The sequence below is a fragment of the Nocardia sp. A7 genome (genome assembly GCF_046549215.1).
GTDB lineage: Bacteria > Actinomycetota > Actinomycetes > Mycobacteriales > Mycobacteriaceae > Nocardia.
The window spans coordinates 1-56,633 of sequence record NZ_JAJPWE010000004.1; the positions used below are offsets into that span (position 1 = coordinate 1).

54 protein-coding genes and 1 pseudogene (1 of these 55 running past the window's edge) are annotated in these 56,633 nt (G+C 65.0%); 21 read left to right on the forward strand and 34 right to left on the reverse strand.

Features of this window, described 5'->3' with window-relative positions:
• The 5 genes from ACLJPD_RS21885 to ACLJPD_RS21905 form a co-directional block, all read left to right on the forward strand.
• Positions 1-144: sigma factor-like helix-turn-helix DNA-binding protein (locus ACLJPD_RS21885; RefSeq protein ID WP_410875412.1), on the forward strand; the 144-nt coding region annotated here is incomplete at its 5' end.
• Between the two features lie 767 nt (positions 145-911).
• Positions 912-1,217, forward strand: a complete 306-nt coding sequence (locus tag ACLJPD_RS21890) for a 3,4-dihydroxy-2-butanone-4-phosphate synthase (RefSeq protein ID WP_410874551.1) — start codon at positions 912-914, stop codon at positions 1,215-1,217.
• A complete protein-coding gene (locus tag ACLJPD_RS21895; protein WP_410874552.1) occupies positions 1,115-1,399 on the forward strand; it encodes a 3,4-dihydroxy-2-butanone-4-phosphate synthase in 285 nt (94 codons plus the stop codon). The genes ACLJPD_RS21890 and ACLJPD_RS21895 overlap by 103 nt, the downstream gene beginning before the upstream one ends.
• A 19-nt stretch (positions 1,400-1,418) precedes the next feature.
• Complete coding sequence (locus ACLJPD_RS21900; RefSeq protein ID WP_410875413.1) at positions 1,419-2,075, forward strand: HAD family hydrolase; 657 nt, start codon at positions 1,419-1,421, stop codon at positions 2,073-2,075.
• Between the two features lie 147 nt (positions 2,076-2,222).
• Complete coding sequence (locus ACLJPD_RS21905) at positions 2,223-2,468, forward strand: transposase (protein ID WP_410874553.1); 246 nt, start codon at positions 2,223-2,225, stop codon at positions 2,466-2,468.
• On the opposite strand, the gene ACLJPD_RS21910 is transcribed toward ACLJPD_RS21905, so the two are convergent.
• From ACLJPD_RS21910 to ACLJPD_RS21920, 3 genes are all read right to left on the reverse strand, one after another.
• A complete protein-coding gene (locus tag ACLJPD_RS21910) occupies positions 2,410-3,135 on the reverse strand; it encodes a VOC family protein (RefSeq protein WP_410874554.1) in 726 nt (241 codons plus the stop codon). The two genes, ACLJPD_RS21905 and ACLJPD_RS21910, sit on opposite strands and share 59 nt — an antisense overlap.
• Before the next feature lie 47 nt (positions 3,136-3,182).
• On the reverse strand, positions 3,183-3,530 hold the full coding sequence (locus ACLJPD_RS21915; RefSeq protein WP_410874555.1) for a hypothetical protein: 348 nt from the start codon (positions 3,528-3,530) through the stop codon (positions 3,183-3,185).
• A 378-nt stretch (positions 3,531-3,908) separates the two neighbouring features.
• Positions 3,909-4,232 carry an epoxide hydrolase gene (locus ACLJPD_RS21920; protein ID WP_410874556.1) on the reverse strand — a complete coding sequence of 108 codons (324 nt, stop codon included), beginning with the start codon at positions 4,230-4,232 and terminating at the stop codon, positions 3,909-3,911.
• A gap of 444 nt (positions 4,233-4,676) precedes the next feature.
• On the opposite strand from ACLJPD_RS21920, the pseudogene ACLJPD_RS21925 reads away from it, so the two are divergent.
• A pseudogene (locus ACLJPD_RS21925) lies at positions 4,677-4,832 on the forward strand (IS3 family transposase); the annotation flags it as partial.
• A gap of 262 nt (positions 4,833-5,094) precedes the next feature.
• On the opposite strand, the gene ACLJPD_RS21930 reads toward ACLJPD_RS21925, so the two are convergent.
• The 5 genes from ACLJPD_RS21930 to ACLJPD_RS21950 form a co-directional block, all read right to left on the reverse strand.
• On the reverse strand, positions 5,095-7,536 hold the full coding sequence (locus tag ACLJPD_RS21930; protein ID WP_410874557.1) for a S8 family peptidase: 2,442 nt from the start codon (positions 7,534-7,536) through the stop codon (positions 5,095-5,097).
• 170 nt (positions 7,537-7,706) lie between these two features.
• Positions 7,707-8,663, reverse strand: a complete 957-nt coding sequence (locus tag ACLJPD_RS21935) for an AAA family ATPase (protein WP_410874558.1) — start codon at positions 8,661-8,663, stop codon at positions 7,707-7,709.
• Positions 8,664-8,868: 205 nt separating this feature from the next.
• Positions 8,869-9,468 (reverse strand): zinc-binding dehydrogenase, encoded by a 600-nt coding sequence (locus tag ACLJPD_RS21940; protein WP_410874559.1) that lies wholly within the window; start codon positions 9,466-9,468, stop codon positions 8,869-8,871.
• A gap of 477 nt (positions 9,469-9,945) precedes the next feature.
• On the reverse strand, positions 9,946-10,617 hold the full coding sequence (locus ACLJPD_RS21945; RefSeq protein WP_410875415.1) for a tyrosine-type recombinase/integrase: 672 nt from the start codon (positions 10,615-10,617) through the stop codon (positions 9,946-9,948).
• Positions 10,527-11,015: a hypothetical protein gene (locus tag ACLJPD_RS21950; RefSeq protein WP_410874560.1), complete on the reverse strand. Its 489-nt coding sequence runs from the start codon at positions 11,013-11,015 to the stop codon at positions 10,527-10,529. Before ACLJPD_RS21950 ends, ACLJPD_RS21945 begins: the two co-directional genes overlap by 91 nt.
• Positions 11,016-11,053: 38 nt before the next feature.
• Between ACLJPD_RS21950 and ACLJPD_RS21955 the strand changes: the two genes are divergently transcribed.
• The 3 genes from ACLJPD_RS21955 to ACLJPD_RS21965 are packed head-to-tail and all read left to right on the forward strand — an operon-like array spanning position 11,054 to position 12,938.
• Positions 11,054-11,440: a YybH family protein gene (locus tag ACLJPD_RS21955; protein ID WP_410874561.1), complete on the forward strand. Its 387-nt coding sequence runs from the start codon at positions 11,054-11,056 to the stop codon at positions 11,438-11,440.
• A 22-nt stretch (positions 11,441-11,462) separates the two neighbouring features.
• Positions 11,463-11,948 (forward strand): MarR family winged helix-turn-helix transcriptional regulator, encoded by a 486-nt coding sequence (locus ACLJPD_RS21960; RefSeq protein ID WP_410874562.1) that lies wholly within the window; start codon positions 11,463-11,465, stop codon positions 11,946-11,948.
• Entirely contained in the window at positions 11,949-12,938 is a 990-nt protein-coding gene (locus ACLJPD_RS21965) for a zinc-binding alcohol dehydrogenase family protein (RefSeq protein WP_410874563.1), read from the forward strand.
• 57 nt (positions 12,939-12,995) lie between these two features.
• On the opposite strand, the gene ACLJPD_RS21970 is transcribed toward ACLJPD_RS21965, so the two are convergent.
• Positions 12,996-13,202, reverse strand: a complete 207-nt coding sequence (locus ACLJPD_RS21970; RefSeq protein WP_410874564.1) for a hypothetical protein — start codon at positions 13,200-13,202, stop codon at positions 12,996-12,998.
• Positions 13,203-13,671: 469 nt separating this feature from the next.
• Here ACLJPD_RS21970 and ACLJPD_RS21975 point away from each other — a divergent pair, with 469 nt between their 5' ends.
• The gene (locus ACLJPD_RS21975; RefSeq protein WP_410874565.1) at positions 13,672-14,655 is read left to right on the forward strand and encodes a zinc-binding alcohol dehydrogenase family protein; all 984 of its coding nucleotides are present in this window, start codon (positions 13,672-13,674) and stop codon (positions 14,653-14,655) included.
• A 77-nt stretch (positions 14,656-14,732) separates the two neighbouring features.
• On the opposite strand, the gene ACLJPD_RS21980 is transcribed toward ACLJPD_RS21975, so the two are convergent.
• Together ACLJPD_RS21980 and ACLJPD_RS21985 are read right to left on the reverse strand one after the other, a co-directional pair.
• Complete coding sequence (locus ACLJPD_RS21980; protein WP_410874566.1) at positions 14,733-15,425, reverse strand: alpha/beta hydrolase; 693 nt, start codon at positions 15,423-15,425, stop codon at positions 14,733-14,735.
• Between the two features lie 173 nt (positions 15,426-15,598).
• The gene (locus ACLJPD_RS21985) at positions 15,599-17,095 is read right to left on the reverse strand and encodes a cellulase family glycosylhydrolase (RefSeq protein ID WP_410874567.1); all 1,497 of its coding nucleotides are present in this window, start codon (positions 17,093-17,095) and stop codon (positions 15,599-15,601) included.
• A gap of 27 nt (positions 17,096-17,122) precedes the next feature.
• Here ACLJPD_RS21985 and ACLJPD_RS21990 point away from each other — a divergent pair, with 27 nt between their 5' ends.
• From ACLJPD_RS21990 to ACLJPD_RS22010, 5 genes are all read left to right on the forward strand, one after another.
• Entirely contained in the window at positions 17,123-17,524 is a 402-nt protein-coding gene (locus tag ACLJPD_RS21990; RefSeq protein WP_410875444.1) for a hypothetical protein, read from the forward strand.
• Positions 17,424-19,004, forward strand: a complete 1,581-nt coding sequence (locus ACLJPD_RS21995; RefSeq protein ID WP_410874568.1) for an LVIVD repeat-containing protein — start codon at positions 17,424-17,426, stop codon at positions 19,002-19,004. Before ACLJPD_RS21990 ends, ACLJPD_RS21995 begins: the two co-directional genes overlap by 101 nt.
• Positions 19,005-19,006: 2 nt before the next feature.
• A complete protein-coding gene (locus tag ACLJPD_RS22000; RefSeq protein ID WP_410874569.1) occupies positions 19,007-19,657 on the forward strand; it encodes a DUF305 domain-containing protein in 651 nt (216 codons plus the stop codon).
• A 218-nt stretch (positions 19,658-19,875) separates the two neighbouring features.
• Entirely contained in the window at positions 19,876-21,942 is a 2,067-nt protein-coding gene (locus ACLJPD_RS22005) for a CocE/NonD family hydrolase (RefSeq protein WP_410874570.1), read from the forward strand.
• A gap of 42 nt (positions 21,943-21,984) precedes the next feature.
• A complete protein-coding gene (locus tag ACLJPD_RS22010; RefSeq protein WP_410874571.1) occupies positions 21,985-22,860 on the forward strand; it encodes an SGNH/GDSL hydrolase family protein in 876 nt (291 codons plus the stop codon).
• 28 nt (positions 22,861-22,888) lie between these two features.
• On the opposite strand, the gene ACLJPD_RS22015 is transcribed toward ACLJPD_RS22010, so the two are convergent.
• Entirely contained in the window at positions 22,889-23,506 is a 618-nt protein-coding gene (locus ACLJPD_RS22015; protein ID WP_410874572.1) for a TetR/AcrR family transcriptional regulator, read from the reverse strand.
• 241 nt (positions 23,507-23,747) lie between these two features.
• On the opposite strand from ACLJPD_RS22015, the gene ACLJPD_RS22020 reads away from it, so the two are divergent.
• Positions 23,748-24,587, forward strand: coding sequence for an esterase/lipase family protein (locus tag ACLJPD_RS22020; protein WP_410874573.1), 840 nt, complete (start codon positions 23,748-23,750; stop codon positions 24,585-24,587).
• 422 nt (positions 24,588-25,009) lie between these two features.
• Here the strand turns inward: ACLJPD_RS22020 and ACLJPD_RS22025 are convergent, their stop codons facing one another.
• The 6 genes from ACLJPD_RS22025 to ACLJPD_RS22050 form a co-directional block, all read right to left on the reverse strand.
• Positions 25,010-25,762: a hypothetical protein gene (locus ACLJPD_RS22025; RefSeq protein WP_410874574.1), complete on the reverse strand. Its 753-nt coding sequence runs from the start codon at positions 25,760-25,762 to the stop codon at positions 25,010-25,012.
• A 63-nt stretch (positions 25,763-25,825) separates the two neighbouring features.
• Positions 25,826-27,076 (reverse strand): ABC transporter substrate-binding protein, encoded by a 1,251-nt coding sequence (locus ACLJPD_RS22030; RefSeq protein ID WP_410874575.1) that lies wholly within the window; start codon positions 27,074-27,076, stop codon positions 25,826-25,828.
• Positions 27,066-28,097, reverse strand: coding sequence for a branched-chain amino acid ABC transporter permease (locus tag ACLJPD_RS22035; protein WP_410874576.1), 1,032 nt, complete (start codon positions 28,095-28,097; stop codon positions 27,066-27,068). Before ACLJPD_RS22035 ends, ACLJPD_RS22030 begins: the two co-directional genes overlap by 11 nt.
• A 5-nt stretch (positions 28,098-28,102) precedes the next feature.
• Positions 28,103-28,981 carry a branched-chain amino acid ABC transporter permease gene (locus ACLJPD_RS22040; RefSeq protein ID WP_410874577.1) on the reverse strand — a complete coding sequence of 293 codons (879 nt, stop codon included), beginning with the start codon at positions 28,979-28,981 and terminating at the stop codon, positions 28,103-28,105.
• Complete coding sequence (locus tag ACLJPD_RS22045) at positions 28,978-29,703, reverse strand: ABC transporter ATP-binding protein (protein WP_410874578.1); 726 nt, start codon at positions 29,701-29,703, stop codon at positions 28,978-28,980. The genes ACLJPD_RS22040 and ACLJPD_RS22045 overlap by 4 nt, the downstream gene beginning before the upstream one ends.
• Complete coding sequence (locus tag ACLJPD_RS22050) at positions 29,700-30,458, reverse strand: ABC transporter ATP-binding protein (protein ID WP_410874579.1); 759 nt, start codon at positions 30,456-30,458, stop codon at positions 29,700-29,702. Before ACLJPD_RS22050 ends, ACLJPD_RS22045 begins: the two co-directional genes overlap by 4 nt.
• A 132-nt stretch (positions 30,459-30,590) precedes the next feature.
• Between ACLJPD_RS22050 and ACLJPD_RS22055 the strand changes: the two genes are divergently transcribed.
• The 4 genes from ACLJPD_RS22055 (at position 30,591) to ACLJPD_RS22070 (ending at position 37,202) form a co-directional block, all read left to right on the forward strand.
• Entirely contained in the window at positions 30,591-31,910 is a 1,320-nt protein-coding gene (locus ACLJPD_RS22055; RefSeq protein WP_410874580.1) for a PucR family transcriptional regulator, read from the forward strand.
• Positions 31,911-32,524: 614 nt separating this feature from the next.
• Positions 32,525-33,181 carry a GAP family protein gene (locus tag ACLJPD_RS22060; protein WP_410874581.1) on the forward strand — a complete coding sequence of 219 codons (657 nt, stop codon included), beginning with the start codon at positions 32,525-32,527 and terminating at the stop codon, positions 33,179-33,181.
• Positions 33,182-33,290: 109 nt separating this feature from the next.
• Positions 33,291-35,225, forward strand: a complete 1,935-nt coding sequence (locus ACLJPD_RS22065; protein WP_410874582.1) for an alkyl/aryl-sulfatase — start codon at positions 33,291-33,293, stop codon at positions 35,223-35,225.
• Between the two features lie 138 nt (positions 35,226-35,363).
• Positions 35,364-37,202 carry an alkyl/aryl-sulfatase gene (locus ACLJPD_RS22070; RefSeq protein ID WP_410874583.1) on the forward strand — a complete coding sequence of 613 codons (1,839 nt, stop codon included), beginning with the start codon at positions 35,364-35,366 and terminating at the stop codon, positions 37,200-37,202.
• 34 nt (positions 37,203-37,236) lie between these two features.
• On the opposite strand, the gene ACLJPD_RS22075 is transcribed toward ACLJPD_RS22070, so the two are convergent.
• From ACLJPD_RS22075 to ACLJPD_RS22150, 16 genes are all read right to left on the reverse strand, one after another.
• On the reverse strand, positions 37,237-39,399 hold the full coding sequence (locus ACLJPD_RS22075; protein ID WP_410874584.1) for a sensor histidine kinase: 2,163 nt from the start codon (positions 39,397-39,399) through the stop codon (positions 37,237-37,239).
• Between the two features lie 235 nt (positions 39,400-39,634).
• Positions 39,635-40,696, reverse strand: a complete 1,062-nt coding sequence (locus tag ACLJPD_RS22080; protein ID WP_410874585.1) for an acyl-CoA dehydrogenase family protein — start codon at positions 40,694-40,696, stop codon at positions 39,635-39,637.
• Entirely contained in the window at positions 40,693-41,841 is a 1,149-nt protein-coding gene (locus ACLJPD_RS22085; protein ID WP_410874586.1) for an acyl-CoA dehydrogenase family protein, read from the reverse strand. The genes ACLJPD_RS22080 and ACLJPD_RS22085 overlap by 4 nt, the downstream gene beginning before the upstream one ends.
• Before the next feature lie 26 nt (positions 41,842-41,867).
• Positions 41,868-42,677 carry a crotonase/enoyl-CoA hydratase family protein gene (locus tag ACLJPD_RS22090; protein WP_410874587.1) on the reverse strand — a complete coding sequence of 270 codons (810 nt, stop codon included), beginning with the start codon at positions 42,675-42,677 and terminating at the stop codon, positions 41,868-41,870.
• A 42-nt stretch (positions 42,678-42,719) separates the two neighbouring features.
• Positions 42,720-43,865, reverse strand: a complete 1,146-nt coding sequence (locus ACLJPD_RS22095) for an acyl-CoA dehydrogenase family protein (protein WP_410874588.1) — start codon at positions 43,863-43,865, stop codon at positions 42,720-42,722.
• Between the two features lie 89 nt (positions 43,866-43,954).
• Positions 43,955-45,643 carry a class I adenylate-forming enzyme family protein gene (locus ACLJPD_RS22100; RefSeq protein WP_410874589.1) on the reverse strand — a complete coding sequence of 563 codons (1,689 nt, stop codon included), beginning with the start codon at positions 45,641-45,643 and terminating at the stop codon, positions 43,955-43,957.
• Between the two features lie 42 nt (positions 45,644-45,685).
• Positions 45,686-46,852 carry a thiolase family protein gene (locus ACLJPD_RS22105; RefSeq protein ID WP_410874590.1) on the reverse strand — a complete coding sequence of 389 codons (1,167 nt, stop codon included), beginning with the start codon at positions 46,850-46,852 and terminating at the stop codon, positions 45,686-45,688.
• Between the two features lie 35 nt (positions 46,853-46,887).
• Positions 46,888-48,045: an acyl-CoA dehydrogenase family protein gene (locus tag ACLJPD_RS22110; protein WP_410874591.1), complete on the reverse strand. Its 1,158-nt coding sequence runs from the start codon at positions 48,043-48,045 to the stop codon at positions 46,888-46,890.
• Positions 48,046-48,072: 27 nt separating this feature from the next.
• The gene (locus ACLJPD_RS22115; RefSeq protein ID WP_410874592.1) at positions 48,073-48,453 is read right to left on the reverse strand and encodes a MaoC/PaaZ C-terminal domain-containing protein; all 381 of its coding nucleotides are present in this window, start codon (positions 48,451-48,453) and stop codon (positions 48,073-48,075) included.
• A gap of 1 nt (position 48,454) precedes the next feature.
• Positions 48,455-49,642, reverse strand: a complete 1,188-nt coding sequence (locus ACLJPD_RS22120; protein ID WP_410874593.1) for a lipid-transfer protein — start codon at positions 49,640-49,642, stop codon at positions 48,455-48,457.
• Between the two features lie 42 nt (positions 49,643-49,684).
• Entirely contained in the window at positions 49,685-50,488 is an 804-nt protein-coding gene (locus ACLJPD_RS22125) for an SDR family NAD(P)-dependent oxidoreductase (protein WP_410874594.1), read from the reverse strand.
• The gene (locus ACLJPD_RS22130) at positions 50,485-51,639 is read right to left on the reverse strand and encodes a CaiB/BaiF CoA transferase family protein (RefSeq protein WP_410874595.1); all 1,155 of its coding nucleotides are present in this window, start codon (positions 51,637-51,639) and stop codon (positions 50,485-50,487) included. The genes ACLJPD_RS22125 and ACLJPD_RS22130 overlap by 4 nt, the downstream gene beginning before the upstream one ends.
• Before the next feature lie 4 nt (positions 51,640-51,643).
• Positions 51,644-52,447: an SDR family NAD(P)-dependent oxidoreductase gene (locus ACLJPD_RS22135; RefSeq protein ID WP_410874596.1), complete on the reverse strand. Its 804-nt coding sequence runs from the start codon at positions 52,445-52,447 to the stop codon at positions 51,644-51,646.
• 52 nt (positions 52,448-52,499) lie between these two features.
• The gene (locus ACLJPD_RS22140) at positions 52,500-52,964 is read right to left on the reverse strand and encodes a MaoC family dehydratase N-terminal domain-containing protein (RefSeq protein ID WP_410874597.1); all 465 of its coding nucleotides are present in this window, start codon (positions 52,962-52,964) and stop codon (positions 52,500-52,502) included.
• A gap of 163 nt (positions 52,965-53,127) precedes the next feature.
• Entirely contained in the window at positions 53,128-54,294 is a 1,167-nt protein-coding gene (locus ACLJPD_RS22145; RefSeq protein WP_410874598.1) for a thiolase family protein, read from the reverse strand.
• Between the two features lie 251 nt (positions 54,295-54,545).
• Positions 54,546-55,817 (reverse strand): helix-turn-helix domain-containing protein, encoded by a 1,272-nt coding sequence (locus ACLJPD_RS22150; RefSeq protein WP_410874599.1) that lies wholly within the window; start codon positions 55,815-55,817, stop codon positions 54,546-54,548.
• Positions 55,818-56,306: 489 nt separating this feature from the next.
• Between ACLJPD_RS22150 and ACLJPD_RS22155 the strand changes: the two genes are divergently transcribed.
• Positions 56,307-56,633 carry the beginning of an aldehyde dehydrogenase gene (locus tag ACLJPD_RS22155; protein ID WP_410874600.1) on the forward strand. It continues 1,122 nt past the right edge of the window, so the window shows 327 of its 1,449 coding nt (coding positions 1-327); its start codon is at positions 56,307-56,309; its stop codon lies off the right edge, out of view.

The following is a 56,633-nucleotide window of genomic DNA, read 5'->3' on the forward strand; positions in this document are numbered from 1 at the left end:
TGGCGGTTCTACGACACCCTCACCCAGGGCGAGATCGCGCAACGCCTCGGTGTCTCGCAGATGAGTGTGTCTCGCAAACTCACCCGACTGCTGGCTGATCTGCGTGCCCAGACCACCGACGACCAACCCGTGCTTGCGGCCTGAACTGCCACTTTCGCCTGCGTCGTCTCCCGCTTCGCGGCAGGTCTACCGTCAGCCGTTGCTCAGATTGCCGCCCGACCGAGCGGGCGGAGGCCATCCGTCTAGGTCCGGCCGTTCTCGACTCGAACCCCGCCGATTCACGACCGGAACCGGGTCGCGGCCGGAATACATGCCCGGCTCACGCCGGTGCCTGGTGGATGAGTCGATGGGGCGGAGACAGGATCGCTTTCGATTCTCCGGGCCAGCTGACAGCCTGCTCTGTCCCACCGACCTCACATCGAGCGTTTGCCCACACCAGCTGCCGACTAGGCGGCGACCAGGGTGGGCAGCCTGCTCGCGGGGAATGCGCCGTGCGATCGTGGTGATGGCCTCGGCACAACGCCAGCCCGTCCCTGCGATCGCCCGATTGATGAGGTCAGCGAAGCCTATGTGCGGCAAGTGATCCACGACTTCAACGAACGGGGGTTCGAAGCTTTCGACCCAAAACCGAGTGCGGCAGACCGCGCTGGTCGCGGTGCTTGCGACCCCGGCGGGCGCGACCCCGCCCGACCAAACGAGACTTCGCTGTCGACTCCAAGATCCGGCGACCGGATTACCTACCGAAGGTTGCTTCACGAGGCACTAGCGGGCGGCATGAGCGATTGCTTCCTGTGGTCGATCGGAGCTGCGTGCGTACGCCCGGGGCGTATGATCGCAATGATCTTGGATTCCATTGTTGCCTGCTGTGTTGAGTGCGTTGTTTCCCTCGCATAACCCGGACAGGAAGGCCAATGATGACCGTTTCGGCGAGTACACAGGATCGAGCGAATCTCTTCGACGAACTCGATGACGCGATCAGCGAAATCACCGCCGGCCGACCAGTGATCGTGGTCGACGACGAGCACCGCGAGAACGAAGGCGACCTGATCATGGCCGCCGAACTGGCCACGCCCGAAACACTCGGGTTCTTTATTCGCTACACCGGAGGAGTGGTGTGTGCGCCGATGTCGGTCGAGCGGGCCGAGCTACTCGGGTTGCCGCGCACCCCGATGGGCTCGTGGCGCGTCAGGGTCATACCGAAGCGGGAGTGGAGTTGATGCGGCTGGCGGGCTTGTCGCCGGTGGCGGCGATCAGCGAGGTCTGTCACGACGACGGGACGGTGATGCGGTTGCCCGCACTGCGTGCCTTCGCCGATTCCCATGAGCTGAAGCTGATTTCGATCGATCAGCTCATCGCTCGCAACGCTGCCCCCAAGACCACGGCTCCCGTTCTCTCATGAGCAAGGACGTCAGGCCGTCCTGTTCGATCTGGACGGGACTCTCGCCGCGACCATGGAGCCATGGGACCGCTGCTGGGCGGAGTACGCCGCCGGTCACGGCCATATCTGGACCGATGTCGACCGGCGCAGTACCCACGGCCACGGTGATTGGGCCAAGTATCTGGCCCAGGTGTGCGGTATCGATGCCGTCGATCGGGTTGTCGCCGATTGTGTGGAGGCGATGATCGGCCAGGTAGAAGCCGGTCACATCGCGTTGCTCCCGGGGGTGGACGCGCTGTTGGCGGCGGTCACGAGCCGGGCGGCTACCGGTGTGGTGTCGGCTTCTCCGCGCAGGTTCGTCGCGGCCACCCTCGATCATTTCGGGCTACGCCGATCCTTGCAGGTCGTGGTCGCCCGTGAAGACCAGGCGCATACCAAGCCCCACCCACAGCCCTGGCTGCACGCCGCCGCGCTACTCGCAGTCAACCCGAATGCTTGTGTGGCAGTCGAGGATTCGATAGCGGGAATTCAGTCAGCACATGCGGCGGGGATGCGAGTGCTGGCCATCCCGAGTTGGGCGCCCGCTGTGTCCCCGAGCGAAGCGAAGCTAGCCGAGTATCTGGCCCCTGACCATGGCCACGCCCAGCGGTGGCTGAGCAGCATCCTCACGGGATCGGCCCGCACGAGCACCCACTGACGTTCCGGCCGGCCGCATGGTTACCTTGTTCGCGGACCGGGAATTCGGCGGTGAAGAGTGAGTCTTCACCATGCAAGCCCGCGGTCTGATCGCCGATCTGCGCCCAGATGACCCGGTCGGCAGGGTTCAGATCACGGGTCCACCCTGATGGAATTGCATGGCATCGGACCATCAAACACGGCAAGGCTTTTGGCAGACACCGCAGGCATGCACCGATTCGGCACCCGAGATCGGTTCGCGTCCTGGTGCGGGGACAGCAGTGTAAGCGGCCGGGATCCGGCGCTGACGATTCGGACTGCGACTTCAGCGGGCGGGTGTGAGCGCCCGCACGGCATTAGGGGGCGAGTCCGACGACGGCCTCTAGGTCTTCGAGGCCGGCCAAGTGCGCGGTGAGTTCGCTGCGTTCGGCTTCGGTGAGGGGGACGGCGCGGGCGCGGGTGAGGGCATCGACCGCAGCGGTGGTGTCGTCGGCGCGGATGGCGAGTTCAGCGCGGTAGGCCAACGCCTCGACCAGTTCAGCGGCCGGTGCGCGACCCTGCTCCCGGGCCAGCATGGCGTCCAGAATCTTCGCCGCCTGCTGAATGTCGCCCTTGGAGTCGCCGAGCACGACGGCGTTCTCCAGCGCCCTGGCCAGCTTGCCGACCGCGGACGCACCGGTGCCGCCGGTACCCGGGGACGCGAAGATCCGGATCCAGTTCCCGCCGGGGTCGATGACCGTGAACCCGGAGTAGTTGTCGGCGTTCTTGCGTTTGCGCGGGCGGGTCATCCGCGGGATCCCGGAGACCAGGAGTTTGCCGTGGACCGCGCGCATGCCCGCGGCGAATGCCTCGAAGAGCTGCTGGGTGTCGGGCACGAGGACCACACAACTGCCGTAGGAGTCCTCGGGTCTGAAGTCGGGCATGCCGAAGAACTGCAGCTGGAGGTCTTCTCGCTGTAGGCCCACGCACGGGTTCGGGCGGACCTGGTAGTAGGTCTGGGTGAAGCCGAGCATGGTGTAGAACTCGACGATCTCGTCGATGGACCCGCAGGGTAGCAGCGGGACGGTTATCTCGTGGGCCATGACATTTCTCCGTCTCGAAGGGAAGGTTTCGTTGATGCTCGCGGCTGCTACTCGGCTGGCTGTGTGGGGCGGCGGGTGGGGGAGCCGGGCTCGTCGGCCATGCTGAATGCGCCCTCTTCCTGGAGGTGGATCAGTCGCCGGGTCCACTGGGCGTCGGTGTCGGCGGTCGTCGGCCACAGCGAGATGACCTCGCCCACCGGGCCCCAGGAGTCCAGTTCCGTGTCCTCGATCAGGCCCTGTCCGGACATGCTCTCGAGCGCGTGATACACCGAACCCGATGTGGCGGTGGACCACTCGTGTGCACCCCAAGACTCCAGATCGACGTCGATCTGATACCCGTGTGCCCGACCGCGCCTGCGCAGCGCTCCCATGACCAGAAGTCGTACCGGCTTCATCTAACCCAATCCGCCTAGTAGACAAATTTGACTACTGTTGGAAGCGTACTCCCGCGCCGGGCATATCAGCCAACTTTGGTTACACCGAGTTGATGGGACGGTTGGTCTGCGGTGGCGTGCCTAAAGGCCGCAGGCACGACTGCTTCCGCCGTCGATGTGTTGCCGCGTCGGCCTGCGCACAGTGAGCTCACTCATCGGCAGATCAATGCGTTCGCGAACCCGCGGGACGCGGCAGAAGAGGGCGTTTGTCGCGTGCCCTGGCCCGTGTCGGCTGCCGGTAAGCGGCCGAGACCTCGCATCCGTCGGATACTCGCGAATGCGAGGGAGCTGTGATCTCGGTCGGAGCGCGCGCGGCGAGGCAGTTCCTCTCGGCTTGCGTCAGTTGCGGAGTTGTCGGAAGAAGGCGCGGACGTCGTCGACGAACACCTCGGGGACTTCGAAGGCGGGGAAATGCCCGCCTTCGGTGTGTTCCCGGAAGAAGGCGACGCTGTCGCCGACGCCGAGGGCCTTGCGGACGAGGGGGTCGCTGTAGAACAGGGACTGGCCCTGCGGCACCGGCGACGGGCCTCCCCAGCCGGTGTTCTCGGCATGGGCGATTTCCCAGTAGAAGTCGGCTGCCGCGGGTCCGGTTCGGGTGAACCAGTACAGGCTTGCCGTGATCAGGATGTTGTCGCGGCTGATCGGTGTGGCCGGGTTCGGCACCTGTGGAGCAAATCTGTGCGCGAGGGGGGACTTGATCACAGATCCCGGACAGATTTGACGAAGAACAGTGCTGGAGTGGTATCTAATCTAGATCGCTGTGGGGTAACTGTCAACACTTGTGCTTGCAGATTGTCGTGGAAGCATCTGTAGTGGAGCATGTTTCAGTGGGTTGAATCGATTGCTGGGAGTAAGATATCGGTGCGCGGACGGTTGCCTGGGAGTCTGCGGAACCTACGTTCCCGATCTCGAATGCGTTGCAGGGGTTGGAAGGTGCGAAGCGACTCGGTCCGATCCCGGCAACGCAACACGCGATCAATACAGCCACATGTTCAACTCGTTGCCTGGCCCGACAACGGGATAGCACAATCTATGGGGTCGGTCGGTGACAGTTACGACAACGCGGTCATCGAATCATTCTGGGGCAGAATGTAAACCGAACTTCTCAACCGTCAACGCTGGAAAACCGGGATCGAGCTGGCGAACGCGACCTTCGAATACCTCGAGATCTTCCACAACCGACGCCGACGCCACTCCGCACTCGGCATGCGGACCCCGATCGGGTACGAGATGATGCAGACATCTATCCAACCCGTGGCCTGAAGTCTGGTATCTCGACTCCACGAAACCGGGGGAACATCACCGGATTCCTCCGCGGCTTCGTGTTTGACGGCGAATGAGGCTTGTTCCCGGGCATTGCTCAAGCCGCTGGGCCGAGTCCACCTTTCGCTGCTGCGGTCGATCGATCCACGAAATGAGCTGACGCGCGGTGGAAGTGACGTCAGTTCGCTGGTCAAAGCGCGAGATGCAATTCAGCTGCACTGCCCACCGCATGCGCTCTACGGTATTGACTTTTGACTTTTGGCTATCGTGAGCGTGTTCTGACGGCCGCGCGTGCTTGGGCCTGAAGGCGTGTGCGGATCTCCTGGTGGATGGTGGCTGAAGTGGCGATAGCAGTCTCCACCGACACAACCAGCCCATAACGCAGCCTGCTGCCCTTCGCCAGTTTTTGAGCGTCGTCCATGCAATCGACATGGATAGGAAGACGACCATCGTCGTCGAACCGCAGGGAGCGCGAGTTCTCGATCACTTCGTGCTGACAAGTACCACGCCGAACAGAGTTGTAATCTGCTTCCATGCCTCGTGATGCACCTGCTGCTCGATCATCGAGCCGGTCGAAGTAGACTTTGGCTCCGCGATATCTGGTTAGCTGCCCAGCGGTAGGGGCCATATATGCCAGTGTGATTGTGAACCGATGCCAGGCAGCCTTCGCACGCAAGGATGACGGCAGCGGAACCCAATGAGTATGCCGCTGGTCTCGTTCGATCAGGCCACCAGCAATTAGCACTGCTCGGTTCGCCGCAGCGAGCCCCAACCGATCCACTGAGAGCGCGCCGTAGCCCAGCAACGCAGTTAGGTCCCGTCGGACAGTACTGGGATCCAGGCCCAGCATCTGCTCAAACTTCGGACGGAGCTCACCCCATTCACAGGCATGGACGAGCAGGGCTTTCGCCAGGACCGGATAAAACTGCGGGTCGGGGAACGATGTATCGGAGGGGCTGTCGGCTCCGGCTTCCAGGATGTCGAAAATCCGGCTGGCCTCGCGCGTGACCAGCGCGGTTGCGTTGCTGGTGCCGTGTGTGAAGGTGGTTGCGTTGGTGGCACTGAGGCGTCCCGGCGCGGCGACACGATTGCCGGGTCCTGATGTGCTGGTGTTGGCGAGGTCGAGTTCCACGAAGGAATCGCCTTTCGCCAGTACAGGTTTGACGTAAAGCGCGCGGCCACCGACATGGTGGAGCTCGGGCTTCACGGACCTCCCCAACCCCGGTCCGACCGCCCCGTAGAGTGCGGGCATCCCCGGATCCACGAGATCCCACACTGTGTCGGAATCGGCGATGTCACCAGCTGCATCGGCATGCAATGCACCGACGGTCAGAGCGTTGAGGGAATCTCCGGGCGGAAGCACCCGTCGAGAACGAGCATTGCTGCGGGCGGCTTTGATTGCCTCGATGCGGGCTGTACCTATGTCTGCTGCCGATGCCGCTGGAATAGAGATCTGACTGTTCGGGTGATTCCCAGCGCTGACGACGAAGAGAACATTGTACTCAATCGAGAGCCAGTCAAGCAGCTTGCCCAGTGGGCTGATGCGACGAACCAGCGCACGCGATTCGATACCTATCGACAAGTTGATGATTCGGATGCTGCGCGCGACTCCGTCGTGCTCACCGTCGCCGTCGAAGATTCGTCGAATGGCTCGGTGTATCAAGTCGATCCACAGCATGCCCTCAACGGGTTGCTCGTGGTCGGGACGCCACGGATGAGGCTGCAAAATCGGGCGAATGTACAGAGGCCGATCGAGAGGGGGCTGGGGAGCGGACAGGTCACCGTGAACGATCAGCGACGCCATGGACGTACCGTGGCGACGTGAGCTGACCGCGTAGTCGTCGGAAAGGCCGTCGGGGTCATCAACGACCAGCCGTCCGACGAGAGCACCGTGATTGACAACCGGCAACCCGTCCAGCAGAGCGATGCGCGGCTTGGTCTCAACGTGCTCAGATTTCGGGAGTCCTGCGGTTTGTACAGGTTCCGAGGAAGGAGTGAAGACGGACATCGGCGTGTAAGGGCTGACGAACATGATGTCGTCGGCGGCAAGAAGTTCGATCGATTCGACGCCCTCTCGGAGGACGGACTCGACCTGTTGAACGGGCAGTTGTACCAAAATGCCGTGGTACATAATCTGGCTGATTTGGGAGTGATCCTTCACCTGTCCGCCGGCGGCATCGACCAGACGTTTCACATGGGCGTGCGCTGCAGCTCGATCTTCCGGCGTCCGGCGAAACCACAGTTCAATCTCGACGGTGACAGGGCTCGGAGATTGCCCGGCTACTTGCAGCCGCTCGGTCCACTGCTCAAGCAATCCGGTGTCACGTATGCGGTCGGTTGCGTCCCACTTGCGAAGGTCTCTGAGTTGCTCGAACGCAGCTTTGAACTTTGCAAGTCCCCAGTCGAACGGTGCGCCGGGGTCAGCCTCCCATCGATCGAACAGCTGCACGAGTTGGTTGGCGGCTTGTGCATTGGTCATGACCAGATAGAGGGAGTGCATGACGGGCTTGTCGGCTGGGTTGAGCTGCCCATCGAGCATGTGGAAGTCTTCGTCGGCCTCGGACTCCTCATCGAGGAGTTCGGTGAGGAACTCGAAGCCCTCGATTCGGTCGATTGCGTTGCGGAACTGTTCGAGGGTGCCCGCGAGGTCGAATACTAGGACAAGCTCAGGGTCGATTTCATCGACTTGCCCCTTTGTCAACACTGCGCGCTGGTTGGCAAAGGCACCTGCAAGAGCCTGGAACTTCGGAGAGAGTCTGTTGACTTGACGAGCGTGAGTCGGTTTGCGGAGAGCTGGTGGTCGGGCTGGCGACTTCTTCGGCCGGTTACCCGTGTCAGGTGGGCTGAGCGCGAGAAGCGGATGAGGCTCCCCCGTCACTCCGTTGCCTGTTTGCGCCAGTGCTCGAGCCTTTCTTGAACGATTCGACGGAGGTCGACATCGGGGAGTTCCAGGACCGCTCGGCGACGAACGTCGAGTGCGAACTCCTCGAGTTCGGCGTAACTCGAACCAGCCATTCTGTCAGCGAGTGTACGAGGCGTGTAACCGAGGTCACCGCCGAACCTTGCGGCAAGCGTTTCAAGGTACTTCGTTGCCTGTGCGCGGCTTGGGGGGCGTAGTTCAGCTCGAATTTGGAATCGCCGCCACGCTGCCCGGTCGAGCAGCTCGCCATGGTTCGTCGCGCCGATCAGGATGACGTGCGCGGGAAGCCGGTCGACTTGGAGGAGCAGTGTGGACACGACACGTTTGATCTCGCCTGTTTCGTGCTCGTCTGATCGCTCCTTGGCGATGGTGTCGAGTTCGTCGAAGAAGAGCACGCAACGGCGGGTCCTCACGAACTCGAAGGCTTGGTCGAGTCTGGCTGCAGTCTCGCCGAGAAAGCTGGACATCACCCCCTCGTACCGGATGACGTAGAAGGGCAGCATCAGCTCTGCAGCGATCGCCTCGGCCACGCTGGTCTTGCCGTTGCCTGGCGGCCCGGATAGCAGTAGCCGGTTTCTGGGCTCGATTCCGAAGCTGCGTAACAGCTCCGATCGCTTCTGCTCTTCGATCAGCTCGGTCAGGACGCGGGAGATGACAGGTTCGAGTTCGAGCTCATCCATGCGACGTTGTGGAACGACTTCCGCGACAAGATCACGCACAGCCGTCGCGTGTTCGTCACGGGCCATCCCCTGACCCGTGGTGGTGATGATTTCAGATAGACGATCCGCTACTAGGTGATGCTGTTTCGCACGTTCTTCGGCGATTACCGCCTCAACAAGCATCCGGAACCTGTCGCGATCCCCCCGCCGTTCGGCCTCGACGAGGTCGAGCAGCAGGTCAGAACGTGCCATCCCCCGCCTCCTTCATTACATAGGCGTCCATGCCCAGTCTACCCATCAGAGGGCAAAGCCTACCGGTGGAAGATTGCGATCTTTGCTGAACCGCAGGCGAAGGTTGGCAGATCTCATGTGATACCCGTCGGCTCGCGTCGCCCCCGTGCGGGCTCGGCTCACGTCGGTCGGTGGGCCGCATCGGCGATGGCCGGTCGCGTGGATATCAGCTACACCGGATGACCACCTTTCCGAACGCGTCGCCGGTCCGGGCACGCTCCAGCGCTTGCAGGCCATTGTCCAAGTCCCATATCGAATCGATCGCGGGAACGATCTCGTGGGTCGCCACATAGTCGGCGAGCCTGCGGAGGTCGTCGGGACTGCCCATCGCACTGCCGAGGACCGACAACGAGCGCAGAAATATGGCGCTGATGTCGAGTTCGGTGATCGCGCCGCTGCTGGCTCCGGCCAGGACGAGGCGCCCACCTGCCCGGAGCGCGTGCAGCGACGATGTCAGGGTCGCCGCGCCTACCGTGTCCATCGCCACGTCGACGAGTTCGGGTAGTAGCGCATCGGGTGCGAAGGCGTTGTCCGCACCGAGTTCGGTGACGGCGCGTTGTCTTCGTCCCGCGTCGCGGGAGGTGACCCACACGCGGATTCCGGCGGTGGTGGCCAGTTGGACCAGCGCGGTCGCGACACCGCCGCCCGCCCCCTGGACGAGAACGTTTCTCCGGGCAGCACTCGGACCGGCGTCAGCGATGTCATCTCGTATGACCTTCTGGCGCCGACCCGACTGCGCTGAGCGGGGGAGCGATGAGCCCGGCAATGTGCTGGAGTGGTATCTAATCTAGATCGCGGCAAGGTAGCTGTCAACACTTGTGCTCACAGAACATGCTGGAAGTATCTGTAGCAGAGCATGTTTCAGTTTGTTGATCTGGTTGCTAGGAGTGAGATGTCGGCGCGCGGACGGTTGCCTGGGAGTCTGCGGAACCTACGTTCCCGGTCTCGAATGCGTTGCAGGAGTTAGAAGATTCGCTGCAAGTCGCGAAGCGACGCTGTCCCGCAGGTGATTCAGTGAACGTCGCCGCTAGTCTTCGCCGAGGCTACCGCCTATAGAAGCGGTCGAGGAAATACTCTTGCCCGGCGCTCGCCCGGGCCAGGTCCGTTGAAGTTTCCACCCCCGTTCTTGGGAGAGCGTCGGTTCCCCAGCAGCGGCTGCGATGCCGTACAACGTCGCAGCCGCTGGGTGTTGCGGCGATTTGGATGGTTCGTTGACTGGAATCTGATCCGTTGTCCTGGCGGGCTACTGCCAGATGTCAGGGGCGTAGCTGTTGTGGGTCAGTAGCAGCGGGTGTGGTTCCTGGGTCAAAGCTGACAGGGCGGTGGCGATTTCGAACAGGTCGGCTTTGACGTAGGTCGCGGTAGTGCCGTGTCGGCGGGTGTGGTGGCCGGCGTAGGCGCGTGCTGTGGCGTAGCCGAAGGTTCGTTCGACCCAGGTGAGGGTGGTGTGGCGTAGCCAGTGGGTGGTGATGTGCTGGGTGGCGACCCAGGGCAGGTGGGTGCCCAGGCGTGTCCAGAGGTGGTCGTAGCGGCGGGTGGTGATCGGTGTCCCGCGCCGATACCGCAGCAACTGGCCCCCGGGTGGGCTGCCACGGTGTTCGGCATGGTCGGCGAGATGCCACATCAGCGTGGGCGAGACCGGTTGCCACCGATCCCCGCCGCCCTTCTCTCGGAGCAGCACGAGGCAGAGTTCGGTGTCGAGGTCGTCGGGGCGCAACCGGAGGGCACCTTCGCGGCGGCAGGCGGTTTCGATGTGGAGTCGCAGGATGAGGCTGTCGAGTTCGCGGTCGTTTCCGGTGACGGCGGCAACCTGGCAGATCTCGGTCAGGTGAGCAGAGGGATCGCGCGCCGGTGTGAGGGTTGTCGGGTGGGGATCGTCAACTGGCGGGCGGGGTTTCGGTGGGGCTGGATCCAGTTGTTGTTCTCGGCGTAGCGGTAGAGACAACGGACGGCGTTGACGAAATGTTCGCGTGCGCCGGTCCCGTCGCGGCTGCTGCGGTTGATTCTGCTGCTTGCTTGAACGTCGCGGGCTTGCCGGTCGAGGTCGGCGACGGTCACCTCGTCGAGTCGTTGGTTGGGCCGGGTGTTTTCGAGCCTGTCGAGGTGGACGTGGTAGGTGCGCAGGGTGCCCGGGGTGAGGGTGAGTCGTAGTTGCGGGATGGTGTGGGCGAAGGTGGGGCATTCCGGGATCGTTGCTATCAGGTCGGAGGGTGTTATTCCGATCTGGGACGGCCACCACTCCGAACGACCGCGAACCGGATTCGGGGGTGATCGGCCGCCACGGGAATACCCGCACCAACGAGTACGTTCCATTCCATGGAATGGATATTCGACCACCGAAGGAGCCAGCCATGACGACGATCGAGCAGACCGAGATCCACACGTTGTTCGACAACTACCAACGGGCACTGAACACCAGCGATGCGACACTCGCGGCGTCGCTCTACACCGCCGACGGCGTGTTCATGCCCACCCAGCTACCGACCGCCCGCGGCGCCGACATGCACGCCGCCTACGAGCAGGTTTTCGCAGCGATCCATCTCGACGTCGAATTCACGATCGACGAACTCGTCGTCGCCAGCCCCGACATCGCCTACGTGCTGACCCGCAGCAACGGCACCCAAACCGTCCTCGCCACCGGCACCGAGACTACCGAGGCCAACCGGGAAGTGTTCGTCTTGCACCGCGTCGACGGCGTATGGAAGATCGCCCGCTACATGTTCAACAAAGCCGCATGATCGCGACCGCTGAATCCCTGACATGAAATACATACCGGCACAAAGCGTGGTCCGGTCGAGTACGGACCGGCCCGCCGAGCTCTTCGACCGTCTCGTGCGCGTGCAGATCCTGCTGTGGAACGCCGTCGATGCCCGTCTGCGCAACGACCACGACTTGCCGTTGACCTGGCTGGAACCGATGCGCGTCGTCGCACGACTCGATCATCCACGCGTCCACGACATCGCCGACGCATTACTCATCACCGAAGGCGGCGCCAGCAAACTCGTCGACCGCATCCAAGCCGCCGGATACCTACACCGGCAACAACACCCCCACGATCGGCGCTCGTCGCAGATCGTGCTCACCCCCGCCGGCGAACAGATCCTGACCGCTGCCGAAACGACCCTCGACGCCGAAGTCGCCGACCGGATCGGCGCGGTCCTCACCGACGACGTCCTCGCACGATTCGACGCCACTCTCGAACTGCTCCACGTAGCCAACCTGAACACCGATAGGAGACCTGCATAGATGACCGAGTTTCCTGACACAATGCGCGCCGTTGTCCTCGACGCGCCCGGCCCGCCCGAGGCGCTGCACCTGCGTCACCTACCCGTCCCGAACCCCGAACCCGGACGCGTCCTCATCCGGGTGAAAGCGTTCGGGCTCAACCGATCCGAGCTCCATACCCGTCTCGGACTGGCTGAAGGAGTTACCTTCCCCCGCGTGCTGGGCATCGAAGCTGTCGGTATCGTCGCCGCCTGTCCCGGCGGCGAATTCCCGGTCGGTCAGCAGGTCGCCGCGATGGTGGGCAACATGGGCCGCACCTACGACGGCGGGTATGCCGAGTACACCAGCGTCCCTGTCGCCCAAGTGATCGCGTTCACCAGCAGCCTCGACTGGGCTACGCTCGGCGCCGTCCCGGAGATGCTGCAAACCTCCTACGGGTCCCTCACCGTCGGCCTCGACGCACAACCGGGGCAATCGATCCTGATCCGCGGCGGTACCTCCTCGGTCGGCATGGCCACCGCGATCCTCGCGAAACAACGCGGCATGACGGTGCTCTCCACCACCCGCAACCCTGCCAAAACCGATGCTCTGAAGCAGATCGGGGTCGACCACGTCCTCATCGACACCGGCGACATCGCCGCCGACGTTCGCGCCATCGTCGACGGCGGGGTCGACGCCGCACTCGAACTCATCGGCACACCCACCCTGCCGGACACATTGCGCGCCACCCGAATCCACGGCGTCGTCTGCTTTACCGGCATGCTCTCCAACCAATGGACCGTCGAGAACTTCTACCCCATCGACTACCTACCCCGCGGTGTGCGCCTCGCCGCGTACGGTGGCGACGCCGGCGACCTCCCGACCGACGTCCTACAACAATTCCTCGACGCCGTCGCCTCCGGTGACGCGATCGTGCCCATCCACGGCGTTTACACTCTCGACCAAATTCAGGAAGCGCACGCCTACATGGAATCCGGCAAAGCAACCGGCAAGCTCGTCGTCACCACCTGACAACGCCGGCGCCGACTGGCCAGATGCTGGTGGCGATCGACAGCAGTTGGTAGGGCGTCATCCGAAATCCTCTCGCTGTACCCCTTTGGGTTTCCCGGTGGTGCCGGAGGTGTAGATCAGACCCAACGAATCGGCCACAGCGCCTTCGAGGTAGCCGACCGGTTCGTGGTGGGCCGCGATCCATTCCTCCATCATCGGATGCCGCAGGGTGGGTGCTGCCAGGGCGGGGTCGCGCCCGGCCTCGGTGAGCGTTTCGACCGGCATCCGAAGGGTGTACCGCGGACCGGGAAGTTCTGCTCCACCTCGCCGATGACCCGTGGCTCGGTGCCGACCTCTGCTTCGACCACGCCCGACAAGCTGCCATCCAAACACCACTGGTCTGGGCGTGCCAGTGCCCGTTCGGGCCAGGGCCTTGTTCTGAGTCGGCAACCGCCGGTGATGGGAGACCAACTCGATTGGGTCCCGGCTTTCGCGCTCGACCCCCTGCCCCGCGTCGGCTCGCCGAGATCACCGACATCGTCGAATACCTTCTCGGCGTGGTGTGGCCCGAATACCCTGCCGAACGCCGAAGATTGGCAGACCGAGCAAACAGCTCGCACAACGATCAGCAACTACCGCTCGTCGGCCGAGCGGCAGGGCCGGTCACCACGAATCCAGGAAGACGACCGAGCGGACGGGCTGGGCAGTCCGCACGACTCCCGCAGTGCGGCGCCCCGATCCGCGAAAGGCAGCGATGACTCCCACCACGATGCGCGCCGTTGTCCTGGACGCCCCCGGCCCGCCCGAAGCGCTGCGGCTACGCACCGTGCCGGTACCGCGGCCGCGTCCGGGCCGAATACTGATCCGGGTCAAGGCGTTCGGGCTCAACCGCTCCGAACTGCACACCCGCCTGGGACTGGCCGAAGGGGTCGTCTTCCCGCGGGTGCTCGGTATCGAGGCAGTCGGCGTCGTCGCCGACTGCCCAGGTGGTGAATACCAGCCCGGACAACAGGTCGCGGCGATGATGGGCGGAATGGGCAGGGTCTTCGACGGCGGCTACGCCGACTACACCTGCGTCCCGGTCGCACAAGTGATCCCGTTCACCAGCGACCTGGACTGGACCACCCTCGGCGCGGTGCCGGAAATGCTGCAAACCGCACACGGATCACTGACCATCGGGCTCGATGCCCAACCCGGGCAGTCGATCCTGATCCGCGGCGGCACCTCCTCGGTCGGCCTGGCCACCGCCGTGCTGGCCAAGCAGCGCGGCATGACCGTCTTGTCGACCACCCGCAGCCACGACAAGACCCAGGCGCTGACCGACCTCGGTGTCGATCACATCCTCATCGACGACGGTCGAGTCGCCGACACGGTCCGTGGTCTGCTCGGCGACGGTACCGACACCGCCCTCGAACTCGTCGGCACCCCTACCCTGCCCGACACCCTTCGTGCCACGAAGGTGCACGGAGTGGTCTGCTTCACCGGCATGTTGTCCAACCAGTGGATCGTCGAGAAGTTCTACCCCATCGACTACATCCCGCGCGGGGTCCGGCTCACCGCCTACGGCGGCGATGCCGCCGACCTGCCCGCCACGGTTCTGCAAAGCTTCCTCGACACGGTCGCGGCCGGCACCGCCACCGTCCCACTCGACCGCACCTTCAGCCTCGACCAGATCCAGCAAGCACATGCCTACATGGAATCCGGGCACGCCGTCGGCAAACTCGTCGTCACCACCTGACCGACGCCAGCGGGGCCCCGACAGCGGTGTGGACGCGTAACGCCCGGATCGCTGGGATCCGGGCGCTACTCAGTCGGTCAGCCCAAGTCCTTGACGGCTTGCTCGATGAGGTCGGCGACCGCGACCGGTTGGGAGGCCAGCGAGGCATGGCTGGCGGGCAGCTCGATAATGCTGCGTGGGCTCATGCGTTCGGCCATCCGACGTTCGTTGTCGGGGTTGATCATGCGATCTTCGCTCGAGACCTGGTACCACGTCGGTTTGTTCTTCCAGGCAGGTGCGGTCACCGCGTCGCCGAAGGTCGAAGCGAGGGGAGCTTTCTGGGTTACGGCCATGACGAGTTGCTCGTGGGCAGGCAGGTCCTGACAGAAGCTCTCACCGAATTTGTTCGGTTTGATCCACAGGTAGCCGTCGGAGTCGGGAGCGAGATTGTCGATTGCCGCAGGCGGCAGCTCCTGGCTGATCTGTCCGGGGCTTTCTCCCGCATCGGGAGCGAAGGCGGCGATGTAGACCAAGCCGACGACATTGGGCAGGTTCCCGGCCTCGGTGATTACCGCGCCGCCGTAGGAATGACCGACCAGCAACACCGGTCCATCGATCTGCTCGACCATCTGGCGCGTCCGTGCCGCGTCGGCGGCCAGCGAGGTGAGTGGGTTCTCCACTGCGTGCAGATCAGGAAAGCCTCGCCTGTCCAGCTCGACGATCACCTTGGCCCAGTGCGCTGCGCCGCCCCAAAACCCATGAACCAGAACGATACTCGGCGATGCTGTCATGCCAGATCCTCTCGTCGGGTGAAGGTGCCCGAGACACCTGATCGGCTCGGGCGACTACCGCTAACACTAGCCATTATCGGCAAAAAGAAAGCCTTTCGAACGCCACGGAAGCGAACGCCGGGACCGATCGGCCGAATTCGGCCTGATCGAACGCTATGGCTGCTCAATCCTCGTCAGCGTGCGCCGGTGACCGGTTTCGAGTCGCGGATCGTTACCGAGATCGAAGCTGTTCCATCGGCTTCGATGAGCACGCGGTGGTCCGGTCCCACTGCGCTGGCGCGTCCACCGGCGACGATTATCTCCGGTCCGTTCGGGTAGTGCAGCGGGCTGACGAAGATCTCGGTCGGGGCTCCCCGTGAGGCGGGGTCGTAGGTGTAGTGGAATTCGCCGGTCGTCGCGTCGAAGGACAGGGTGCGCGGAATCCCAGCTGTGGCTTGGGGATAGGTGCGGACCAAGGTGCGGAGCTTATCGGTCTTGGTCGAGGAGAGGTCGTCGTCTGAGGTGAATAGGCCCTGGGCGGTGTCGGCGGTGGTGGGATCGTTCCAGTGCTTGTAGGCCCAATGCATCCAGCCGGTCAGGTTCTTGTCGGCCGCGGCAGCGTCGATGGCCAGCGCGCGCACATTGTCGGTGGCCCCGAATTCGCTCATCAGGCCGACCGCGCCCATGCGATCGGCCTGTTGGCGGGCGCGTTGATGGGATTGGTCGCTGTAGGCGGTACAGGCCTCGGTATCGGTGCCGGGCAGGCCCTGAGATTCCAGGAACACCTGGGGGCAGTAGTTGTGCCAGGAGTAACCGATCTGCGGGTCGGCGACCTGCTCGAAGAAGGTCGGGACATCGCGTCCACCGGCGAGCTGCTGGGGTTCGTACCAGACGAGGCCGTCCGGGTCGACCTCTCTGATCGCCGCGCGAGCGCGCTCCATCGCCGGTTGCAGTTCGGTGCGGTAGTGCTGCGCGCATCCGGTCAGCGCGCAATCGGCGAATTCCGTTCCGGCCCAAGGCTCGTTCAGCAGGTCATACCCCATGGAGTATGGCTGATCCCGCCAGCGCTGGGCCACGGCCCGCCACGCGTCGGCCCAGTCGTCGAGGAGTCCGTCGCGGTTGGCCCAGAAGTCGTCCCACAGCACGGATTGCTCGGGCATCCAATAGCCCCAGGGGAATCGGGCCGACGCTACGGGGTATGGGCCGAAGCCGGCCGGTCGTCGCACCGCCCACTGCGGTACGCCTTCGCCACCGTAGGTCTCGTGCCACTGGTCCTGATGGAAGTCGAACTGCGTCCAGATGCGGTTCGCGGCCAATTGCCCGACGATGCGATCCCAACCATCGAGGTAGGCGTCGTCGACCACGCCCGGTGCGGTGGGAGTGACTCCCGCCCACAGTGTTCCGATCCGCGCGCCGTTGAATCCGTACTCAGCGAGCCAGGCTGCATCGGCGGCGGTGAAACCCTCGGCGGTATCCGGCGGTACGTACGGTGCGCGCTTCCAGACCAGGTTGACCCCGTGCACGATGACGACCCGACCGTATTGATCGACCAGCCACTGCCCGTCCCGGCGGAGTTGCGGCACCTCGGCACTGGGAGCCGCCGTGGCGGTTCGCGCTTCGATCAGCACCAACAGCACGACCGATAACGCCAGCCCGAGGCGACGCCAGGTGCTGGTTCTTCCACGACACATCCGCGCAACTCCTCGTCGATCCAAGCCTTGACATACATCAATGCATTCAAATACGTTGACGTCGCTGACAGCTTGGAGAACGCCGAACCCAATGTCAACACCCGGATGGATGCGGATTCACCGGATCACGAGTTCGCCGTCATCGGAAACTGGATGCTCGATAGCTCGGGTAGGCAGGCGGATCGGGTGGGTTCGAAACAGCAGGGGAGGACGCCGATCGAACCCGTCGACCTCGTCTTCATCGACCGAGATTCCAGTACGCCGGAGTCCGGCATCGGTTCCTGGCCCTTATCTGCGAGTTGTGTGAGTTCGAGTAATAGGTATGAGGATGCGCATGTTCACAAAGATGTGGCGAGCCAAATCGGTGGTCATGGTTACCGCCGGGATAGCGCTCGCGACGATGCTGCCCAGCAGTGGAGCGTCGGCTGACCTACGGTCGGACCTCCTGCCCGGGGTTCAGGAATTCTTAGATATCGGGCGGAGTTCGGTGCCGCGCGCGAACTGTGGGCCGGGTTCGCTCCCGGAGACCGGGTTGCAAGGTGACGTCCCGGCAGGGGACCGCGAAACCGGGCGCAGCACACAGGGATACCGCTGCAATATGTCGCTCATCGGTGGTTACGCGGGCCGCGGTGGCGGCCTCGCCTCGGCAACGTTCGAGCACTGCTCCTACACCGGATCGTTCTTCCCCGGCAACCTGCTCGGCGATGATCGCGGGGTCCAGGTGCTCGATGTCTCGGACCCGGCGAACCCGGTGCCTACCGTGACGCTCACCGAACCCGCGATGCTGGGTGGCACGTGGGAAAGCCTGAAGGTCAATACCGCACGCAAACTGTTGGCCGCCACCGCCGTCCCATTCGAGACCGGCGCGGGGTACTTCTCCATCTACGACATCTCCGATTGCGCGCACCCCCGTCTACTCAATCCTGGGCCGGGCACGAATCTGCTCATGCCACTGCCGATCACGACCCACGAGGGCGGCTTCTCCCCGGACGGGAACACCTACTGGGCCTCGGGCAACGTGCCGGGGTTCGTCAGCGCCATCGACGTCTCGGACCCCGCCGGCCCGCGTGTGGTTTGGCAGGGCATGGTCGGACTCACCTCGCACGGCTTCGGTATCAGCCCCGATGGCAATCGGATGTACATGTCGACCCTGGCCGGATTCACGGTGCTGGACATCAGTGCGGTGCAGCGCCGCGACCCCAATCCGCAAGTGCCCCATCTGGGTCGGGTCTTCTGGTCCGACGGGCAAGGCACCCAGCACAGCATTCCGGTGACCTACGACGGCAAGCCCTACCTGTTCACGGCGGACGAAGCCGGCTCCGGCGGCGTCAAGCTCGTCGACATCTCCGACGAGACATCTCCGAAAGTGACGGAGACGGTCAAGCTCGAGATCAACTTGCCGCAAAATCAGGACACGGCACTGGGTTCAGCGATGGGCGGTTCGATCTTCGCCTACGACGCGCACTACTGCGCGGCGGATCGGCCGGCCGACCCGACCGCGCTCGCCTGCGGGTGGATCTCCTCCGGCATCCGGGTGTTCGATGTGCGTGACCCGCAACGGATTCGCGAGATCGCGTACTACAACCCGCCCGCACAGACCGATCGGAACCTGCAGCTGACCAACTCGCCGCACGCGCTGGTCTCGCTTATCGGTGTCCCGGCTTACGCCGTAGTCCCCACGGTGCGGTCGGTCCTGGAAGGACAGTTCGATCCCGCCGACGCGCTGACCCCCCGAACATCGAACGTGGCCTTCGGTGATCTGTCCTCGGATTGGTGCCTCTCCGCGCCGGAATGGCACGGGAGCCAGCTATGGACGACATGCGCGGACAACGGGTTCATGGCACTGCAACTGGACAACCAGATCTACACGCCCCCGGCCGATCAGGCCTCGACCATCGGGCAGTCATAGGCATGCGCCACTGGGCTTTTCGGGTGGCGCTGATCGCGGCCGCGTCGTCGCTGCTGGTGATCGGCGCTGGTTTGCGCGGCGCCTGGGACGGGCCCGCCGCTCCGGTCTTGAGCCCACAGGAGATCGGCTTCGCACAGGATATGACCACCCACCATCAGCAGGTGCTGTTCATGGTGCAACGGCTCGACGGCAGCGCCGACGCTCTGGTCACCCGGCTGGCCCGCCAGATCGAGGGTTCCCAGCGGATCGAGATCGGCACGATGCTGGGCTGGTTGAACCTGGCCGGCGCGCTGGCCGCCAACCCGCACCCGATGAGCTGGCTGCCGAGTGACTCATCCGGGCACCACCATCAGCGGCCGGCCTCCGAAGCCACCACGGCTGTCGCCTCAACGGTCATGCCCGGCATGGCCACCCAAGCCGAACTCGACCGGCTTGCCACTGCCCGAGGCAACGATGCCGACGTGCTGTTCCTACAGCTCATGCTGCGCCACCACCAAGGCGGGATCGCCATGGCGCGACTGGCCGGCCAGGTGGCCACCGCCCGTCCGGTGCGGGAAGCGATTCAGTCCATGATCGCCGAACAGGGGCAGGAGGCCGGATTGATCGGTCTGATGCTCACTCAGCGCGGCGCGCCAGCATTGCCCTACCCCTGACCGGGTGTCCTGCCTCTGCGTGCGCGATTGCAGAACAGGGCTCTCCGGACGACTACTGTCTGGTACAAATACATCTGTGCATCCGGATTCGTTAATGTATTTGTAGGCGGCTTTGTGAGCGCCGGCCCCCGGATTGCGCGTCATACGACCACCGCTGAACGACTTCCATTCAGCGCAGGAACATCGGCTCCGATAACGGGCCCAGCGAAAGTTCGAGGATGAAGAACCACATGGGTGCGCGGGCGATCTCACAGATCCTGCTTCGAACCGCGGTCACAGTCGGCGTCGCGACTCTGACGCTGCCCGCGATCGCGGGTGCGGCCCCCGCCGACGCGGCTGCCCGGCCCGGCCTCGCGCCTGCGGCGTGGGCAGCGGCCTATGCGGGCCCGCAGTCCTACCCGGGTATCAACGCGCAGTGGAACGTGCCGATCACCATGTCGGACGGCACCGTGTTGATGGCCGATGTCTACCGTCCAGCCGATGCTGCCAATATCGCTGTGGCGGACAAGAATCCGGCCATCATCAATGTCACCCCGTACGGGAAAGTGTTCAGCATGATGGTCAGCACCACGCTGGCCGCACCGCATTTGCTGCCCACGGCCGTGGGAATCGCGCATTCGTTCAGCCTCGCCGGTACCCCGATCTCGGGCGTGGACGACTTCAAAGCCGCGCTGTCCAGCGGCCTACTCGATGCTTTTTCCGGTGTCGACCAGCAATTGGTCAAGAGCGGCTACACCCAGATCGTCGTCGACGCCCGAGGGACCGGGTTCTCCCAAGGCGTATGGCAGGTGCTGGGCGAGCGCGAGCAGCAGGACACTCTCGAGGTGCTCGACTGGGCCGAACACCAGCCGTGGTCCAACGGCAAGCTGGGTATGAACGGATTCTCGTACTCCGCGATCGCGCAATTGCAGGCCGCGGCTCAGCGGCCCGAGGGGTTGGACGCGATCTTCCCGGTGTCCGGCGGCGCGGACATCATGCGGGATGTGCTTTCCCCCGGCGGCGGACTCGGCGTGACGTTCCTGTCGGCATGGCTCGCCTCGGTCAACTCTCAGAAGTTCGTGCCCAACGCGGAGTCGATACTCACCGGCACCTTCGACTGGAAGTGGCTCACCGACCGGATCAGCGATCCGCTGGTGTACATACCGCAGATTTTGCAGGGCATCTTCCTGCCCGATCCCGCGCAGATGTCGCCACTGACCCAGCAACTACTCACCGATTCGAGTGCGCTGCGGCAGTCGTACGAGTCGCCGCTGGCGAACATCACCGCACCGACCATGGCCGTCGGCGGCTGGAACGACCTGTTCACCAATACCGAGTGGCGCACTCTGGAGGCGATGACCTCGCTGCCCGCCGATCAGAAGAAACTGATCGTGGGGAGTGGTTACCACTTCACCATGGGCGCGGGGATGGGTGCGCCCGGCAGCCCGCCGAGCATCAAGGTGTTGCAGAAGGCGTGGTTCGACAAGTGGCTCAAGGGAATCGACAACGGGATCGACAACTACGCGCCCGCGACCGTGAATTCCTACGGCCAAGGCTGGGTGCAAGAGGATTCGTATCCACTGGCCGGGCTGGAGTACCGTCGCCTCTACCTCAGCGGGCAGCGCAGCGGCACCGCCCCGCACGCCGTCCAGGATGGCGGTCTACTTGGCGCGGCCGACAACTCGCAGACCACCTGGACCGTCGCTCCGGGTCTGACAACGCTGTGCTCCCGTGACGCCGGACAGGCATCGGTCGGTTTCGTGGCAATCTTCTCGGGCTGTACCGAGGACAACCGAGTGGCCGAATCGAACGCGCTGAGTTTCACCTCGCCGCCGGTGACCGCGCCCACGCGGATCAGCGGGCCGATCAACGTCCACCTCAATACCGTCACCGACGCCACCGACGGCTACTTCACCGTCATGGTCACCGATGTCGCTCCGGACGGAAAGTCCACCGTCGTCAGCTCCGGCCAGCTGACCAGCTCGCTACGCGCAATCGACCCGGCCAAGTCGAGGTTCGCACCGAACGGCGACCTCATCGCACCGCACTACCCGTTGAATCTGAACGCCCGGCAACCGGTGACACCGGGCCGGCCGACCATGCTCGATATCGGATCCCAGGCCACGGACCTACTACTACAGCCCGGCCACCGACTCCGACTCGATGTATTCGCGCTGAACCTTCCGAAATCGATCACCTGGGGACCAGTCACGGCCGAGACCGGGCTACGCCCCGAGTCGGTCGTGCTCGATCCCGCAGCGCCGAGCTGGGTCAACGTTCCCAGCGATCGACCACTCACACCCTGACCCAGCACACTTCGCCGTCATGAACCAGGAAGAGGATCGAACTTGAAGCGCATCACAGTCGTGGGTGGGATGCTGATGAGCGTTGCCGCTCTGGCCGTATCCGTGCCGACCAATGCTGTTGCGGCGGAGGGCAACCCGCCTCGGTACCAGCACTACGTGGCACTCGGGGATTCCTATTCCGCAGTCGGTGACCTCACCGAACTCGAGGGCCCCCTGGGCTGTACCAGGTCTACGGAGAACTATCCGACGCACTTACAGGCGATGGTGGGGGCCGCGACCTTCACCGACGCGACCTGTGGCGAAGCCCGGACCCCGAATATGACCGGCCCACAATCGATTCCGGGCGGATTCACCGCGCCGCAGTTGGACTCGCTCACGCCGGACACCGATCTGGTGACGCTCACGATCGGGTTCAACGATCTGGATTTCGGCACCTTCATGGGGACATGCATCGCCATGTCCACGCTGGGCCCGGGCTCGAACCTGTGTGAGACGACCCTCGGTGCGCAGGAGAAGCAGACCCGTGCGGCCCGAGTCGGTGTCGTGGCAGACAAGGTCGGCGCCACTATCGACAATATTCGCCAGCGATCGCCGCACGCGGACATCGTCTATGTCAGCTACCTCAATATGCTGCCCGATGGCGGTCCCTGCGCTACCATGCCGATGGTTTCCCCCGCGGACGTGAAATACCTTCACGACGTTCAGCACGCCGCTGCGCTGATATTGCGGACCGCCGCGGGCCGACACGGCGCGATCGAGGCCGACACCACCACCATCGGCGGTCACGACCTCTGTCAGCCTGCGGAAAACCGCTGGGTGGAACCGCTCGTCCCGGCGACCACGACGACTCCGTTCCATCCGAATCCGGCCGGAGCCACCGCGATGGCAGGGGTTGTCGCGACCGCACTGGGCTATTGACCTCGCGGGTGACGCGTGTTGGGCCGCTTCATTTTTCGGATTCCGCCAGTGCGGTGAGGGAGCGGTTCAGCAGGGTCAATGCATCCAGGAACGCCTCGTGTGGAACATGCTCGGGATCGGTGTGCGCCAAGGTGGCGATGCCATGTTCCAGCGCCAGCACCAGGAGTGCGATCTGCCCCGTGGGCGCGGGCAACCGTATGCCGGACACGTCGGCGACCTGTTCCACGACCGAGCCGAACCAGTTCATCGAGGCCTGGTCGTAGTCGCGCAGGCGTTGGGCCACTTCGGGATGGCGCAGCGCGTAGAGCCGGAATTCGATCAGCAGCAGGAACCGCTTGCGGTCGGAGAAGCGGTTTCCGCCCTCGCCTTCGAGGGCGTCGATATCCTGCTGGGCCGTGTTGGCGGGGTCGGTGAGCCGTGTGCCGCTGTCGATCTCGCGCTGCAGCCAATCATCGAGCAGCGCCAGGAAGAGTTCGGTCTTGTTCGCGAAGTTCGCGTACACGGCCCCGCGGGAGAATCCGGCGCGCTCGGCGATGTCGTCGAGTGCGGCGTCGCCGAACCCCTTGTCCGCGAACACTTCCTCGGCGGCACTCAGCAACGCGGCCCGGGTTCGCTGCACGCTTTCGGCGCGGGTGAGTCTCGGCAACGTTGATCTTTCTGTCTCGGTCTTGACAGGGCATGCTGCGCCCGACACACTACCGTACATGCATTGATGTATCTGAATTCGGCAATGAATTTGAATGTTCGTGTCCATCAATTGCTGCCACGGCAACCCTTGCAGCTGTGTTCGGGCTCAAACCTCTACGCCTGCAATCGGACCCGGCGGCACTCAGTTGCCCGATGTCCCCCAAGCGGTATTCCCCGTCGGGTGAGCAAGGAATCACGCGATGCCCCGACGCCACACACTGCTGATCACCACAGCCGCCGTGGCGGTGGTCCTCGGCGCGCCCAGCGCAACCGCCGAGCCCAGCGCCGTCGTCAACGATTGGGGCTGCCGCCCGTCCGAGGTCCATCCCAACCCGCTTGTTCTGGTGCACGGCACCAGCAACACCGCCAAGGAGTGGAACCAGCTGACACCGGATCTGCTCGCCGCGGGTTACTGCACCTTCGTCGTCGACTACGGGTACGCCGCGCGCCCGTTCCTGCAATCGGGTGGGCTCGGGCCAGTGCGCGAATCCGTGGGCGAGGTAGCGGCTTTCATCGACCGAGTACTCATCGCGACCGGGTCCGGCAAGGTCGACATCGTCGCGCAATCCCAAGGCGGCGTGATCGCCGAGTACTACGCCAAGAACCTGGGTCACGCCGACCGGATCGGCGCTGAGATCCTGCTCGCTCCGCCCACCCACGGCACCACCTTGAGCGGTGTGGTCGGGGTGATCCCACCTGGCAGCCCGCTGCGCGATCCCGTCAACACCGCGATGGCCGCGCTCGCCTGCCCTGCCTGCGCGGATTTGGAAACCGGCTCGGCATTCATCCGCGCCCTCAATGACGGGCCGGTCGCTCAATCAGGCGTTCGCTACGCGGTGATCGCCACTCGTGACGACGCCACGGTCACCCCACCAGGAGCCGCTTCCTTCATCTCCGAGCCCGGTGTGACGAATCTGTTCGTCCAGGACCTGTGCCCCGGAACCCGGGCAGACCACGCCGGCCTCCCCTCGCACCCGGTTGTCAAGGCGTGGGTTCTCAACCAGCTCGATCCCTCGACAGTCAGGCCCACTCCTTGCTGAGCCCGCTGCCTCCTGTTCGGCGGCGGAGAACGAGAGCGCCACGCGCAGGAACAGATCGCTGAGGCGCTCAGCTTCCTCGCGCCAAAATTCAATCTGATGCGCTTCTGTGGGAGCCGCCACGTTAGATGTGGAACGCGGCCGAAAATGAGGAAAAGACAATGGGTAGTCGATGCTGACGAGGGGCGCCCGGCGTTGGTTACGCGGTGCGGTGGCGATCCTGCCCGCAGTGCTGATAGCCAGCCTGGTGGCGGCCGCGCCCGCCCCGGCGACGCCCGACGGTGGGGCCGCCGGTGCGCGATGGCTGGCCGACTACGAGTCCGCGCCGAAATATCGCGCCGTGCACATCGATTGGGATGTGCCAAGTTGCAGGCAGGCCCGCCCGAGCGTGGTTCGGGCGGGCCTGCGTGGTGCGGTGGAAACCGCTACTTCGCGGGGGCGGGCACTGCGGGGTCCTTGCAGTACGCGCCGAGATCGGCCGGGCATGGCGCGAGAATGGTCGAGAAGTACTGGTACGCCGAGAACAGCGCCAGCGGTCCACCGACTGTGACCAGTCCGACCATGCCGCCGACCGCGCCGAGGGTGGCTGCGCCGAGTACACAGCCGGCGACGGTGGCTCCGACCCACGGGACCAGTAGCACGATTACCGGGCTGGCGATGACCGCACCTGCTGCACCGCCGACCAGGCAGCCGATACCGCCACCGAGTACGGCACCGATGATGGCGCTCACCGCGCTGCCGATCGTCAGGCGCTGGGTGAACATGCCCAGCGCCGTCTGGTCGCGCGGGGTGAAGGATTCGGCGATCTGCCGGACGGCTGCGTCCTGGGTGACCACGTTCGTCGCGGCGGCTGTGGTGGTCCCGCCGTCCCTGGACGGTGTGAGTGTCGCTGTGCCGCTGTCGATCGTGGCGGCGATCGGGAACACCTTGTCGTCCATGCGGTACGACAGGGGGAGCACGGCAACCGGGACGTCGGCGCCGGTGGTGAGCACCAACTGACCTTCGACGACCTGGAGCTTGCCGTCACTCGTGGTGACGACTGCGGCATCGCCCTGCCTGCTGACCTCGTAGTGCACGTCGGTCTGCGCCGGTGCGGGGTCGGCGTGGCCGGTGCCCGCGCCGATACACAGGGCCAGCGCCGTCATGGCGGCAGTCGCGAAAGGGGTGAATATTTTCATGATGGTCCTCATCGATCTGGGGTGCTTCGGGTGTTTCGCGGTGTGCCGCGGAACGATCGGGGGCTACTTGCCGGTCTCGATCAGGCCGTCGGTGAGCGACCAGTGGCTGCCCGAGAAGGTCTGAATGCCGACGGCTTCGAGCGGGTAGCCGTCGCCCGCACCGGTTTTCAGCGTGATGCCGGGCAGCAGTAGACCGACCGCGACGTTGTCGAGTGACCGCATCGCATCGCGCAGGCCCTCCCTGGTCGGGCAGGTCGCCGCTTCCATGGTCTTGCGGAAGCTCTCGGCCATTGCCCAGCCGGTCATGAGGTGCTGATTCTCCGGGTCGGCGCCCGGTGCGTACTGCGCCAACTTCGACTTGAAGGTCTGCATGCCCGCGTCGGAGGCCCAGCGCGGGTCGAATGGCTCCTTGAGGGTGGCCGCGCTCACCACTCCCTGAACGTTCTCCAGGCCGACCGGTCGCAGCGTGGTCATCGTGTTCGACACCTGGGTGAGTACGTGCATCGGGTTCCAGTCGGTGTTGCGCACATCGGCGGCCAGCGCCTGGGAGGCGAACTTCGGGCTCGAGAAGTTGAGCAGCACATCGGCTTTGGAGTTGGCCAGGTTGCGCACCTGCGGGTCGACGGTGGGGTCGGTAACCTCGTAGCTCTGCTGCTCGATCACCTTGATACCGCTGCCCGCGATCCCTTCGGTGAACGCGGCGAGCAGGTCTTTGCCGAAGTCGTCGTTCTGGTAGAGCGCCGCCACGGTGGCGTTCGGCCGCTGCGCCTTCACGTACTGCGCGTAAGCCAGACCCTCGGTGCGGTAGCTGGGCTGCCAGCCGATGGTCCACGGTTGCCCGGTGTCCGCGCCGAACTTTGTCGCGCCGGAGCCGACGAAGATCTGGGGGACCTTGCGCTGACCGAGGTAGTCCATCACCGCGGAAGATGTTGCTGTGCCCAGAGTTTGAAAGATGGCGAAGACCTGGTCTTGTTCGACCAGGCGGCGGGTCTCCTCGACTGTCTTGGGTGGCTGGTAGCCGTCGTCGCGGACGATGTACTCGACTTTGCGGCCGTCGATGCCGCCCTGCTCGGCATTGATGTAATCGAAGTAGGCCTTGGCGCCCTTGGGGACCTCGCTGTAGGCCGACGCCGGACCCGACAGCGGGTACGCCCCGCCGAGTTTGATGGTGGTATCGGTGATTCCGGTGGTCTGCTGACCCTGGCAGTCGCCTTGACCGACGGAGCCGGTCTCCTCGCCACGACCACCACACGCGGTGAGGGTCGCGAGTAGCGCCGCCGCCATGCCGATGTTGCGGATTGCGTTAGTGCGCATGAGTTTTCCCTTTCCGGACACGATGTCCGAGCCATTGCGTCCACTGGGTGGCCAGGCCGGCCAAACCCTTGGGCGCGAGGTACATGACCGCGATGATCAGCAGTCCGAAGATGACGCCGGGTGCGGCTTGGTTGACGTCCTGGGCGAAGCTGGGCACGAACATCACGAACAGTCCGCCCAGCAGCGGGCCCCAGGTGGTGCCGAGCCCGCCGACGACCAGTCCGGCCAGCAGGGTGATCGACAGTGTCAGCGCGAACGAGTCGGGTGAGACGAACGCGATCACCCAGGTGTAGACACAGCCGGCCACGCCGGCCAGTAGTGCGCTCCAGGCGAAGGCGAGCGTTTTGTAGTGCGCCAGGTTCACCCCGAGTACCTCGGCGGCGATCTCGTTGTCGCGCATCGCGTGCAGCGCACGGCCGACCCGGGAACGCAGCATGCTTGCCACCAGCACGAAGCTCACCACGGTGGTGGCCAGCGCCAGAAAGTACAGCCACTGGTCCTCGGCCAGCCCGGTCCACGCGGGTGGGACGGGCTTGGTGACGGTGAGACCCATAGAACCGCCGGTCACCGAGTCGAATCGCTTGAGTAGTGGCACCAGGAAGATCGCGATGGCCAGGGTGACCAGTGCCAGGTAGAGCCCGCGCAGTCGCAGCGCCGGGATGCCGAGGGCGAAACCGAGGACGAAGGTGACGGCGGCGGCGATCGGGATGGTCGCGAAATACGGAGTGTCCCAATGCTCCATCGTGATCGCGGCGGTGTAGGCACCGATGGCGAAGAAGGCGCCGTGGCCCAATGAGATCTGGCCGGTGTGCCCGACCAGCAGGTTCAGCCCGAGCAGGGTGACCGCGTAGATCATCGCCATAGCGAGCTGGAAGGTGTGGAAGGGCACCAACTGGAAGGGCGCGGCGCAGGCGAGCAGGATGAGCGCGCCGGTCGCGATGAGTGGCCAGCGGACCGTATCCAGTCGGTGCAGTGCCGTTTTCGACTGTGGTGCGACCGAAAGTGCTGTCGCAGTGTTCATTTCGCTCATACTCGTTCCACCGCCGCGTGTCCGAACAGACCTTGCGGGCGCAGCAACAGCACGCCCAGGATGATCACCAATGGCACACCGATCTTGAGTTCGGTGCCGATCGCGTCGACGTAAGCGCCGGTGAGGGTTTCGGCGACGCCGACGATCAGACCACCTGCCACCGCGCCGCCGGGGGAGTCGAACCCACCGAGGGTCGCCGCCGCGAAGGCGTAGATGAGGACTCCGCCCATCATGTTGGGTTCGAGGAACAGCAGCGGCGCCGACAGCACACCCGAGACCGCCCCGACCAGCGCGGCCAGACCCCAGCCGAGCGCGAGCACGGTGCCGACCCGGATGCCGACGAGTTTGGCCGACTGCGGGTTACAGGCCACCGCCCGCATCGCCAGCCCGATCCTGGTGTAGCGGAACAGCAGATACAGCAGCGCCATCACCACACCGACGACGCCGAAGACCCCGAGGCTGCCGTAGCCGACGCTGATGCCGCCCCCGCGTAACGCGCCGTCGGGGAAGGGATTCGGAAACGACTTCACCTGGTAGGACCAGATCCAGCCTGCCGCGGCATGAACGGTGAAGAAGAGGCCGACGGTGACGATGACAAGGGTGATCTCGGGCGCGCCCTCAACCGGGCGAATGATCACCCGCTCGATCAGCATGCCCGCAGCGAAGGAGATGACAAGGGTGAGGATCAGCGCCGCCCAGAACGGCATGATCTGACTCAACTGCCAGGCCAAGAACGCCGAGAACATGGCCAGCTCACCCTGGGCGAAATTGACGATCCCGGTGAACCGGTAGATCAGGACGAGGGCCAGTGCGAGGCCGGCATAGATCGCGCCCGCCGAGAGTCCCTCGACGAGTTGCTGGACGAATTCGGTCACGGCCGCACCCGGATTCCGAGATAGGAGCGGATGACCTGGTCATCGGCCCTGATCTGGGCGGCCGTGCCGGACAGCACGATGCGCCCGGACTCCAGCACGTGCGCTTGGTGGGCGATGCCCAAGGCCAGATGAGCGTTCTGCTCGACGACGATCACGGTGGTGCATTCCTCTTCGTTGATGGTTTGCACGATCCCGAACAACTCCTGGGTCACCAGCGGGGACAGGCCGAGCGAGGGCTCGTCGAGCAGCAGCACGCGCGGGCGCAGCAGCAGCGCGCGGCCGATGGCGAGCATCTGCTGCTGGCCGCCGGACAGCCCGCCCGCCGGTTCGCGCCGTTTGTCGCCCAAGATCGGGAAGTAGTCGTAGACGCGGCGCAGGTCGGTCTCGGCGCCCGCGCGATCACGCCGGGTGTACGCGCCTAGACGCAGGTTCTCCTCGACGGTGAGCGGCGCAAACGTGCCACGGCCTTCGGGTACATGGGCGACGCCGAGGCGTGCCATCGCTTCTGGGGCACGGCCGGTCACCTCGGTGCTGCCCAGCCGAAGAGTGCCGCGGACCTTGACCATGCCGCACAGGGCGCGCAGCAAGGTGGTCTTGCCCGCGCCATTGGGGCCCAGGATCGCGCACACCTCGCCCTCGGCGACCGAGAAGCTCACGCCGTGAAGCACTTTCGCTGCGCCGTAACCGGCGTGCAGGTCGGTGACGGTCAGGAACTCGCTCATGCCGCCGCGCCCAGATAGGCGCGAATGACGGCCGGATCCCGTTGTACCGCTTCGGGTTCGCCCTCGGCGATGACCTGCCCGAACTCCAGACACACCACCCGATCGCAGGTACCCATGACGAAACCCATGTGGTGCTCGACCACGACGACGGTGAGGTCGAGATCGGTCTGGAGGGAGCGCAGGCGCTCGGCGAACTCGTCGACCTCGCTGTGGCTGAGTCCGTTGACCGGCTCGTCCAGCAGCAACAGCCGCGGCCGGACCGCGAGCGCCCTGGCCAGTTCGATGCGCTTTAGGGTGCCGAAGGGCAGGCCCGCGGCCACGTGGTCGGCGACCGCGGTCAAGTCGAGGCGCTCGAGCAGCTCGTCGGCTTCGGCGCGCAGCAGCTCTTCCTCCCTGCGGACCTTCGGCAACCGCAGACCCGCCGACATGAAGCCCGCGCAGGCCCGATGGTGAGCGCCCACGAGGATGTTGTCGCGCACCGAAAGGCGGGGGAAAAGGCCGAGGTTCTGGAAGGTGCGCGCGATGCCGAGCCCGGCGAGAGCGTCGGGACGCACCGTCGACAAGTCGGTATCGCGGTAGCGCATGGTCCCCGACGTCGGCCGATTACGCCGCGTCAGGCAATTGAACAGGGTGGTCTTGCCCGCGCCGTTGGGTCCGATCAGACCGACCATCTCCCCGGGAGCCACCGTGAACCCGACCTCGTGCAAGGCGGTGATGCCGCCGAAGCGCACCGTAAGGTTGGTTATTTCGAGCATGGGACGAACTTAGATCTGTACTTCTTCGACCACATCGGACGTTTTAGATCAAATCTTCGGGCGCTCTCGTCCGATGCGGACAGGGCTCGTGTCGGTTGACACCGCGAAACCGGACATGCAAACTCCCCAGATATGTCATCTGGATCACAACTGCTCCCCGCTTCGGTCTCGGATCCGGTGCACATCGAGCGTGCGCGGATCGTCGGATGCGCCTACGAACACGCCGACGCCATCGCCGACGACGTGATGACCACGATCCGCGGGCAGCTGGCCGCCTACGGGACGGCCGACCCCGGCTTCCTTACTGACGTGCACGACCAGCTGGCCAGGCTGAGCCGCACCGGCCTCGGTGCGCTGCTCGAACGCAAGCGGGTCACCCCGGCCGATGTCACCTATGTCAGACAGGCAGCCGTGCGGCGGGCGCGGTCGGGTGTGTCGCTGGTCGACTACATCACCGGGATCAGGCTGGCCCAGCGCGCCATCTGGAAATCGCTACTCGCCCATACCGGCGACACCGAGGCGGGCCGCGAGGCCGTGCTGTCGCTGGCCGGCCCACTGGCCCGCTACACCGATTTCATCAGTACCCAGGCCACCAACGCGTTCCTGGGCTGCCAGCCGTACGTGGAGGCTGATTCGGTCAGGGACAGCCAGGCGCTGATCGACACGCTGCTCGCGGGAACGCTGCCTGTGGGCGGGCCATACCGGTCGGTGGCCACCATGCACGGGATCGGCGACGATCGCACCAAGCTGGTGGTAGTGACCGCTGTCGTGCTCGAAGGGCCGGTGCGAGCCGGGTCCGCCGACAGGTTCAGGGAGACGAAGCAATTGGTGTCGGCCGCCGCAGCGCGAGTCGGTGTCAACGGGTTGCGCACGCTGTCGGCGGTGCGTGGTGAAGAGATCGTCGCGATTCCTGCGCTCGCGCGTGACGGCTCGGCCGACCAGCTATGCGACCAGCTGCGCGCGATGCGCGAGGAACTCGCCCCCGAGGGCATCACGCTCGCAGTCGGCGTGAGCACTGCGGTCACCGAAGTCTCCCAGATCCCCCGCGCCCACCAGCAGGCGCAGGCTGCGCTGGCCCTGCTGCCAGAGGACGGTGGTGTGCTCGCGCTGCCGCAGATGACGCCGTTCCGGTACCTGCTGCTGCGCGCCGACGACACCACTCGTCAGCTTGTCGACCCGCGCATCGGCGCCGCACTGGCCGACGACCGCGTCCGCGGAGGCACAGTGGCCGAGACCATCCGCGCCTACGCCGCCGCCGATATGAACCTTCGCGAAGCTGCCGACATTCTGTGCATCCACCTCAACACCGCCAAGTACCGGCTCGGGCGGATCCAGGAACTGACCGGCCGCAATGTGCGCAGCGTCAACGACCTGGTCGAATTGCTGGTGGCGATCGAGCTGCAGCCCGGACACTCGGGTCGCCACGATGTGCTTGTTGCGAATGAGGTGTGATCCTGCGCCCAACCCCCGGAATCCGGCGCAATTGCCGACTCCAGTGCCTCGTCGAGTAGCTTCCGGGCGGTAATCCGGTCGCCAGATCTTTGCGCTGGTCCGCGACAGCTCGGGATATGTGGGTGAGTGCGCTGGCCTGTTCCTCTGGGACGCCAATGGTGCGTGCAAAGGTTTTGCGCGGAAGGCGTAGTCGCGGGCGAGGAGATCTGTGAACGTCGAGGACTTGGTCAATCCGGCTACCAAACCCGCTGACACTGCAGAAGCGGCGGCTGTTGTCCCTGCCAGGATTGTCGGAACTATTCTCAGGCCTTCCACTCCGACTCGACCGACGTCCACCAGATCTGAACTCGCACAACATAACCAAAAATGACATCTGCACATGCGATCGCGAAACACCGGGTCCGCGCTCGCACCTTGTCCACTTCTGGATCTGAAGACGGCACGATGAAGGTCACCCAGAACAGGTGACGCGGGTGGGACGTCGCACTTCTACCGTTAGCCCCATGAATATTGTGATCGGGCTCGGTGTTCTGCTGTCGGCGGTGAATCCGACGAACCCGCTGTTGTGAGGCGAGTGCCGGTCTTCGAATACCCCACAACACCGAGGAGCGCCGATGGGAAACCTGATCGCCTTGCTCGTCCCGGAAATAATCGGGCTGATCATCACCCCAGCCGCGATCGCGGGGGCGGTGTTGCTGTTGCAGTCCAAACGCCCGATCGCCAACGTGGCGGCGTTCGCGGGCGCGTTCGCGCTGGTTTACTCCCAGATCATCGTGACAGGTCTACTCGGTGGCGCCTCCGATCCGGGGGCGACCTCTCAGACGGTCTCGCACTGGGTCGGCCTCACCATCGGAGTGCTGTTCCTGCTCATCGGCCTGCGCGTGCTCATCCGCAAACCCGACCCCAACGCCCCGCCACCCAAATGGCTCACCCAACTCGAAGCGGCCACCCCACGCACAGCCTTCGCCGCAGGCGCGCTGCTTGCGGTGCTCAACCCCAACCTGTTCATCATGATGTCGGGGCTGAGCATCATCGCCAGTTCCGACGTGAACACCGGACAGGCAATCGTCGGCGCATTCCTGCTGTTCATCGCGGCCATGCTCGATTTCCTCATCCCTATCGGCGCATTCCTGGTCCTCGGCGATCGCGCCAAAACCGGCCTCGACTCGGTGAAGCGGTGGATGCTGGCCAACAACCGCGCGATGACGATGGCTGTCCTGTTCGGCTTCGGCGCGATGTTCACCCTGCGCGGGATCGCCTCACTCGTCTGATGAACCTCGACGCGTCCCGACCGACCTCACCCGGATCGGGTGAGGCGCGTCACCGGCGATTCGGCAAGTCTGAAACCAGGTTGCGTCAAGTCCGAGGCGAGGAGTGTCGATGAGTCAGGATCGCAAGCTACCCACTGCTGCCACGACAGCGACCAATCGCGCCGCAGCACACCTCTACGACATGGCCAACCGTGAAGACTTCACCACCGCGCGCCAGGGCTTGATCGCGGAGTTCCCCGGCCCGGTCTACTCGTCGACCGACAGCGCGCGGGTGGTGTTCGACCCTGCGGATTTCGAGTACATCGGCGATGACGTCCCCGCCCCCGATTCGGTGAACCCGAGCCTGTGGCGACAGAGCCAACTCATGCACAAGGGCGGACTCTACGAGGTGACCAAGGGCATCTACCAGGTCCGCAACAACGACCTCGGGAACCTGACTGTGGTCGAGGGCGACGACGGAATCGTCGTCATCGACTGCATGGCGGGTGTCGAATCGGCCGCCCAGGGCATGGCGATGATCCGCGAGCACGTCACCGACAAGCCGGTCGCCGCGGTGATCTACACCCACACCCACATCGACCACTACGGCGGTGTGAAAGGCGTGGTCGACGCCGAGGATGTCAAGTCGGGCAAGGTCCCGATCATCGCCCCGGGCCTGCAGTTCGACAAGTTCGCGATCGGTGAGAACGTGGTGGCGGGTAATGCGATGGCGCGCCGCAGTTTCTACGCCTTCGGCGGCCTGCTCGCCGACGACCCGAACGGCATGATCTCCTGCGGGATCGGCATCATCTCCACCAAAGGCCCACTGGTGTCCTACATTTCGCCGACCGACCTGATCACCGAGACCGGTCAGAAGCGCGAGATCGCGGGCATCGAGTTCGAATTCCTCTATGCCCCCGATACCGAGGCCCCTGAGGAGATGCACATCTGGATTCCCCAGCTCAAGGCCCTGACGTGCGCCGAGAATGCCAACCATTCGCTGCACAATGTCCAAACCCTGCGTGGTGCGCGCACCCGTGACGCCCGCAACTTCGCCCGATATCTGGATGAGACGCTCGAGAAGTGGGGCGATGAGGCCGAGGTGCATTACGGGCCGCACACCTGGCCGGTGTGGGGCAACAAGAAGATCACCGACTTCATCTCCGGGCAGCGCGACGCCTACAAATACATCCACGACCAGGCGATGCGCTTGGCGAACAAGGGCTACACCCCGCTGGCCGCTGCCGCTGAGATCGAGCTGCCGGAGGAGTTGAGGCGGATGTGGTTCAACCGCGGCTACCACGGCACCCTGCACCACGACGTGCGCGCGGTATTCACCAAGGAGCTGGGTATGTGGGACGGCGACCCGGTGTCGCTGCACCCGCACACCCCGGTCGAGTCGGCCAAGCGGTTCGTCGAATTCGCCGGCGCGGACAAGATTCTCGCCGAGGGTGAGCGCGCGATTGCCGAGGCCGACTACCGCTGGGCAGTGCAGATCCTGCACGCTGTGGTGTTCGCCGATCCGAGCAACCAGCGGGCCAAGGATTTGCAGGCCGACGCCTACGAACAACTCGGTTACCAGGCCGAGGGCCCGCAGTGGCGCGGTATCTATCTCTCGGCCGCACTGGAATTGCGCAACGGCGTACAACAGGCGCCGTACGCGACAGCGAGCCCGGACACGATCCTGGCGATGCCGATCGACATCCTTTTCGACTACGTCGCCATCCATGTGATCGGTGAGCGGGCCGCGGGCACCGACCTCACCATCCACGTCGACTTCACCGACTACGACCAGCAGTGGACGATGTGGGTCCAGCGCGGTGTGCTCAACACCCGCAAGGGGCGTTGGTTCACCCCGCAGCTGACAGTGTCGGGCCCTAAAGCGGCGTTGACCTCGGTGCTGCTGAACCCCACATCGGCCGAGGCGCTCGCGGGCAAGAACACGATCACCCTCGACGGTGACGCGGACGCACTGACCATTCTCGCGGGCCTGCTCGACCATTTCGACCCGAACTTCGCGATCGTCACCCCGCTACCCGCGGAGATGGACGCCCCTGATCACTGAGCAGCAACCCATCCCGGCCTCCCGACCTTCTTGATGCCCCTGCCAGCGGTTCCCTCGGATCGGAGATCGAATGACTGAGCCAAACAGCCAAGCACCGCGACGGTAGCCGCCAACGAGGCGGCAGTCGGGATGTACGCGATGGATGACCGCGACGACTTCTACGACGTCGATCGCGGTTTCATCGCGCCGATTCCGGACGAGATGACTCTTCGGGCGGACGGGGCGGTGGTCTATGACGGCCACAACCTGGACTACATCACCGACGAAACGCCGCGGCCCGACTCGGTGAATCCGAGTTTGTGGCGGCAGTCGCAGCTGATCAAGCGGGCCGGGTTGTACAAGGTGGTCGATGGTATCTATCAGGTGCGCAACAGTGCGGGGGCCAACCTCACCATCATCGACGCGCCCGACGGGCTGATCGTCATCGACACCACCGAATCGGCCGAATCAGCGGCGCAAGGGCTGGCGTTGTTCCGGGAGAATATCGCCGACAAACCGGTTGTCGCGGTGATCTATACGCACACCCACTTCGACCATTACGCGGGTGTGAAGGGGGTCGTCGATCCCGCTGACGTGGCGTCGGGCAAGGTGCCGATCATCGCGCCGGGCACGCTGGAGTCCTTCGCCAAGTACGCGATCGGCGAGAACGTGATCGCGGGCAATGCGATGTCGCGGCGCGCGAGCTATGCCTTCGCGACGTTGCTGCCGCAAAACCCGTTGGGTCTGGTGACCGGTGGTATCGCCCCGAGTGGCAACAAGAACTTCACCATGACCTACATCGGACCCACCGACTCCATCACCCGGACGGGGGAGACCCGCGAACTCGGTGGTCTCACCTTCGAATTCCTCTACGCGCCTGATACCGAGGCGCCCGAGGAGATGCACATCTGGATTCCGCAACTCAATGCTTTGACCTGTGCGGAGAACGCCAACCACACCATGCACAACATCCAGACCCTGCGTGGGGCGCGCACCCGCGATGCCCGCAATTTCGCGAGGGTTCTCGACGAGACGATCGAGCGGTGGGGCGAGCAGGTGCAGGTGCACTACGGCACGCACACCTGGCCGGTGTGGGGCAACGAGACCGTCAACGCCTTCCTCGCCTCGCAACGCGACACCTACAAATACATTCACGATCAGTCGTTGCGCCTGGCCAATCAGGGGCTGACCCCGATCGAGGCTGCCGAACAGATCCGGTTGCCGGATGCGTTGGGCCGCAAATGGTTCAACCGCTACTACCACGGTGCCCTGCACCACAATGTGCGCGCGGTGTTCAGTAAGGAACTCGGTTTCTGGGACGGTGACCCGGCGTCGCTGTGGCCGCTGATCCCGACCGAGAACGCGCAGCGCCATGTCGATCTGATCGGGCGTGACAGAATCCTCGAGGAAGGTCGACGCGCGATCGAAGCGGGCGAATACCGTTGGGCGGTACAGGTTTTGCACCATCTGGTGTTCGCCGACAGCGCTGACACCGAGGCCAAGGACTTGCAAGCCGACGCGTACGAGCAGCTCGGTTACCAGCAGGAGATCCCGCAGTGGCGTGGCATCTTCCTGACCGCGGCCAAGGAGCTCCGTGAGGGTGTCGCGACCGAAGGCGCGGTGGCTACGGCAAGCCCTGACATGGTGTTGAACATGCCGACCGACCTGGTTTTCGACTTCGCGGCCGTCCACGTCATCGGCGAGAAGGCCGCGGATGCGGACGTGCGCATGAATTTCACACTCACCGATACCGGTGAGAAGTGGACGCTGTGGATCGCCAACGGGGTGCTCAACGCCCGTCCGAGCCATGCGGTCGACGTCCACGCCACGATTACCGGCCCGAAGCAGGCCATCATCGGCCTACTGCTGGCGCCTGGGAAAGCGGACGCGGTGCTCGGCTCCGGTGCCGTCACCGTCGAGGGTGACCCCGCGATCCTGAAGGACTACGCCTCGGTGATGGACGAATTCGATCCAGCATTCAACCTTTCGACCCCGTGACGGTGGCATTGTCGGTCTATCAATCGAATTCGGGTCATCCGTGCTCAGCGTGTCCTGAGGGGTGTGTTCGATAATTGTCGGGAGGTTCGAACGGTGTCGATGTGGGACGGGATCGGCCGTCCCACACACCGCGGTGAAGGTCGCTGAGTCCGACACGGATCGACTCGGGGGTGCGTCGAGGCGACATAGGCTGCTGCAGAGCTGACCCACCCGACTGGGCACGACCCCGGATCAGTTGAGCTCTCGGCTCCCGCTGGAGAAAGCCGGGTGCGGTAGGCAGCGGTGCCGCCGTCAGCGTTCCCGGGATGTGCAGGCTAGCGGTGATGCCGGGATTGAATGCCCGGTCTCGGGTGCGGCGCAGGCGGACGGTGATCCCGTGGCGTTCGGCGAGCCTGCTGACCACGAAAATGCCCATCCGCCGGGTAGTCGCCAGGTCGGCAGAGGTCATCGTGGACAGCCGCTGGTTGATGTCGGCGAGTTCGACCGGCGCGATGCCGATGCCGGAATCGATCACCTCGATCAAGAGCCCACCCTCGATGGAACGGCTGTAAGCGAAGAGGACATCGGTGTCGGGTGGGGAGGCGCGCAGCGCGTTCTCGAGCAGCTCGGCGACCAAGTGCACTACGTCGGTGGCCGCGGAGCCCACGATCCAACCATGGGGTGTAACACCGGTTTTCACGCGCTGATATTCCTCGACTTCCGAAAGCGCAGCGCGGACGATGTCGCGAAGCTCAACCGGCTCCGACCGCTCGTGGCGAACTTTGGTGCCGGCCAGAACCAACAGGTTGGCGCTGTTTCGACGCAGGCGGGCGGCGAGGTGGTCGAGTTGGAAGAGGTGGCCGAGACGGTCGGGATCCTTCTCCTCGAGTTCGAGCGCATCGATCATGCTGAGCTGGCGATCGACCAGAGTCTGGTTGCGTCGAGCCATGGTTTCGAACATGCCGCTGATCTGGTCGCGCAGGTGTTGTTGTTGTGCGGCGAGTCTGAGTGCCTGCGTGTGCAGCCGGTCGACCGTACGAGCGATCTCACCGATCTCCTCGCGGGTACCCACCGGTATCGGGGTGATCTCGATCTGCTCGAGTCCGGTGCCGCGGCTGATTCGGTCGACCTGGTCGGGTAGATCGTGATCGGCAAGGGCGGTCGCTCCCGCGCGCAGCCGCCGCAACGGCCGTAGCAGCGCTCGAGCGACCAAGACGGCCAGTACGAGCGCCGCGATCAAGGTCCCCGTCACCACGGCGGAAGCCCGGACGGCCGCTGACCTGGCGGCGCTGACCTCGCGATCGATATCGCCGACGATTTGCCGCACGGTCTGAGCGCCGAGTTCGGTGAAAACATCCCGAGATTCGAGCGCGAGGGTGCGCAGCTCGGGCAGGTCAAGTCGGCCGGTGCGGATCGCCGCGACGATCGCTCGGGTGATGATGGCGTTGTTGGGGCGAACCACGCGGTCGAAGTCAGGCTTTGCCGAGGGCAGGTCGCGTTCGACAGTGTTGATCATCGACACGAACGAGCCGTCCGCTGCGTGGAAGTCGTCGGCCTTCATCGGATTCTGGATCGCTGTCATCGCGGCCATGAGCCAGTTGAAGCCATCGAGCTTGCCGAGTAGCAGATCCGACAATTGGATTCTCGCAGTGACTATCGTGCTGATCTGGATTGGTACCAACAACTTGTCGATTGTGGCGACGGCTTCGCGGACGACCTCGTTGCTCAACTCGATTGCCCTGTGCGGATCGCTACCACCTTTGCCGCCTGATCGAATGGTCTCGCTCGTCGCGGTCATCTGCCGCAGCGCTTGTGCGACCAGGGGGTCGATCCCTTCGCGCTCGGCGCGTACCGACGTCTCCGCGATAGCAACTGACAACTCGACCAGATCGTGGTCGTTGGCGGTGCCGTACACCTGTCCGGCCGCGAGTGTCGAGGCCGCCGATTCGAGTGCGGTGATTGCCGGTATGTCGGAGATCCGGTCAGCGGCGTCGCTGTAGGTGGAGTAGTCACCGTAAGACAGCGTCAGACGAAGACCACCGAGCAGCATCGCCGCGATCAACGGAACAGCAACCGCGGCACTGACCTTGGATCGAACCGGCCACTGCTCGAGGTTTCGCCATCGACTGCGCAAAATTCCTCGACCGTCGGAGGTGGGAACGGGCAGCAGGTCGGGCGCGAGTGAGATCGTCGATGATCGGCGCAACGTACACTCCATCGTGACTGCGTGGCGAACAACTCGAGCCGTTCGGATCGAAGAGGCTTGTGCTGATGAAGCATGAACGCGGTCGCCATCGCACAGAGCACGGATCGATGAGGCCAGTCAGATCCGTTGTGCCCGCACACCGGTTCAGCCGAATCAGTGTGGTGCGACACACAATTGCCGTTCCCGCGCGGGCTCGAGCCGTCGCAGATCCCGTCCTTCGGTGACCGAATTCGTCACCCGGGGTCGTTCAGTCGGTGATCATTGGCCACAGACCCGATGGTCCGGTGTCGATGGCACCGTCGAGCAGCATGGCGTCCCAGTAGTGCACCGAGCCGAATTCCGATCGCCACGCGAGCAATCGGTTCGTGTGGCGGTGTAGTTCGTGTTCGGCGGTGAATCCGATGGCGCCGAGGCATTGATGCGCGTCCCGCACCACAGCCGAGGCTGCATGGCCGGCGCAGGATTTTGCCGCGGCGATGGCGAATCCTGCTTGCGCGCTATCGAATCCGAATCGTTCTGACGCGCTCACCGCAGCCTCGGCCGCGGCGCGGGTCAGCGCCGACTCGGCCGCGATATTCGCGACCATGTGCTGTACCGCTTGGAACCGTCCGAGCGGTCGACCGAACTGTGTGCGGGCGGTGGTGTGCTCGACGACGAGCTCCACTACCCGCTGCATGGCCCCAGCCATGGTCAATGCACGAGCAAGCGCGCCACGTCGCTGGAATTCGATGCCGACCCCGGACGCGACGAAGTACCCGTTGATCCGGGACAGATCGACCCGAATATGGTCGCGAGGTTCGCCGGCAAGGTTGACGTTCTCGGTTACTTCGACGTCTGCACCGGCGATCTCGGCGACCCAGTGGGCCCTGTCGCGTTCCCAGAGCACAACTATCGAGTCGGCGGCACGCGCCCACGGGACGTTCACCGCGCAGCCATCCGGGTCGAGGACCGCCGCAGTCCGGATCGCCGTAGGTCCGGTGACGATCCGGTCGCTCTGGGACAGTTGTAGCAGCCATCCAGCGAGCAGGTCGTTCTCGACGATCGGGACGGCCGCGGCTGCCGAACCCGAGCCGATCAGCAGGTGAGATGCTTCGGCCCAGCCCGCTTCGGCACCGCCCTCGGATTCGGGACCGGTCAGGCGGGTCACGCCGAGTTCGACCAGGGTCGACCACAATTCGCGATCCAGCCGCGCCGGGTCGACAGATCGGTGGTCGTCGCCGCGGGAAGCGGCGAAGACCCGGTCGAGCACCTGCGCGAATTCGCGCATCTCGATGTCGCTGGTGTGGTCTGTCATCACGTCCTCTGTCATCGCAGTCCCAGTCCTCGCGCGATCACGCCGCGCAGAATCTCGCTTGTGCCGCCGCGCAACGTGAACCCGGGGCGTTGCCGCAGTGCGTCACGTACCAGTTCACCGAATTCGGCGCGGTCGGGCCCGACCTCCCCGGCCAATTCCTCGACGATTTCGGCCACATCACCCTCGAACCTGGTGCCGAGAACCTTGACGACAGAGGCGGCGAGCTCGGCGTTCTCGTGTCGCTCCAACGATTCCGACACCGCGCTCGACATGTGGTGCAGGGCGAACGCGCGCCCGATCAGCGCACCGATGCGCGGGTCGGCGGGCAGATGTCCGGTTTCGACCTCGGTGGTCGCGGCCTGCAGCAGCGTGAAGGTAGACAGCAACCGTTCGGGGCCGCTGCGTTCGAAGCCCAGTTCCGAGGTCACCTGCGCCCAGCCGTCTCCGATCCGGCCGAGCACCATGTCATCGGCGACGAAGACACCGGCGAGGATCACCTCGTTGAAATGGTGGTCGCCCGACATCGATAAAACTGGCCGAATGTCGAGCCCGGGTGAGTCGAGTGCGACGATGAACTGGCTCAGACCGGCGTGGCGGTCGGCGGGGTCGGTTTCCGCCGAACGGGCCAGTACGAAGAACGCGTCTGCGTGGTGGGCACCGGAGGTCCACAGTTTGATGCCGGTGAGCAGCCACCCGCCCTCGGCTCGCACCGCCCTCGTCCGGACGCTCGCCAGGTCGGATCCCGATTCCGGTTCGCTCATCCCGATCGCCCAGGAAATCTCCCCCTTCGCGATCGCGGGAAGGAACCGCTGTTTCTGCTTCTCTGTACCGTATTTCAGCAGGGAAGGCGCCGCTTGCCGGTCGGCCACCCACTGGGCCGCGACCGGTGCGCCGACGGCCAGCAACTCCTCGGTGACGACGAAACGTTCCATGAACGTGCGGCCGCGGCCGCCGTACTCTGTCGGGATCGTCATGCCGAGCCAGCCACGTGCGGCGAGTGCCCGGGTGAATTCAGGGTTCCATCGGGTGAGCCAGGTATCGATGCCTGGGGTGAAAACGCCGGCGTCGATCTGTTCGCGCAGGAATGCCCTGACATCGGTACGCAGCTGTGCCAGACCGGGAGCTGGGACGCCTGCGGGCGGCACCAATCGGGTTCGCATCTCGTTCTTTCTTCGGAATCGTTAGATCATCGCCCGGTGAACTGCCCGGTTCGGTGATCGAGGAACGCCTGGATGGCCTCGGCGTGATCGGTGGTGTGATGGGACAGGGCTTGCATCGTTGCCGACAGCTCGAGCAGGCTGTCGAGGTCTTGGCGTTGGCCCTCGCGCAGCAACTTCTTGGTCATCCGAAGAGCGTGCGGCGGATTCACCGCGACTCGTTCGGCGAGCGCCTGGGCGGTGCGCGCCAATTCCTCGGGCGCGACGACCTGGGAGACCATGCCCCACTGCAGGGCTGTGGCCGCGTCGACGCGGTCGCCGGTGAAGGCCATTTCCGCGGCGCGGGCCGCACCGATCGCCCGGGGCAGCAGCCAGGCCCCGCCGTCACCGGGAATGATGCCGAGCTTGACGAAGCTCTCGGCGAAGAACGCGGTGGTCGAGGCGACCCGCATATCGCACATCATGGCCAGGTCGCACCCGGCGCCTACCGCAGGTCCGTTGACGGCGGCGATGATCGGTACCTCGCAGTGGTAGATGGCTTTGGGCAGGCGCTGGATTCCGCGGCGGTAGCTGTCGCGTAGTTCGTGCGGTGCGCCACCGAACATGCCGTCGCGGTCGGCCATGTGTTTGATGTTGCCGCCCGCGGAGAAGGCGCTGCCGGCTCCGGTGAGGATCACTACGCGTGTGTCGTAGTCGTTGTTGGCCTCCTCGACGAGTTCTACGAGCCGATCGATCGTCGCGTTGTCCGAGATCGGGTTGCGTGCCTGCGGGAGATTGATCGTCCAGGTGACAACGTGCCCGTTTCGCTCAGCGAGCACAATGTCGGGGGCGGAGCTCATGGTGAGGTCCTTTCGGGTAGAGGGATGCGTGGGGCCATGGTGCTAGATCCCGATACTCTTGGCGATGATGGCCTTCATGACCTCGCTCGAGCCCGCGTAGATCCGATTGACGCGGATGTCTGCGTAGAGCCGTCCGATCGGGCTGTCGAGCAGGTAGCCGGATTCGCCGTGTAGCTGCAGGCATCGGTCGATGACGCGCCCGGCGACCTCGGTACAGAACAGTTTGATCTTCGCGGCGTCGGCGGCGCTGAGCGCACCGGTCTCGTCGAGGTCGAGTGCCCGGTCCACCCATGCCTGCGCGGCCGCGACCTCGGTGTCGCATTCGGCGAGGACGAACTTGGCGTTCTGATCGACACCGTCGGGGTAGTGCTGTCGAAGTGTGTCGAGGGTGAATTCGATGGCGGCGCTGGCATTGGCGTACGCGCCCACCGCGGCGCCGAGCCGTTCGCGAACCAGGTTGTGGGTGAGGTAGGAGAAGGCCGCACCGTCCTGCCCGAGAAGATTGGCGACCGGGACCTTCACGTCGGTGAACGACAGTTCGGCGGTGTCTTGCGCGCGCAAGCCCAGCTTCTCGAGCTTGCGTCCGACCGCGAATCCCTCCGAGGTCGTGTCGACGCACAGGATCGACAGCCCGGCGCGGCGATTCGCGGGGTCGATCGGCGCGGTCCGGCAGACCACCAGGATCAGGTCCGCCTGCACACCGCCAGTGATGAAGGTCTTTGCGCCGTTGAGCACGTAGTGGGTGCCGTCGGCGGACAATCGCGCCGAGGTTTTGATGCCGGCGAGGTCGGATCCGGTACCGGGCTCGGTCATCGCGATCGCCGTCATCAGTTCGCCGGTCACGAATTTCGGCAGCCAGCGGCGCTTTTGCTCGGCGCTACCGTATTCGAGAAGATAGGGCTGGACCAGGCAGGTGTGCACGACATCGGCACCGAAACTCACTCCGGCGCGGGCGATTTCCTCGCGTAGCACTGCCTGGTACTTGTAGCTCGACTCCCCGGCACCACCGAACTGTTCGGGGACCTCGATGACGAAGACACCGAGCTCGCCGAGTCGCCGATACAGTGCGCGTGGAACCAGCCCGGCGCGTTCCCATTCCGGGTAGACCGGGACCACCTCGCGCTCGACGAACTCGCGGATCTTGGTCCGGAACGACTCGTGGTCATCGGTGAAAACGGTGCGACGCACGGTGGCGTTTCCTTCTGGTCAGCTGATCGTGAAGCGCGGACAATGCAGAGGCTCTGCCAGTCCCCGCGGAATGTCGGGTCGCGGCGAAGTCACTCCTGGCCGGGCAAGCTCTCGCGCAGCTGTGACTTCAAGATCTTTCCGGTCGTCGTGGTCGGCAGCGCCTCCACGATGTGCACCGCGCGCACCCGTTGGTAGGGAACGACCTGTGCCCCAACGTGTTCCATGATCGAACGGCCGAGTTCGGCATGATCGACCCGAACTCCGGGGCGGACGACGACGAAGGCGACCGGGACTTCACCGGCGCTGATGCTGGGCGCGCCGACGACTGCGGCTTGGGCGACATCGGGATGGGAACATACCAACTCTTCCAATGGCTGCGGGTAGACGTTGTAGCCCTTGTAGATGATCATGTCCTTGGCCCGCCCGACGATATAGAGGTTGCCGGACTCGTCGAGGCGTCCCATGTCGCCGGTGTAGAGCCAGCCGGCCACCCATTGCCGCGCGGTCAGTTCCGGGTCGCTCTGGTAGCCGTCGGCGATCTGCGGACCGCGCGCCCAGATCTCACCGGTCTGACCCTTGTCGAGCACCGAGACGCGGTCCTCGCCACGGATCTGGATCTCGGTGTCGAACAGCGGGACCCCGACGCTGCCCAGCGGTGGTTCGATAGTCTCGCTCAGCGGTGCCATGGTCAGGCCCATGGTGGCCTCGCTGAGGCCGTAGCCCTCGGCGACCTGGGCGCGGGGGAAGGCTGTGCGCAGGTCGCGAATCGCGGTGGGGTCAAGTGGTGCCGCGCCGGATCCCAGCGATCGCACCGAGGTGAGGTCTCGCTCGGGCAGCGACTTCGCCTGCAGGAGTGCGTAATACATTGCCGGCGACCCGGCGATGTAGGTCACGCCGTGCCGGTCGACATCGGCGAGGAACCGGTCGGGGTCGAAGCGGCCACCTGACAAGACGACGGTCGCGCCGATGAGCGTATTGGCGTTCTGGCTGACCAGCCCGAGGCCGTGGAACAGCGGCGCGATCGCCACCGAGACGCTCGCACCCGGAATCAGGGAATACGGTGTCTGCGCTCCGGGGACGGGGACCAGCCCGAGGCCACCCTGAGCATCGAGGGCAGGGATGTGCGCGGTCCGCCAGCAGGCGGTGTGCAGCACTGCCGCCACCAGGTTCCGGTGCAGCACCCGGACGGCTTTGGACCGACCGGTGGTGCCACCGGTGAGTTGCAGGTGCGCCACCAGTTCCGGGTCGACCCGGTAGCCGGTGAGCGGTCGCGCGGCGAGCAGATCGGCGATCGGGACCAGGCGCGAATCCTTTGCGTCGGCGCCCCCGGCCGCGGTGGCGGGCACCACGACCAGCACTCGCGCGTCGGCGGATTCGTCTTGGGCGGTGAGGATATTCGCGGCGCACGTGGGATCGGTGAATACCGCCCGCACCGCGCAATCCTTGAGCTGGCGGCGCAGCTCGCCCACGGGCTGGGCCGGGTTGATCGGCGCGACGGCGGCACCGGCGCACAACGCACCGTAGTAGGCGACCATGAACCACACCGAATTCGGCATGTGCAGGCCCACCACGTCGCCGGGCTCGATGCCGCGCTGCCGCAACCCCGCCGCGATCCGCAGGGCCTGGTCGTGCAACTCTGCATACGTCAGCGCCAGGTCACCGTCGCGAAGGGCCACCCGATCGGGATAGGTGTGCGCTGCGCCGGCGAGGATCGCGTCGGCGCCGCAGCGCGGGTAGTCCAGGTGCCGAGGCATATCGGTGGGCCAGCTGCCGGTCATGCGGCACCTCCAAGCTGATCGTGTAGTGGAAACCGTTGCATGTCAGAGCAATTCGAGAATCGTGGCGTTGGCCATGCCGCCGCCCTCGCACATCGACTGCAGGCCGTAGCGGATGCCTTCGTCGCGCATGTGATGGACCAGGGTGGTCATCAGCCGGGCGCCGGAACCGCCGATCGGGTGGCCGATGGCCATCGCACCGCCATTGGGGTTCATGAGTGCGTAGTCGGCGCCGGTTTCGCCCAACCACGCGAGACTGACCGAGGCGAAGGCTTCGTTGATCTCGAAAGCGCCGATATCGCCGATCGACAACCCGGACTTCTTCAGTGCCTTCGCTGTTGCCGGAATCGGACCCTCGAGCATGGTCACCGGGTCGGCTCCGGTGACCACCGCGGTGTGGATACGTGCGATCGGGCTCCAGCCCTGTTTCGCGGCGAACTCGGCGGTGGTGATCAGTAGAGCTGCTGAACCATCGGAGATCTGCGAGGCGGTGCCCGCGGTGATCGTGCCGTCAGCACCGAAGGCGGGCTTCAATGCACCCATCTTCTCGAGGGTGCCGCCGCGCCGGATGCCTTCGTCGGTGTCGAAGGTCTGCGGCTGCCCGTCGGCGTCGATGACCGGGACGGGGGTGATCTGTTCTTCGAATCGTCCGGCGTCGATGGCGGCGGCGGCGCGGGCGTGGGAATCCAGGCCGTGCAGATCCATCTGGGTGCGGGTGATGCGGTGTTTGTCCGCGATCAGTTGTGCGCCCATGCCCTGGTCGAACCGCACACCGCCGTAGCGGTCCCACACCAATGGGCCGTGTGGTTCGCCGAATTCGGCTGCGCCACGCGCTGATCCGAGCGGGATCGTGCTCATCATCTCCACGCCGCCTGCGATCGCGACGTCGTACTGGCCCGAGATCACCCCGGCGGCGGCTTGATGGACGGCCTGCTGTGAGGACCCGCATTGGCGGTCGACGGTGACACCGGGGACGTGCTCGGGCCAACCCGCCGCGAGCACCGACGAGCGGGCGATGCATCCGGCTTGCATGCCGAGGGTGCCCACGCAGCCCCAGATCACATCGTCGACGAGACCGGGGTCGAGGTGGGTTCGCAGCGCGAGAGCGTTGAGGACGTGGGCTGACAGGGAGGCGGCGTGCATTCGAGACAGTGCGCCGTTGCGTTTGCCGACCGGGGTCCGGACAGCGTCGACGATGACTGCGTCACGCATGAAAACTCCTAGGGGATAGGTGAAGCGGACGCCGGTTACAGACCCATGTCCTTGGCGATGATCGTTTTCATGACTTCGCTGGTGCCGCCGTAGATGCGGCTGACCCGGGTATCGGCGTAGAGACGGGCGATCGGGTACTCGAGCATGTAGCCGTAGCCGCCGTGCAGCTGCAGGCACTTGTCGATGACGCGTCCGGCGACCTCGGTGCAGAACAGCTTGATGCGTGCGGCATCGGCCGCGCTCAGCTCGCCGGTTTCGTCGAGCTCCAGACCCCGGTCGGCCAGCGCCTGCGCCGCCTCGACCTCGGTGGCGCACTCGGCGAGCACGAACTTGGTGTTCTGGAAGGAAGACACCGGCTTACCGAACACGTGGCGTTCGAGGACATACGATTTGGCGAATTCGATCGCCGCCGCGGCCGCCGCGGCTCCGCGCACACCGATCGAGAGCCGTTCCCGTGGCAGGTTCTGACCCAGGTAGGCGAAACCCCTGTCCTGTTCACCGAGCAGGTTCTCGACGGGAACCCGCACGTCGGTGAACGACAGTTCGCTGGTGTCGCTGGCGCGCAGACCGATCTTGTCCAGCTTGCGGCCATAGGCGAAGCCGGGGCTGTCGGTGGGCACCACCAGCAGGCTCAGCCCGAAGCGCCGGTCCTCGGCGGTCGAGGCGGAGGTGCGGGCAGCGACCACGCACAGCTCCGAATTGACCGAACCGGTGATGAACGTCTTCGCGCCGTTGAGGATGTAATGCGTGCCGTCCTCGGAGAGCTTGGCGGTGGTCTTGATACCGGCCAGGTCAGATCCCGTGCCCGGCTCGGTCATCGCGATACACAGCATGGTGTCGCCGGTGGCGATGCCGGGCAGCCAGCGCTGCTTCTGTTCGTCGTTGGCCAGTCGGAGCAGATAGGGCAGCACGATACCGATGCTGACGGTGTAGTGACCGAAGGTGACGGCGGCGCGGGCGGCCTCCTCGTCCATGACAGCCTGGAACTTGTAGCTGGTCGGTCCCGCGCCGCCGTACTCCTCGGGGATGTCGAAGCCGGTCACGCCGAGTGCGCCGAGCTTGGTGAACAACTCGCGCGGCACCCGGTTCGCCTGCTCCCAGTCGGCGTAGTACGGGCTGACTTCCTTGGCGATGAAGGTCCGGATGGTCTCCCGGAACGCTTCGTGGTCGTCGTTGAAAATGGTGCGCTGCATAGATTCGGTCCTTGTCGTGGGGAAGTGTCAGTCGACGGCGACGACGGCGGATCCGCGCAGAGTCACGGTCCCGTCGGTCAGGGTCACGGTGAGGTCGAGATGGGCCAGTCCGTCCTCGATCGAGGACACGGTGGCGGTGCAGGTGGGTTCGGTGTTGACCGGTGTGATCGCGGCGAATCGCACCCCGAACGATCGAATGCTCTCCTGAGCGAATGAACTCGTCAGCAGCCGACCGAGGTAGCCCATCGACAGCATCCCGTGGGCGAACACGTCGGGGATGCTGACGCTGTGGCACGCGTCGATGTCGATATGGACCGGGTTGTGGTCACCCGAGGCGCCCGCGTACAAGGCCAGCGTTGTTCGGGTGATCGTGGGTACGGTCAGGGTGAGGGTGTCACCGAGTTCCATCTCAGCTCACCTTCTCGTAGAGGGTGACCACGCCGGCGCCACCGAGCCCGAGATTGTGCTGTAGTGCCAGCCTCGCGCCGTCGACCTGCCGTGGTCCGGCCTCGCCCCGCAGTTGCCACACCAGTTCGGTGCACTGTGCGAGTCCGGTGGCACCGAGTGGGTGTCCCTTGGACAGCAAGCCGCCGGACGGGTTGATCACCACCCGGCCGCCGTAGGTGTTGTCCCCGTCGAGGATGAACTGCTCGGCGCCGCCCTCGCCGACCAAGCCGAGCGCCTCGTAACACAGGACTTCGTTCACTGTGAAGCAGTCGTGCAACTCGACGACGTCGATGTCGGTGGGGTCGACACCGGCCGCCTCGTAGACCTCGCGTGCGACATCGCGGGTGATGTCGTAGCCGACAATCTTGATCATGCTGGCTTCCTCGAATGTGCTCGGGGTGTCCGAACCCATCGATTGGGCCTTGATCGCGACATCGGTGCGCAGCCCGTTGGCCAGTGCGAACTCCTCGCTGCACAGGATCGCGGCGGCGGCGCCGCAGGTGGGGGGACATGCCTGGAAGCGAGTGACCGGACCGTAGAGCGTGGGGGAGTCGAGCACTTGCTGTTCGGTCAGCTGCGTCCGGAACACCGAATAGGGGTTGTTAGCGGAGTGCTTGCGGGCCTTTACCTGTACTTTGGCGAAGGTTTCCGGCGCAGCGCCATAACGCTGCATGTATTCGATACCAGCAGCCCCGAAATACTGTGCGGCACGGGGGATTTCGGGGTCGATTCCGAAAGTTGCCTCGAGTACCTCGTCGAAACGTGCCAGCGGCCGGGGCCGATCGGTCCACGCTCCGGCGAGCGGGCCCGGGCGCATCTGTTCGAAACCGACCGCGATCACGCAGTCGACCGCGCCGCTGTGGACCGCCTGGCGGGCCAGCCACAGCGCGGTGGAACCGGTCGCGCAATTGTTGTTGACGTTGACCACCGGGATGCCGGTCTGCCCCAGCCGGTACAGCGCGCGCTGACCGCTGGTCGAGTCGCCGTAGACATAGCCGACGTAGGCCTGCTGCACCTTGGCGTAATCCAGTCCCGCGTCCGCCAGCGCGTTGCGCGCGGCGGTCGCGCCCATGACGTCGTAGTCGTCGCTGTGGCCGGGTTTGGTGAACGGGATCATGCCGACCCCGGCGACAAAAACCTTGCGGCTCATTGGTTCTCCGATTCTTCTTCGGGTGTGTCGGGCGCGGTTCGTTCAGACCCGACCGGCGTCGACCACCAGGCACTGGCTGTTGACGTAGTCGGCTTCGGGTGTGCACAGCAGGTAGACCGCGCCAGCCGCTTCATCGGGTGTTCCGGCTCGGCCGAAGGGAATGACCTGGGCGGCCATGGCGGCCTTTTCGGCGCTGATGCCGACCCGGATCTCGCGGCCGTCGATGGTCAGCGTCGAGTTGTCGCCGGCGACCGCGTCGGTCATGCGGGTGTGGATGAACCCGAAGGCGACCGCGTTGACATTGACCTTGTAGCGCCCCCATTCCTTGGCCAGGGTCTTGGTCAGGCCGATGACGCCAGCCTTGGCGGCGCCGTAGTTCGCCTGTCCGGCGCTGCCGTAGAAACCCGAAGTCGAGGAGATGTTGACCACCTTGCGGTGATAGTCGACGGGGTTGGCCTTGATAAAGGGTTGCGCGGCGCGCAGCACCCGGAACGGGGCGGTCAGGTTCACGTCGAGAATGGCGTCCCACTGCTCGTCGGTCATCTTCTGGATCACCGAATCCCAGGTGTAGCCGGCATTGTTGACGATGATGTCGAGACCGCCGAAGGTCTCGATCGCCGTGTCGACGAAACGCTGCGCGAAACCTGCCTCGGCCACCGACCCCACGCAGGTGACCGCGCGGCCACCGGCCGCGGTGATCTCCTGCTGTGTCGCGGCGGCGGGCTCGGCATCGAGATCGTTGATCACGACGCTGGCGCCTTCGGCGGCGAGTTTGAGGGCGATTGCTCGGCCGATGCCCCGGCCGGAACCGGAGACGAGGGCGACTTTGCCGTCGAGGTTGCTCATGGGGTGTGGACTTCCTGTGCGGGGGTGGCGATGCCGATCTCGGCGAGCACTTCGGCGGTATGCGCGCCGATCAGTGGCGCCGGCCTCGGGCTCGGAGGGGGTGTGCTGACGAAACGCGGTGCGGGAGAGGGTTGCAGGAGAGTCCCGGTGGTGGCGAAGGTGGCTCGATCGACGTTGTGCGGGTGATCGGCGGCTTCGGTCAGGCTGAGGACCGGGCTGACACAGGCACCTCGACCGTCGAAGATCGCGGCCCAGTCATCGCGGGTTCTGGTGGCGAAGCGAGCGGCCAGGCGCTCGGTCATCGCCGGCCACGCACTGCGCTCGTCCTGGTGGGCGAAAACCGGTTCCTCGGCGATTTCGAGCACCCGCAGCATGGCGGCGAAGAACTGTGGTTCCACCGCGCCGACGGCCACGAATCTGCTATCGGCGCACCGGTAGGTGCGATAGAACGGGGCGGTACCGTCGAACATGTTGGCCCCGCGCCGATCTTCCCAGCGGCCCCGCGCCAACATGCCGTGGATCAGCGCGAGTTGGATCGCGGTCCCGTCGGTCATCGCGGCATCGACGACTTGCCCCTGGCCGCTGCGCTGAGCGTGCAGCAGCGCGGTGGTGATGCCGAGCGCGAGCAACATCCCGCCACCGCCCATGTCGCCGACCAGATTCAACGGCACCGGCGGCTCCTGGTCCGGCGCGCCCATGGCGCCGAGTGCGCCGGCGATGGCGATGTAGTTGATGTCGTGTCCGGGTTCCTGGGCGAACGGGCCCTGCTGGCCCCAGCCCGTCATCCGGCCGTAGACCAGTTTCGGGTTCCGGGCCAGGCAGGTATCGGCGCCGAGCCCCAGCCGTTCGGTCACCCCGGGCCGAAAGCCTTCGATCAGTGCGTCGGCGGTGTCGATGAGTCGTAACGCGATCTCCGCGTCGACCGGGTCCTTCAGATCCAGGGTGATCGAGCGCCGGTTACGGTGCAGCACTGGATGCCTGGAGTGCGACCCGGCTTCGGCGGGTCGGTCGACGCGGATGACGTCGGCACCCTGATCGGCCAGCAGCATGCCGCAGAACGGGCCGGGGCCGATCCCGCCGAGTTCGATGATCCGCAGTCCGGCCAAGGGGCCCGCGCTGCTGTCTGCGTTGGAAGTCGTTGTGGCAGACATGGATTCAGCGCGATCCGGCATCTACGGTCAGGCACTGACCGCTGACGTAGTCGGTGTCGGGGGTGCACAGCACATACACCGCGCCGGCGGCCTCGACCGGGGTTCCGGGCCGACCGAGCGGATTGGACGACTTGACCCGATCCAGGACCGCCTGACTGACCCCGGCCTTGATCTTGCGACCACCGATCTCCACGAACGAGTCGTCGCCGGCGACGGCCTCGGTCATCCGGGTCAGGATGAAGCCGAAGGCGACGGCGTTCACGTTGACCTTGTAGCGGCCCCATTCCTTGGCCAGAGTCTTGGTCAGACCGATCACGCCCGCCTTGGCGGCCGCGTAGTTGGACTGGCCAGGGTTGCCGTACAGCCCCGCCACCGAGGACACGTTGACCACCTTGCGGTGATAGTCGGTGGGGTTGGCCTTGAAGTAGGGCAGTGCCGCGCGCAGGATCCGGAACGGAGCCTTCAGATGCAGGGCGAGGATGGCATCCCACTGCTCGTCGGTCATCTTCTGGATGACCGTGTCCCAGGTGTAGCCGGCGTTGTTGACGATGATGTCGAGACCGCCGAAAGAGTCCACCGCCGTGGCGATGACCCGGTCGGGGAAGTCCTCGTCGGTCACCGACCCGACGCACGCCACGGCGTGCCCACCGGCGGCCTTGATGGTGCGCACCGTGGTGTCCGCGGGCAGCTCGTCGAGGTCGTTGACCACCACGCTCGCACCTTCGGAAGCGAGCTTGAGCGCGATCTCGTGGCCGATGCCACGGCCGGCGCCGGTGACGATGGCGACCTTGCCGTCCAGTGTTCCCATGATTGATCGATTCCTTCGAAGTTTCGGCGAACTGAGTTGATGTGCTGACGTTTCAGGACCGCTGCGCGGCAGCGGGCTCGCGCAGCACCGTGGTCGATTGCAGAACGGCGATCGGCGTGCCCTCGCGCGTCACCTCGGTGGTGCGAACGAGGAACTGCAAGGCCCCGCCCTTCTTGGCGTAGAAGTCGGTGACTGCTGTCGAGAAGTGCAGGATGTCGCCGGCATAGGCGGTCGCGTGATAGGTGAACGACTGCTCTCCGTGCAGGATCGTGCGCAGGTCGATGCCGAGATCGGCGTAGAAGCTCGACGGGTTCGGGCGCGCCATGTCCAGGCAGAACAGGAAGGTCGGCGGCACCGGGACATCGGGGTGCCCCGCCGCGCGGGCGGCGTCGCGATCCAAGTACATCGGGTTGTCCTGGCCGATCACCCGGGCGAAGAACGCCAGGCGCCCGCGTTCGACCTCGACGGTGTGTGCGGGGATCCGGGTGCCGATGACGGTGGCGTCCAGACGCGCCATGTCGACTCCTTACAGGGTTTCGGGCGGCGTCGCCGCGGCAGGTTCTGCGCCGGATTCAGGGAGGGCTAGCATCCGCTGAGTGGTTAGCGCATATTCACTTTGTGTCAGAAAACCCCTGTTGTCAAGAGGTATCTGGATAGATTTCAGGTAATAGCGAGATCTGTCAGAGCAGTTCGACGATCAGTGCGTTGGCCATGCCGCCCGCTTCGCACATCGACTGCAGTCCGTATCGGATGTCGTTGTCGCGCATGTGGTGGACGAGGGTGGTGAGCAGTCGCGCACCGGAGCCGCCGAGGGGGTGACCCAGTGCCATCGCACCGCCGAGCGGGTTCAGCTTCGTGTAGTCGGCACCGGTTTCGCGCAGCCAGGCCAGCGTGACCGCGCCGAATGCCTCGTTGATTTCGAACGCGCCGATATCGGCCAGGCTCAGGCCCGCGCGTGCCAGCACCTTGGCTGTCGCGGGAATCGGCCCCTTCGCCATGGTGATCGGGTCCACACCGGCGAGTGCGACCGTGTGTATCCGTGCCATCGGACGCCAACCGTGCTGTGCCGCAATGTCACTCGTGGTCACCAACAGCGCGGCTGCACCGTCGGAGATCTGCGACGAGTTCGCCGCCGAGACTTTGCCATCGTCCATGAAGGGCGTTGCCAGCCGAGCCAGTGACTCGAGGGTCGAACCGCGCCGGACCCCCTCGTCGGTGTCGAACACCAACCCCGCGCCGTCCGGCCGTTCGACCTCGATCGGTGCGATCTGGGCGGTGAAGCGTCCGGCGTCGATCGCGGCGGCCGCCCGTTGGTGCGAGTCGAGCGCGTGCTGATCGAGCTCGGTACGGCTGAGCCCGTACTCCTTGGCGATCAATTCCGCGCCGCGACCCTGGTTGAACTCGACGTGGTCATATCGTTCGCGCACCAGCGGGCCGTAGGGCTTGCCGAACTGCGCGGCGTTGCGCGCCGAGCCGATCGGAACTCGGCTCATGCTCTCCACTCCGCCGGCGACCGCGATGTCGTAATGGCCGCTGATCACCCCGGCGGCGGCGAAATGCAGCGCTTGCTGAGACGATCCGCACGCGCGGTCGACGGTCACTCCGGGTACGGACTCGGGCCAGCCTGCCGCCAATACCGACCAGCGGGCCACGCCGCCTGCCTGCTCGCCGACCTGGGTGACGCAGCCCCACAGCACATCGTCGACCACTGCGGGGTCTAGGTCGTTGCGTTCGGCGAGCGCCCTGAGTACATGGGCGGACAGGTCGACGGGGTGAACCCCTGACAGCGCTCCGCCACGCTTGCCGATGGGGGTTCGAACGGCGTCGACGATCACAGCATCGCGCATGACAAGGTCTCCTTCGCGGCGAGTTCGGCGCCGGTCAACAACCCGTCGCCATGCCGATAAGTGAATCAGCAATAACCAACGAATACCATACTTCTGGTGGTGGAGGTCGACTTGTCAACTAGGTGTGAAGGTCGGAAGCTCGCGGCTGTGAGCGGGTGAATCGAACGCTGAGCTGCTGTGTCTTTCGGTGCTGACGCAGGTGGCAAGAGTCGCGAAGTCCGCTTCGGTACCAGTAAGTAAACTGATCCTAACTAGATTGATGGAGTAGGTCGGGCGAGGTTGATGGCATCCAATGCGAGGCTGAGCTCGACCAGGTCCCGTGGCCGGTCGACGAATCGACCTGTCAACCGTTCCAGGCGGCGTAGGCGTTTGAGCACGGTGTTGTGATGGCAGTACAGCAGTTTGCCTGCCTGTACTGCCGAACCCTGGCAATCGAGCCACGCCTCGAGGGTGTCCAGCAAAAGCTGCCCATCAGCTGGGGCCAGTTCGAGAACCGGGCCGAGGACAGTCGCCGCGTGTTCGGCAGCCAGATCCGGTCGGATGGCCATCAGTGCTTCCGGAATCCGGTCCCGTAAGAAGACCAGCTCGCCGCCGCGGCCGGTCCTCAGTGCCAGCTCGGCGAGTTCGTGTGCTCGCCCCAGTCCGGTCAAGCCGTCGACCACCGGACTCACCCCGACCCCGACTCCGGGATGGACGGCGGCCAGTGCCGCTCCCAACTCTTCCGGTGCTCGATCATCGAGAAAGACCACCATCGACATTCCGGTCCGTTGCGGGCATCGATACACCGGCATCCCGGCTACCTCGTCGCGGATCGCCACGGACGACGGGTCTGTCGGCAGGTCGCGAAATCGGGCTACCAGGTACCGGCCGGTGAGAGGGAGATCGAGGCCGATCGCGGCACGTGAGACGTCGATGGGGTCCGAGTGCCCCCGAAGCAGTGCCTTCAGGGCTGGGAGTAAGTGGCGTCCGTCGTCGGCCGAGATTCCCTCCGAGGCCCGTCGATGGGCTTCGACCATCAACCTGATATCTCGATCGCAGTAGCGCCAGAAATCGTTGGCGCAGTACACCATCCGATGAGCGTTGGCCGGAGCCTCCGACATCTGCGCGGCGACGAGGGCATCCCACAACATGTCGGCACCGATCCGGTATGCCTGCAGCAGCGGAAGCAGCGGCATACCCTCATCGGCCCTGAGCTGGCCCAGGTGCCAGGCCAGCTCCGCCGACTCGCTGAATCGGCCGGGCGTGGCCAGTGAACGTATCGCGACTTCCAGGGCGCCGTAGACCGCCTCGGGCATATCGGCCGGGCAGGTCGCCGCGCTCGCATAGTAGGGAATCTCGGTGCGCAGCCGTGCGGCCGCCGGTTCGGCGATGGTCGACACCTTGCCGAGGAGCAAACCTGCCGCATGCTCGGTGAGGTCTGGTGGACGCGACATCACCGCGAGCTCGGCGTCCATCGTTGCCCGCACAGAGGCCGGTAGCGGCAGTCGTTTGACACCCATGCCGGATGGGAGAAGTCGGTCCATTGTCATCACCCTCAACACTCCGGTGGCGGCCCACACAGGCAGCGTACCCCGGTCAATCGTGTGGTGGCTCACACCGGAGAGGGGGCGCGGGTGTGTGGGCGCAGCGATCTGTACCGCTCCGGCTGCGAAACCTTGTTGTGTCGCCCATCACGTCGCATGCTGCAAAGGCGTCGCGTAGTCCGCTGCCGGACTGCCCACTCGAGGTGTCGTCGCCGTCGAGCTGGTCGGCGCTCGCCGTGCTCCGCAAACCATCCGCAACAACCACTGCTCGGAGGTGTTCATGCCACGATTCCGTCGACCTGCGTACACACCCGACTCGGTTCAACACGTAGTCGACATCGCGGCGACGGCATCCCGGCAACTGTCCTCATCGGCCGTCGCGGGACCTCCTCGTATCGGCAGCCCTCGGCCTCGGGCCGGGAGTGACCGACTTCTGTTGCGACGCAAAACAACACGACCCGATTCCCTCACTACAGGAGTGGCGTAGCCATGACCGACATCATCGAGCACACCCGGCTGTTCATCGGCGGCGCGTGGGTCGAATCCGACGGCGATCGCATCATCGAGGTCGTCTCTCCATACACCGAAAAGCTGGTCGGTGTCGTTCCTGAGGCCACCACCTCCGATGTCGACCGTGCCGTCGCGGCCGCCCGTCAGGCTTTCGACTTCGGCCCGTGGCCGCTGCTGCCGCTGGCCGAACGCATCGCGGTGGTCACCCGGATCAAAGACCTACTCACCGAGCGGGCAGCAGGCCTCGCGGAACTGATCTCACGCCAGAACGGCGCACCGACCGCTGCGGCGATGCGGGTGCAGGTA

What these genes read in the sequence shown, in the direction of transcription:
- ACLJPD_RS22070 (WP_410874583.1), top strand. Translation starts at nt 35,364, where the DNA reads ATGGATGACCGCGACGACTTCTACGACGTCGATCGCGGTTTCATCGCG.
- ACLJPD_RS22055 (WP_410874580.1), top strand. Translation starts at nt 30,591, where the DNA reads ATGTCATCTGGATCACAACTGCTCCCCGCTTCGGTCTCGGATCCGGTG.
- ACLJPD_RS22080 (WP_410874585.1), bottom strand. Translation starts at nt 40,696, where the DNA reads ATGACAGAGGACGTGATGACAGACCACACCAGCGACATCGAGATGCGC.
- ACLJPD_RS22075 (WP_410874584.1), bottom strand. Translation starts at nt 39,399, where the DNA reads ATGGAGTGTACGTTGCGCCGATCATCGACGATCTCACTCGCGCCCGAC.
- ACLJPD_RS21910 (WP_410874554.1), bottom strand. Translation starts at nt 3,135, where the DNA reads ATGGCCCACGAGATAACCGTCCCGCTGCTACCCTGCGGGTCCATCGAC.
- ACLJPD_RS21975 (WP_410874565.1), top strand. Translation starts at nt 13,672, where the DNA reads ATGACTCCCACCACGATGCGCGCCGTTGTCCTGGACGCCCCCGGCCCG.
- ACLJPD_RS22130 (WP_410874595.1), bottom strand. Translation starts at nt 51,639, where the DNA reads ATGTCTGCCACAACGACTTCCAACGCAGACAGCAGCGCGGGCCCCTTG.
- ACLJPD_RS22105 (WP_410874590.1), bottom strand. Translation starts at nt 46,852, where the DNA reads ATGCGTGACGCAGTCATCGTCGACGCTGTCCGGACCCCGGTCGGCAAA.
- ACLJPD_RS22150 (WP_410874599.1), bottom strand. Translation starts at nt 55,817, where the DNA reads ATGGACCGACTTCTCCCATCCGGCATGGGTGTCAAACGACTGCCGCTA.
- ACLJPD_RS22125 (WP_410874594.1), bottom strand. Translation starts at nt 50,488, where the DNA reads ATGAGCAACCTCGACGGCAAAGTCGCCCTCGTCTCCGGTTCCGGCCGG.
- ACLJPD_RS22120 (WP_410874593.1), bottom strand. Translation starts at nt 49,642, where the DNA reads ATGAGCCGCAAGGTTTTTGTCGCCGGGGTCGGCATGATCCCGTTCACC.
- ACLJPD_RS21995 (WP_410874568.1), top strand. Translation starts at nt 17,424, where the DNA reads ATGCGCATGTTCACAAAGATGTGGCGAGCCAAATCGGTGGTCATGGTT.
- ACLJPD_RS22045 (WP_410874578.1), bottom strand. Translation starts at nt 29,703, where the DNA reads ATGAGCGAGTTCCTGACCGTCACCGACCTGCACGCCGGTTACGGCGCA.
- ACLJPD_RS21915 (WP_410874555.1), bottom strand. Translation starts at nt 3,530, where the DNA reads ATGAAGCCGGTACGACTTCTGGTCATGGGAGCGCTGCGCAGGCGCGGT.
- ACLJPD_RS22100 (WP_410874589.1), bottom strand. Translation starts at nt 45,643, where the DNA reads ATGACCGGCAGCTGGCCCACCGATATGCCTCGGCACCTGGACTACCCG.
- ACLJPD_RS22025 (WP_410874574.1), bottom strand. Translation starts at nt 25,762, where the DNA reads ATGAAAATATTCACCCCTTTCGCGACTGCCGCCATGACGGCGCTGGCC.
- ACLJPD_RS21890 (WP_410874551.1), top strand. Translation starts at nt 912, where the DNA reads ATGATGACCGTTTCGGCGAGTACACAGGATCGAGCGAATCTCTTCGAC.
- ACLJPD_RS21980 (WP_410874566.1), bottom strand. Translation starts at nt 15,425, where the DNA reads ATGACAGCATCGCCGAGTATCGTTCTGGTTCATGGGTTTTGGGGCGGC.
- ACLJPD_RS22020 (WP_410874573.1), top strand. Translation starts at nt 23,748, where the DNA reads ATGCCCCGACGCCACACACTGCTGATCACCACAGCCGCCGTGGCGGTG.
- ACLJPD_RS22145 (WP_410874598.1), bottom strand. Translation starts at nt 54,294, where the DNA reads ATGCGCGATGCTGTGATCGTCGACGCCGTTCGAACCCCCATCGGCAAG.
- ACLJPD_RS22115 (WP_410874592.1), bottom strand. Translation starts at nt 48,453, where the DNA reads ATGGAACTCGGTGACACCCTCACCCTGACCGTACCCACGATCACCCGA.
- ACLJPD_RS21965 (WP_410874563.1), top strand. Translation starts at nt 11,949, where the DNA reads ATGACCGAGTTTCCTGACACAATGCGCGCCGTTGTCCTCGACGCGCCC.
- ACLJPD_RS22110 (WP_410874591.1), bottom strand. Translation starts at nt 48,045, where the DNA reads ATGCAGCGCACCATTTTCAACGACGACCACGAAGCGTTCCGGGAGACC.
- ACLJPD_RS22050 (WP_410874579.1), bottom strand. Translation starts at nt 30,458, where the DNA reads ATGCTCGAAATAACCAACCTTACGGTGCGCTTCGGCGGCATCACCGCC.
- ACLJPD_RS21960 (WP_410874562.1), top strand. Translation starts at nt 11,463, where the DNA reads ATGAAATACATACCGGCACAAAGCGTGGTCCGGTCGAGTACGGACCGG.
- ACLJPD_RS22005 (WP_410874570.1), top strand. Translation starts at nt 19,876, where the DNA reads ATGAAGAACCACATGGGTGCGCGGGCGATCTCACAGATCCTGCTTCGA.
- ACLJPD_RS22065 (WP_410874582.1), top strand. Translation starts at nt 33,291, where the DNA reads ATGAGTCAGGATCGCAAGCTACCCACTGCTGCCACGACAGCGACCAAT.
- ACLJPD_RS21985 (WP_410874567.1), bottom strand. Translation starts at nt 17,095, where the DNA reads ATGTGTCGTGGAAGAACCAGCACCTGGCGTCGCCTCGGGCTGGCGTTA.
- ACLJPD_RS22090 (WP_410874587.1), bottom strand. Translation starts at nt 42,677, where the DNA reads ATGAGCTCCGCCCCCGACATTGTGCTCGCTGAGCGAAACGGGCACGTT.
- ACLJPD_RS22140 (WP_410874597.1), bottom strand. Translation starts at nt 52,964, where the DNA reads ATGGCGCGTCTGGACGCCACCGTCATCGGCACCCGGATCCCCGCACAC.
- ACLJPD_RS22085 (WP_410874586.1), bottom strand. Translation starts at nt 41,841, where the DNA reads ATGCGAACCCGATTGGTGCCGCCCGCAGGCGTCCCAGCTCCCGGTCTG.
- ACLJPD_RS21935 (WP_410874558.1), bottom strand. Translation starts at nt 8,663, where the DNA reads ATGGCACGTTCTGACCTGCTGCTCGACCTCGTCGAGGCCGAACGGCGG.
- ACLJPD_RS22000 (WP_410874569.1), top strand. Translation starts at nt 19,007, where the DNA reads ATGCGCCACTGGGCTTTTCGGGTGGCGCTGATCGCGGCCGCGTCGTCG.
- ACLJPD_RS22060 (WP_410874581.1), top strand. Translation starts at nt 32,525, where the DNA reads ATGGGAAACCTGATCGCCTTGCTCGTCCCGGAAATAATCGGGCTGATC.
- ACLJPD_RS22030 (WP_410874575.1), bottom strand. Translation starts at nt 27,076, where the DNA reads ATGCGCACTAACGCAATCCGCAACATCGGCATGGCGGCGGCGCTACTC.
- ACLJPD_RS22035 (WP_410874576.1), bottom strand. Translation starts at nt 28,097, where the DNA reads ATGAACACTGCGACAGCACTTTCGGTCGCACCACAGTCGAAAACGGCA.
- ACLJPD_RS21950 (WP_410874560.1), bottom strand. Translation starts at nt 11,015, where the DNA reads ATGGAACGTACTCGTTGGTGCGGGTATTCCCGTGGCGGCCGATCACCC.
- ACLJPD_RS21955 (WP_410874561.1), top strand. Translation starts at nt 11,054, where the DNA reads ATGACGACGATCGAGCAGACCGAGATCCACACGTTGTTCGACAACTAC.
- ACLJPD_RS22135 (WP_410874596.1), bottom strand. Translation starts at nt 52,447, where the DNA reads ATGGGAACACTGGACGGCAAGGTCGCCATCGTCACCGGCGCCGGCCGT.
- ACLJPD_RS21905 (WP_410874553.1), top strand. Translation starts at nt 2,223, where the DNA reads ATGGAATTGCATGGCATCGGACCATCAAACACGGCAAGGCTTTTGGCA.
- ACLJPD_RS21970 (WP_410874564.1), bottom strand. Translation starts at nt 13,202, where the DNA reads ATGCCGGTCGAAACGCTCACCGAGGCCGGGCGCGACCCCGCCCTGGCA.